Below are 55,832 nucleotides of genomic sequence, written 5' to 3' on the forward strand. Positions count from 1 at the left end.
CGACGCCTGAATGTAGGTCCGCATTGCCTCGGCATCCGCTTCGATCCGGTCGATCCGATATTTTACGAGATCCCCGATTGAGATGAGGCCGATCATGCGCCCTTCCTCCACGACCGGTAAGTGGCGGATGCGTCGACGCGTCATCAGCGACAGCGCGCCAAGCGCCGCCTCATTGCGCGTCACCGTGATTGCCGGGGCCGTCATCACGTCACCCACTGCCCGCTCCAGCGCTGAGGCGCCGTGTTCCGCCAGCGCATGAATCACATCCCGCTCGGAAAAGATGCCGGCGACATCCTCACCATCCAGCACCGGTACCGCGCCGATCCGATGCTGCGCGAGCAACGCCACCGCTTCCGCAACGGTGGCGGTTCGGGCGATCGCGGTTACGGCATCGCCCTTTGCTTGCAGAATCGCTTTGATAGTCATGGCATCCTCTCCTTGGCCCATGTGCGTCAGCGGCTCTTTTCGAGTCTCGCCGGGCTTGAGAGACTCCTCCTTTCGGGATCAAAGCGCAAGCGTGGACGTGCAACTATCAGCCCTCGACAAGCCCGATGCGGCCGCGTTCGCCTGGGCGCGATTCCGCCGCATCCTTGGTGGGATGGCGGTCGGCACCGGGATCTTCATCGCCCTAGCGATTTGGGCGCTGGAGATGGCTTACGGACCACTGTCGTGGGTAGCGATCCTGGCGGTGATCGGCGGTGGTGGCGGGTCGATCATGCTGGGTGCTGTGCTGATGGGGTTAAGCTTTCTCAGCTCGGGTACCGGCCATGACGAAGCCGTTGAAAGGTTCGACGGCTGACGATCAATCGTCGTCGATCTGCCGGTATCGCAACGTGACACGTCCGTTTGCCGGTACCGTCACCGGCAAACGCAGGGCTCCGTCGCGGCGCACGGGTGTGACCGAAGGTTTACGGACGCGGCCCGGCATGGCGAGGATTTCCGCCTCGAACCGGATCGGCCGAGGATTCGCATTGCGGACGATCAGCCCGTAATCTTTCCAATGCTTGCCGCTGGCCGCGTGGACCGCCTCGACGGTCACTTGCGTCGCATTGGCGACATCGATCTCGACATCCTCGCCGATCGCCTTGTCCGCGATGTTCCCCTCGCCCACCAGCAGCGGCACGCTGTCACGCGGTGCGAAGACGGCAACCGGACCGGCCGGCAGCGGCAGTCCAAGGCCGGCATCCTTGCGGTTGCGCGCCCGCAGCACGGTGCGGACCGGGCCGGGATCGCCCTCGCGCAAGCGCACCCGGTAGAACACCTCGACCGGCACCTTACCGCGATCGAGCAATGCGACCTGCTTCTGCGCCTGCGCCGCGACGGTCGTACGGTCAGGAACACGGTACAGCTTGAGATCGCCAAGGTCTTCCTGAACCGCCATTCGCGCACCCGTCACGACGATGTCCATCGCCGCCATCGGCGGCGGTGGCGGCGGTGGCGGCGGTGGTAGGGCAAGTAACTGCATCGTTTCCTCCTTTACCTCCGGCGCAAACAGACATTGCAACGCGATCGACCGAATACCGCTACGCTCCCACGCATACGGGGCACGTCCCTCGCGCTTTACCGTACCCGCGACCACCATCGTTTCGGCATCAGGAAAGCCCGTGACATCGCTGCTCGCCAGCGTCAGCCACGCGACCAGATCGGCATGCGCGCCATCCGGGCTGAGTGTCGCTACGTAATTGGCCTGCCAGTCGAACCCCCAGGCAAGGTAGGACAGCGTGACCGTCACCGTGCGCGCAACGGGAGAATCGAGCAGGATCGACAGCGTCGGCTTGGCGGGCAGCGCGGGCGGCACGCCGTGATACCCGATCGCCCCCTGCCCGCCGTGACAGTCGACCGCCTCGAACCCCTGCGCGGTCTGAACGATCGCCGCGCCATCCGGGCCGGAGCGGAGGATACCTTCCTCCTCGCGCACCTGCTTGCCGATATGGCGGCGTATCGTCACCGGGCGGCCGAAGCTCGCCGCATACAGCGTGCGCGGGGACAAAAGATCGGCGTCCAGGTTCTTTTCGCGTACGCCGTCGGGCAAGCCGCTGACGATCGCGCTTTCCGGCAGGATCCCCGCCGCCACGCCCTGAAAGCGCACCACCGCTGGCCCCGCCGGCAGCGTCAGCGTGCGCCGTTCGGTAATCAGCGCATAGCCGCGTGCCCAATTGCGATCGATCGCCGTCTTCGCCGCACGGTCGGGCGCGCGGTAGATCGTCACCGCCAGCCCGGCGGGTGCCGGAGAGTCGATCGCCGGCGGCTCCTGCCCAGCCGCCGGCGCGGCGAGAACCGCCAGCAGGGCAAGGGCCCTCCGCACGCGCGGCATCAGTAGCGGGTGTCGAAGGTCGCGGTCAGCGTCGCCGAGCCGTTGGCCGGGACAGTCACCCGCCACACCGCCTCGTCCGCATCCGGCCGCTCGCTCTTCTGGCTCTCCTCGACGATGCGCGTGTCGTGCCCCCCGCTGCCGAGGCCGGCCTGCGCGAGTTCCACCATCGCCGCCTCGCTACGCGCGTTGGTGAACTGGTAGCGCATCGTCGTGCGCCACCGTTCGTCGCCGACCCGCTCGCGCTTCTCGACAGTGGGCAGGATCTTTACGTCGAACGCCTCGCCCGTCTTCAGCGCGAGCGCGGATCCCATCGGCGTATGCGGGATCGCGCTTTCGCCGATGAACTGCGGGCTGCCCCGCACGTCGCGCATATACACCCGCACCGTGCCGGCCGGCAGCGCATCACCCAGCCCACCCTCCTTCGCGGCGGAGAATTTCAGCACGGTATCGACGCTCTGCGCCTCGCTGAGCTTGCCGAGCCAGCTGTTGCGGTAGGAATACGCCTTGCTGGCGGGCACGCCGGTCGCGTTGAGGAAACTGACCTGCTTGGTCTGCGCGTTGGCGATCGTGGTGCGGTCACGCAGCGGATAGACGTAGAAATCGCCGAGCTGTTCGCGCGACGACGTTTCCGTGCCTGACTGATTGCCGCGCGGACCGGTGTTGCCGAACCGGTTGGGCCGGTAGGTGTCGTTGTCGTCGCCACCGACCGTGCCCGCCACCAGCAGGGTCTTGGCATTGGCGAACGTCGTGCCGCTGGTGTTCGACAGCGTGATCCAGCCCTGCACGTCGAGCTTACCGGCGCGTTCGTCGAACAAGGCGACGTAATCCGCCTTCCACCCGAGCCCGCGCGACAGATAGCTGAGCGTCATCGGCCGCGCTCCGGCGGTCGCCGCATCGAGCGTGATCGACAGCGTCGGCCGCGCCCGCAGTCCCGGCGGCAGTGCCGGGAACACGACATGCGCATTGTCACGCAGAACCTCGATGCGATCGCCGATCTGGACGATCGTGCCGCCGTTGTTCGCCAGCACGCGCGCACTCTCGCGCGTTTCGGTGCCGGTGGCGGGATTGGTCCGCACCACCGTCACGGTCTGGCCGACCGCCTTGTTCATCAGCGCGTTGGGGGAAAGCAGGTCGTAATCAAAATTCTGTTCGACGATGCCCGCGTCGGGCGCGGCGAGGGTGACGGTCTCTGGCCGAATTTGTGCGGACACGTCGGGAAATTCCTCGCGGCTGATACCGCGCGGTAGCGTCATCTGCCGCGTGTCCTGCACCAGCGCGAGATCGTTGTTGTAGATGGTGACCGCGACGTCACCCTGCCGGCTCGGGCCGACGGCAGCGGGCGCGGACTGCGCGAAGGCGGGTCCGGCGATCAACGCCAGCACCCCGCCACAAACCGAAAGCCGCATCGCCATCTCCCCCGTTCTGGCCGTTAGCGTTAGGCTAGGGCTGCTACGCGGGGATGACAATGCGGCTCAAAAAATCGCCGATTGTGGAAGGTTTACGCCTCGACAGGCGCAGTCGCGGGCGGACGACCACGCCGGCGGCGCGGTTTCTCCGCCTCGCCGTCCGTCGCAGCAGGAGCAGCCTCGCTCGCCTCACTCGGCGCGGGCGCCGGTGCGGCGGTGAGCGACGGCGGCAGCAATCCAGCGTCGAACGTTGGCGCGGTCTCACCCTCAGCCGGCAAGACCCGACGCGGACGGCCACGACGGCGCGGCTCGGCGGCCGGGGCCTCGGCCTGCGGTGCCTCGACGGCCGACGATTCGGGCACGATGGCCGCCGTCTCGGATCCTGTAACCGGCTGTTGCTCGGGCCGGGCTTCCTCGGCGCGCATCTCCTGACGCCCATCGGACCGGTTGACGTCGCGCTGCGGGCGACGATCCTCGGTGCCGCGCTCCTGACGATAGTCCTGGCGATCCTGCCGCTGCGGGCGTTCGCCACCCTCGGCGTTCACGCGGCGCGGGCGTTCCTCGTCGTTGCCGCGGCCACGCTGGGCATCACCATACTGACCCCGTCCCTCACCACGCTGCGAGCCGTCCTGACCGGTCTGGTTACCCTGCTGGCCCTGACCATTATGGCCGCCGTTTTGAACGTGGCCGTTGCCGTTCTGCTGGCGCGGCTGTTGCTCGTTGCCGGCGGGCTCACCCTCGTCCTCGTAATCCTGCTCGTCCTGGTCGAACGTGTTGGCACCACCGGGCCGACGGCCCTGTTGCTGCGCCTGGTTGTTCTCTTCGAAGCGTGAGCGCGTCTCGGCCAGCACACGGAAATAATGGTCCGCGAACTGGAGGTAATATTCGATGTTGACGCGGTCGCCCTGCATCTGCGCATCGCGCGCCAGCGCCTTGTATTTCTCAAGCAGCTGCGCCGCGTTGCCACGTGCCCGGTTGTCGATACGATTGCCAGTGTCCTGGCCACGCCCCGAATTACCACCCTGCGGGCGCTGCTGCTGCCCGCCACGACCGCGACGACGGCCGGCTTGACGATTGTTGATCAACTGCTTTTCGTCCTGTCCTACGAAACCAAACCGGCGTGTGCTCCACGAACCTGTGAATGCAAGCCCCTCGGCCATTCTGGCGCCACATCAGGGCGCCGAAAGCCTGCCACGATCGCCGGACCACAGCGATTGCATGACGAAGGGGGCGGGCAACCGGCCGATCTCAACCCGTGAAGGTGGTATCGCGTGCCCCAACACCCCTTTAGTAGCGGGTGACGCAGCATTCTCCAAGCACAATATTGCCTTTTGCGCTGCGACAGATCAAGTGGCGATCACCGCCCGCGCGTGCCCGGCAAGGTCACGGCGCAACGCGACGCTAAATCCGGCAGCGTCGAGCAGTTCGGAAACGGCGTCGGCCTGCGTAGCCCCGATCTCCAGGATCGCGGCACCTCCTGGCGCAAGCAGCGCGCGCAGTTGTGGAACGATGCGGCGATAGTCGTCGAGTCCATCCCCGCCCGCGAACAGCGCCGCACCCGGTTCATGGTCGCGCACCTCGCGCGGCAACCGCTCGTCCGTGCCGATATAGGGCGGATTGGCGAGGATCAGGTCGAAGTGTCCGGTCACGTCCGCCGCCCAATCGCCCAGCCGGAACGTCGCGCGCGCCGCCATGCCGAGGTTGCCGGCGTTGCGGCGCGCATAATCGAGCGCCAGTGGTGAGGCGTCCACGCCCAGCCCCGTCGCGTTCCGCCAATGATCGAGCGTCGCGAGCAGCAACGTGCCCGGTCCGGTTCCGAGATCGAGAATCGTCTTCGGGGGCGCCGCACCGAAATGATCGATCGCCGCCTCGATCAGCGTCTCGCTGTCGGCACGCGGCACCAGCACGCCCGGGCCGACCGCCAGGTCGATCGTCCAGAACGCACGGGAGCCGGTGATGTACGCGATCGGTTCGTGCACGAGCCGGCGTGCGACCAACGCGGTGAACGCAGCCGGCGCAGGATCGTCGAGCCGGGCGAGCAACAAGGCTTCGCGGCTCGTTCGCATCGCATGCGCCATCAGCAATTCCGCGTCGAGACGCGGTGTCGGCGACGTGTCCGCGAGATCACGCGCGGCAGCGGCGATGGCGTGGCGGGCGGTCAATGGGGGCGCGTCGCGGCAAAGCCGCGCCGTCGGACGGCGCAAGCGCCGCCGGCCGCGCTTGGGTGTGTTCTGCCGCAGCATGCGGCAGACTGCCCTGCGCTAGGAATCAAGACTCGCCAGCCGGTCCGCCTCATCCTCCGCGATCAGCGCGCCGATCAGATCGTCCATCTCGCCTGCCAGGATTTCCGGCAGCCGGTGCAGCGTCAGGTTGATGCGGTGGTCGGTCACCCGCCCTTGCGGGAAATTGTAGGTGCGGATCCGCTCCGATCGATCGCCCGATCCGACCATCGACTTGCGCGCCCCCGCCCGCTCGGAGTGTAGCCGCTCGCGTTCCTGCTCATAAAGCCGCGTCCGCAGCACTTTGAGCGCCTTGGCCTTGTTCTTGTGCTGCGATTTCTCGTCCTGTTGGATCACGGTGAGGCCGGTCGGGATATGTACGATCCGCACCGCGGAATCGGTGGTGTTGACCGATTGCCCGCCCGGCCCGGACGACCGGTACACGTCGATGCGCAGATCCTTGTCGTCGATCTTGATGTCGACGTCTTCCGCCTCGGGCAACACCGCCACCGTCGCCGCCGAGGTGTGGATGCGCCCGCCCGCCTCGGTGGTCGGCACGCGCTGGACCCGGTGCACGCCGCTTTCGAACTTCAACCGCGCGAACACGCCCTTGCCCTCGACCGAGGCGATCGCCTCCTTGAAGCCGCCGCTTTCCGACGACGATGCCGAGATCAGCTCGACCCGCCAGCCCTGCCCCTCGGCATAACGCTGGTACATGCGGAACAGGTCGCCCGCGAACAGCGCCGCCTCGTCGCCGCCGGTGCCGGCGCGGATTTCGAGCATCGCCGCACGTTCGTCCGCCGCGTCGCGTGGCAGCAGCGACAGCGCCAGCGCGCGCTCGGCCGCCGCTAGCGCAGCGCGGATCGTGTCGATCTCCTCGCGCGCCATCGCCTTCAGCTCGGGATCGCCATCCTCCTCCATCTCGGACAGCACGTCGAGTTCGGCCCGCAGCCGCCGCACCTCGCCCGCCGCGCGGGCGACCGGCTCGAGTTCGGCATATTCCTTCGACACCGCAACGAAGCGATCGGACGGCAAATCGCCGGTCGCCATCTGCGCCTGCAACTCGTCACGCCGCGCCTCGATCTGCGCGATGCGTTCGGGGGAGATACCGCCGCTCATGTCTGAGATGTGCCGCCAATCACTGCTTCTACTTTCGCTGCGTCAACGTCCTCCGGTCGCAGGATGCGATGCCCAACGTGAGCCTCGCCATCGCGAAGATCGAGCGAGACCGCAATCGCAGGGTTCAGCTTAAGCGCCTTATCATAGCGCTTCTTGGGACTGCCCGACGCGAACAACTCGGCGCTGAATCCGGCCCGCCGCAGCGCCGACACCATTGCGAAAGAGCTCATCTCAAACGCACGGTTCTCGACCACGACTGCCACATCGAGCGCTTCCACCGCCGGTTCCGCCAGCAGCATCGCCAGACGCTCGATCCCCGCCGCCCAGCCGACGCCCGGCGTCGCCGGTCCGCCCAGACTGTCGATCAACCCGTCATAGCGACCACCGGCCAGCACCGTGCCCTGCGCACCGAGCCGATCGGTGACGAACTCGAACGCGGTGTGGCGGTAGTAATCCAGCCCGCGCACCAGCCGCCCGTTGCGCGTCCACGCCACGCCCGCCGCATCCAGCCCCTTGGTGACGCTTTCGAAGAACGCGCCAGCCTCGCTGGTGAGGTAATCGTCGATCCCCGGCGCGGCATCGGCAATCGGCCGGTCGCGCGGGTCTTTGGAATCGAGGATGCGCAGCGGGTTCTTTTCGAGCCGGGCGAGGCTATCCTCGCTCAGATCGCCGCGATGCGCCTCGAAATGCGCCACCAGCGCCGCGCGCCACGCATCGCGCGTCTCGGCATCGCCCAGCGTGTTGAGCTGCAGTGTCACGCCCTCGGCAATGCCAAGTTCGTGCAGCAACTGATCGGCCAGCACCAGCAACTCCACGTCGGCGGCAGGCTCGGCCGCGCCGATCACCTCGGCGTCGATCTGGTGAAACTGGCGGAAGCGACCCTTCTGCGGGCGTTCGTAGCGGAACACCGGGCCATGCGTGGCGAGCTTGAGCGGCGCATATTGCTGCCACCCCTCGGTCAGATACGCCCGCGCGATGCCGGCGGTGAACTCCGGGCGCAGCGTCAGCGAATCGCCGCCGCGATCCTCGAACGTGTACATCTCCTTCGAGACCACGTCGGTGGTCTCGCCGAGCGAGCGCGCGAACACGGCGGTGGATTCGAACACCGGGATCTCGAGCCGCTGGAAACAATACAGCCGCCGCACCCGGTCGAACGTGTCGACCACCGTTGCGAAACGGCGCTGTTCCTCGCCGAAAATATCCTGCGTGCCGCGGATGCGTTTTGGGGTTTCGATGCGTGCCATAAAGCCGCGTCCTGTAGGCGCTGTCAGCGTGCTTGAAAAGCGGCTCCGCAAAGCGCAAGCGCTCAGCCCATGCAACGCCTCCACCTCGGCCAGAAAGTCGCGCCGCCGCGCTTCATCGCATTTGGCATCATCTTCGTCATCGGCCTGATCGCGGCGATCCCGCCGCTCGGCTGGAGCCGGGGCGCGATGGCCGCGTTTGATGCCGCCGCCCTCGTCTTCCTGCTGCTCGTCACCACGCTGCTGCGCCATGACGAGGCGGACCAGATGCGGCGCAACACCCGCACCAACGATGCCAACCGGGTCGGTCTGCTCGTCCTCACCGGGGTCACGATGCTCATCATCCTCGTCGCGGTCGGCAAGGAGATGCAGGGCAAGAGCGACCCGTGGGTGATCGCGCTGGTGGTCGCGACGCTGGTGCTGGCGTGGCTGTTCTCGAATACCATCTATGCGCTGCACTATGCGCACCTGTACTACGGCGAGGACGAGGATTCGGGTAAGGACGCCGGCGGCCTCGACATCCCCAAATGCCAGGAACCGGATTACTGGGATTTTCTGTATTTCAGCTTCACGCTCGGCATGACGTTCCAGACATCGGACGTGGAGATCACCTCGCGTCGGATGCGCCGCGTCGTGCTCGGCCAGTGTCTCGCGGCGTTCGTGTTCAACCTCGGCGTGCTGGCCTTCACGATCAACACGCTCGGCAGCGGCGGGAACTGACTGCCCGAACGGACTGGACGGAGGTGCGACAGCCGGTCTAGGCTGCATGCATCATCCCTGCTTTCGCTGGATTTTCATGCACCGCACACTTGCTCTCGCGCTCGTCGCCCTTGCTGCCGTTTCCCCCGCCGCCATTTTCCCCGCAAGGGCCGAAAACTCCAAACCGCAGCCGGTGCCGTTCGTCGACACGATCCCGGCACCGCGCGACGTGGCGTTTCCCGGTACGGTTACGCTCAACATCGACGCGACCGATACCAAGCGCGGCATCTTCACCACGCAGGAAACGATCACCGGCGTGAGCGCAGGGCATATGGTGCTGCTGTTCCCGAAATGGCTGCCGGGCAACCATTCGCCTACGGGTCAGATCGACAAGCTCGCCGGCCTGCACATCATGGCGGGCGGCAAGGAGATCCCGTGGACGCGCGACCCGGTCGACGTCACCGCCTTCCATATCGACGTGCCGCAGGGCGCGACCGCGCTCGACATCAAGCTGCAATTCCTCTCCGCCACCAAGAGCGATCAAGGTTCGATCGTCATGTCGCAGAACCTGCTGCGGCTCCAGTGGAACTCGATGAGCCTGTATCCCGCCGGTTACTTCACCCGTGACATCCCGGTGCAGGCGACCGTCACCTATCCGCAGGGCTGGGCGGCCGCCTCTGGCCTGCCGGCGACGGCGACCGGCTCGGTCTATCGCTACCAAGCGACCAACTACGAAACGCTGGTCGATTCGCCGGTGCTCGCCGGGCGCTATTACAAGAAGTGGGCATTGTCGCCGCGCGTGAACCTCAACGTGTTCGCCGACAATGCCGCCGAACTCGCCGCCACGCCCGAACAGATCGATGCGCACAAGCGCCTCGTCACCCAGGCGGTCAAGCTGTTCGGCGCGCAGCATTACGACACCTATGAGTTCCTGCTGGCGATCTCCGACCAGATCGGCGGCATCGGCCTCGAACACCACCGCTCGTCGGAGGACGGCGTGAAGCTCGGTTACTTCCTCAACTGGAAGGATGGCCCCGGCCCGCGCAACCTGCTGCCGCACGAATACACGCATAGCTGGGACGGCAAGTTCCGCCGTGGCGCCGAGCTGTGGACGCCCGATTACCGCACGCCGATGATCGACAATTCGCTGTGGGTCTACGAAGGCCAGACGCAATTCTGGGGCTATGTGCTGCAAGCGCGTTCGGGCATCGTGTCGAAGCAGGACACGCTCGACATGTATGCCGGGATCCTCGCGCAGCTCGACAATCGACCGGGCCGCAACTGGAAGCCGCTGATCGATACCACCAACGATCCGACCATGTCGCAGCGCCGCCCGCGCGGCTGGGTCAGCTACCAGCGCTCGGAGGATTACTACAACGAGGGCCTGCTGGTGTGGATGGAGGTCGATTCCATCCTGCGCCGCGAATCGCATGGCAAGAAGTCGATCGATGATTTCGCCCGCGCCTTCTTCGGTCTGACCGATGGTGACTTTGGCGAAGTCACGTTCAAGTTCAGTGACGTGGTGAACACGCTCAACCAGATCCAGCCTTACGATTGGGCCGGGCTGCTGTCGAAGCGGCTCACCGAGGTCGGCCAGCCCGCGCCGATCACCGGCTTCGCCGCCAACGGCTACAAGCTCATCTATACCGACACGCCGTCGCCCTATGCGAAACAAGCCGAGAAGACGCGCAAGATCAACGATTACAGCTACTCGCTTGGTGTAACTGTCGGCAAGGAGGCGGAAATCACCGCGGTCGGCTGGGACACGCCGGCGTTCAAGGCGGCACTCACCCCCGGCGACACGATCGTCGCGGTCAACGGCACCGCCTACAGCGACGACGTGCTGAAAGCCGCGATCATCGCCGCCAAGACCGGCACCACCCCGATCACGCTGCTGGTCAAGCATGACGACGGGATCGAAACCGTCGCGATCGATTACCACGACGGCCTGCGCTACCCGCATCTCGAAAAGATCGGCACCGCAGAGGGTGGTCTGGATCACTTACTGCAACCGCGCTAACGGGCTGCCACAGACACCTCAGGACAGGATAGAAGAATGCGGATCGACATGATTCCCACCGGCAAGAACCCGCCGGAAGACCTCAACGTCATTATCGAGGTTCCCGTCGGCGGTGAGCCGGTGAAGTATGAGTTCGACAAGGCGAGCGGCGCACTGTTCGTCGATCGCATCCTGCACACGCCGATGCGCTACCCGGCGAACTACGGCTTCATCCCGCACACGCTGTCGCCCGATGGCGACCCGCTCGACGCGTTGGTGGTGGCACGTTCGCCGTTCATCCCGGGCTGCGTGGTGCGCGTGCGCCCGATCGCGGTGCTGAACCTGGAAGACGAAGCCGGCGGCGACGAGAAGCTGCTTACCGTGCCGGTCGACACGACCTTCCCCTATTACAGCAACATCGGCGAGGGCAGCGATCTCCCCGAGATCGTCATGCAGCAGATCGAACACTTCTTCACCCACTACAAGGATTTGGAGAAGAAGAAGTGGGTCCGCGTCGGCAAGTGGCTCGGCGCCGACGATGCCAAGCGCATCGTGATGGAAGCGATCGAACGCTACAAGCAGTCGGGCAAGGAACCGCACGCGGTTTGATGACGTGAGGGCGTGTTCCACGTGCCGTGGGACACGCCTTTGACCCTCAGGCATCGTCGGCGAGGATCGCCAACGCTACCGCATCGCAATTACATTGCAGCACCGCCCAGCGACCGATCGCGGCGCGCATGCCCCCGCCAACCGCTCGCCGCCATCAGCGTTCCGCCAACCCCGTCAGCGCAGTCCCCCACAGCCGCTGGACCGTCCACGCATCCATCGCCTCCGCACCGATCCGGCGGTACAGTTCGACAGCGGGCGTGTTCCAGTCGAGCACCCACCATTCAAACCGTGCGCAGCCACGCTCCACCGCCACGCCGGCGAGATGCCGCAGCAACGCCGATCCCGCCCCGGCGCCGCGTGCGGCCGGCGTGATGTAGAGATCGTCGAGCCAGATGCCGCGCCGCCCGGTCCACGTCGAGAAGGTGTGGTAGAACACCGCCATGCCGACGCGAGTGCCGTCGACCTCCGCGATCAACGCCTCGGCCGCCGGCTGCGCGCCGAACAGCGCCGCGTGCATCAGCGCCTCGGTCGACACCACGGAGTCAGGTGCCCTCTCGAACGCCGCCAGTTCGCGGACAAAGCTCATGATGGTCGGCACGTCGTCAGCGCGCGCGAAGCGGATCGTCAAGGTCACAAGGCAGTCTCCATCACGGCCACCGGCGCACGGACGCGCAACCCGGCCAGACACCCGCAGATGATGAGCGCCGCGCCGGCCAGCGTAAACGGCGACAGCGTTTCCGAAAACACCAGCCAGCCAAGCAGCGACGCCCAGATGAACGCGGTATATTCACTCGGCGCAAGCTCGCTCGCCCGGCCACGCGCATAGGCCCAGGACAGCAACATCAGCGATGTCGTCGCCAGCATCGCCGCGCCGACCAAGGCCGGCCAGTGCGGCGGTGCCGGCAACGTGGCGAACACCGGCGCGACGGCCAGCATCAGCACCGCTACGATCGCCGTTTGAAAAAAGGCGATCTCGACCGGCCTAGCGACCTGCGCCTGCTGTCGCATCAGGATGATGTTCCAGGCGTAGCACAGCGCCGAGCCGAGCACCGCCAACGCGCCAAGCGCAGCCTGCGGCCCTAGGTCCGCCCGCGCCTGCCCGGCGAAGATCACGCCCACACCGGCGACGGCGATGCAGGAGCCGATCAGCGCGCCCCGCCCGATCCGCTCCTTCAGCACGATCGCCGCGAGCAGCATCGCGGCCAACGGCGCGACGAACGTCAGCGAAACCGCCTGCGCCATCGGCACGCGTGCGAGGCCCCAGAAGAACAGGATCGTCATCGCACCCGAGATGCAGCCGCGCAGCAGATGGACCCGCAACACCGCGGGTGCCGGCCAGCGGGTGCGCGTCGCGATGAAGATCGTACCGGTGATGACCGTTCCCGCCACGCTGCGCCACAGGATCGCATCATAGGCGCCGATCGCCAGCGAAAGCCCCTTCATCACCGCGTCCATCGTCGAGAACACAGCGATACCGACGGTCGCAACGGCAAAAGGCATGACAGGCGAAGCGGGGCGCATTACGCGCACGCTCTAGCGTGCGGGCGGCGTTCCGTCTGCGACAAAGACGCCCGGCGCTGGTGCGTCCGGCGGATAAGACCAGTGGATCAGTCGATCCGCATCGTATCGCCGCTGATGCTGACGGTGCTCATATGCCGCAGATAGCTCTGCCCGAGCAACGAGACGTCGCTTTCCGCCAACACCACGCCGCTGATGTCGCTCGCGCGTTTGCCGTCGAGATCGATGCCGGCGATCCGCACCGCCTGCCCGCGCACCGGGCCGGATGCACCGCGACCGATCACCTCGAAGTGCGCCGGGTCGAAGGCGATGTGCGCTCGCCGAGCATCGGCCTGCGTCAAAGCTACGGTGTCGGCACCCGTATCGACAACGAAGCGGATCGGTTCGTCGTTGACGTTGGCGACCGTCAGGAAATGGCCGCTCGGCGCGCGATCGATCACGGTTGGCACGGGTGTGGCCTCGGCCGGCGCGGCGGGAGCGGTTGCCGCCACCGCCGGCGCACGCTTCGCGGCCGGCAGGGCAAGCCCGATCGCGATGCCCGCGACGGTGACGATGGCGAACGCGAGCTTCATATGCGCGACGCTAACGCGTGGCGCTTGCGGGCGCGTTGACGGGGATGGTTAATGCAGGCGCGCGCTTATTCCGCCGCGACCGCCTCCGGCACCGCCGCCGCTTCCATCTCCGCCGCCTTGGCTTCGACCAGCTTGACGATATGGTCGAGCATCTCGTCGTCGCCGATCGTGTGTGCGGTCACGCCCGACAGATAGACCATATGCTTGCCGTTGCCGCCGCCGGTCAGGCCGATATCGGTCTCGCGCGCTTCGCCGGGGCCGTTGACCACGCAGCCGAGCACCGACAGCGACAGTGGCGTGCGGATATGCTGGAGCCGCGATTCGAGCGCCTCGACCGTGCGGATCACGTCGAACCCCTGCCGCGCGCACGACGGGCAAGACACCACGCGCACGCCGCGGTTGCGGATGCCGAGCGCCTTGAGGATCTCGAAGCCGACGCGGACTTCCTCCTCGGGCTCGGCCGACAGCGAAACGCGCAGCGTATCGCCGATGCCGTACCACAGCAGCGAGCCGATCCCGATCGCCGACTTCACCGTCCCGCCGACGAAGCCGCCCGCCTCGGTAATGCCGAGGTGCAATGGGCAATCCACCGCCTCGGCGAGCTGCTGATAGGCGGCGACCGCGAGGAACAGGTCGGACGCCTTCACCGCGACCTTATATTCGTGGAAATCGTGATCCTGGAGCAGCTTGATATGGTCGAGCGCGGATTCGACAAGTGCGTCCGGGCACGGCTCGCCGTATTTCTCCAGCAGATGCTTTTCGAGACTACCGCCATTCACGCCGATGCGGATCGCGCAGCCGTTTGCCTTGGCGGCGTTGACGACTTCCTTCACCCGCTCGGCCGAGCCGATGTTGCCGGGGTTGATGCGCAGGCAGGCCGCACCCGCGTCGGCCGCTTCCAGCGCGCGCTTGTAGTGGAAGTGGATGTCGGCGACGATCGGCACGTGGCTCGCGCGGACGATCTGTTTCAGCGCGGTCGTGCTCTCCACATCCGGGCAGGACACGCGGATGATGTCGACCCCGGCCTCCTCGCAGCGGCGGATCTGGTCGACCGTCGCCTTGATATCTTCGGTCGGCGTGTTGGTCATCGTCTGCACCGTCACCGGCGCATCGCCGCCGACGGGAACGTTGCCGACCATGATCTGGCGGCTCTGACGACGGACGATATCGCGCCACGGACGAAGGGACATGGGGAGATTCCTTGAGGGTTCGTGGGCGCATATAGCGCTTTGTGCGGCGAAGGTGAACCTCTCCCCTTCCCCCTTTCTAGGGGGCTGAAGGTTCAGGAAGCGCGCACGCCCCGCCGCAGGAACGTTCTCGCGCGCAGCTCCGCATTCTCGCGCAGGTTCATGTAGGCGAGGTTGTAATCGACCTTATGATAATTGCCGATCGGGATCATCATGTCGACGAACGCGCGGCTCGGCGGCGTCACGTACAATGCGCCGTCATCGCAGCGCGCCGCGACCAGCCCCGGTTCGACCGCGCGGGGCAGCGCCGCAGACCCGTGCAGCCACCCGCCCTTGTCGAGCCGCGCCGGCGCCCATGCGTCTCCGGTCGACCAATCAAGCGGATTGATGCAGTAGTGCGGTCGCCTGAGCGCGTCTGTCGGGAAGCCGGACTGCTCGGCCACGAACACGCGCTGGCGCGAGGCATTGTGCCCTTCGGCATAGCTCGACCACGCGATCACGCAGCCGGTATCGTCGGCGCGCTGGCAGGGCCGGGTGGTGCGAAGCGCACGAAACCAGTCGCGCTCGATCCAGGCGCCGATAAGATATGCCGCGATCATCTGCCGCGCCACCGGCCGCCCGTCGATCTCGCGCTCGATCAGCAGCCGCCCGAGCCGCGAACCCTGGCTGTGCCCGGCGAGGATGAAAGGCCGTCCCCGATTCCACACCAGGAATTGCCGGAACGCGCGCACCACGTCGGAATAGGCGACCTCGGTCGCGCGCACGCTGCTCTCGCTCCACCGCACATAGCCGCCGAGCGTCATCTGCCGATAGCGCGGCGCATAGATCGCGCAGCAGCCGTTGAACACGCTCGCCTGATCACGGATCGTGGTGCCGGCGACGCGCGCGTTGAGATCGGCATCGTGCGTGTTGGCATTCCACTGCTCGCCGCTGGTGAACACGGTCGGATAGAGGAAGAACACCGCTACCCTGGCGCGGCGCTGATCGACCTTACGGACGCCGGCCGGGCCATCGTCGGCCGGATCGTGCATGTCGGGCAGCGACACCCATTCGGAACGCTCCGCGTAATCGGGCGCTGGCGGCGTGCGCGCGAGATCGAACGGTACGGCCGGCGGCTGGCTGTCGGTCGAACTGCCGAACGCGCCGAAGAACTGCGGGCGCGCCTCGCCGGCGCCGAACATCGCCAGCAGCCCTGCACCGCACACCGCCATAGCCTGCCTAAACCGCATCCGTGCCCCGTCTTGCCGCACGCCCCACCGCGCTTGCCGCGCCGTAGCATGGCGTAGCCTGCCCGCGTAAGCACACTTCTGTTACATTTGCGGGGGTGGCGCTCACGCCCACGCGGCCATAGAGAGCGGCGATGGAACGGCATCACGGCATGGACTGGCTGCGGATCGGCGCCTTCGCGCTGCTGATCCTCTACCATATCGGCATGGTGTTCGTGCCGTGGGATTTCCACGTCAAGACCGCGCATCCGATCCCCTGGGTGGCGATTCCGATGATGGCGGCGAACAGCTGGCGGCTCATGCTGCTGTTCGTGATTTCGGGCTACGCTAGCCGCGCATTGCTGTCGAAAGGCACGAAGCTCGGCCATTTCATGGCGACCCGCAGCACGCGGCTGCTGATCCCGCTGATATTCGGCGTAGCGGCAGTGGTGCCGGTGCAGCCGTGGATCGAACTGGCCGTCAAATACCACTACCCCCACGGTTTCGGCTGGTTCTGGCTGCACGACTATTTCGGCTTCCACCGCCTGCACGGCATCGGGTTGCCGACGTGGCAGCATCTGTGGTTCGTCGGGTATCTGTGGTGCTACACGCTCGCGCTGACGGTGATGATCGCGCTTGGCGGCTGGCTGCGGGCGCAGCGGGCGTTCGACTGGGTCTTCGGCACGGTGCTGATCGTCATCGTGCCGATCGCGTGGCTGCTCGCCGTCGACATGCTGTTGCCCGGCGCGCGAGAGACGCATGATCCGCTCCACGACAGCGTCGCGCACCTGCATTACTTCCCCGGCTTCCTGTTCGGCTTCGCGCTCGCCCGCTCGGAAGCTGCGATGGCGACGATCGGGCGGTGGTGGAAACCGGCGGGCGTGGTTGCGCTGCTCGCCTACGCGGTGGTTGCCGCGATCGAGTGGCGCTGGCCCGGCAACACCATGCCCGCGCACCCGTGGGGTGTCACCTTCGCAACCGCGCGGGTGGTGCAGGGCTGGTGTTCGGTGATCGCGCTGATCGGCATCGCCGACCGCTATTGGAACACTGACACGCCGTGGCGCCGTACGCTGACCGAGGCGGTGTTCCCGTTCTACATCGTCCACCAGACCATCATCGTGCTGGTCGAATACTGGCTGCTGCCGCTCCACGCCGCCCCGCTGGTCGAGTTCGCGGTGTTGGTCCCGGCCACGGTGGCTGGGTGCTGGGCATTCTATCTGATCGGGCGCGAGGTCGGCTGGCTGCGGCCGTTGATCGGCCTGAAGCGGCGCGCCAAGGGGGCAATGCTATGAGCTGGGCACTGGCGATTCATGGCGGCGCGGGCGGCATGACGCGTGAGCATCTCACGCGCGCAACCGACACCGGTGCGCGCGCCGCCTTGACCGAGGCGTTGCGGGCGGGCGAAACCGTGCTGGCCGCCGGCGGCGCGGCACTCGACGCGGTCGAGGCGGCGGTCAAGGTGCTGGAGGACGATCCGCACTTCAATGCCGGGCGCGGCGCGGCGCTCAGCTACGAGGGCGTTGCCGAGCTCGATGCCGCGATCATGCATGGTACGACCCGTGCGGCCGGGGCGGTGGCCGGCGTTACCGCGACCCGCCACCCGGTCACCCTGGCGCGCACGGTAATGGAGCACAGCCCGCATGTCCTGCTTGGTGGCGCCGGCGCGGAAGCGTTCGCGCTGGAGCACGGAATCGAGCCCGCGACGCAAGACTGGCTGATCCTCCCCGAACGGCGCGAGCAACTCGCCATCATGCGCGCGGCGAAGGGCGGCGCGTTCGATGTCGAGATGAAGTTCGGCACCGTCGGCGCGGTTGCGCGCGACGTTAACGGCCACCTCGCCGCCGCCACCTCGACCGGCGGCGTGACGGGCAAACGCTGGGGCCGGATCGGCGACTCCCCGCTGATCGGCGCGGGCACCTATGCCGACGACCGCGCCTGCGCCGTCTCCGCCACCGGCTCCGGCGAGTATTTCATCCGCACCGCCTGCGGTCACGAGATCGCCGCGCGCATCCGCCTCGGTGGCGAGGATGCGGCGACGGCAACGCGTGGCGTCCTCGCGGAAATCGTCGCGATGGGCGGCACCGGCGGCATCATCGTCATGCCGCGCGGTGGCGCGCCGATCTGGAGCCTCGCCACCAAGGGGATGTACCGTGGCCGCATCAGCGACGGCACCCCCGTGGAAGTCGCGATCTACGCCGACGAGTGACCGCGCGCTTTCACCCGCACACCGCAGCGGGTATGGCGCGAGCCATGATTCGTCCTGTCGCGTTCCTCGCCGCCGCCGCGCTCGTCAGCGTCGCCGCCCCTGCCAGTGCCTATTGGGAGTTCGGTCACGAGACGATCGCAAAGATCGGCTACGCCAACGCCAGTCCGAAGGCGCGCGCGGGCGTACGCCGCCTGCTCGCCCATGCCGATCTGCTCGACACGCCCGAGTGCAAGGCATCAACCATCGAAGGCGCAAGCACTTGGGCGGATTGCGTCAAGCCGCTGAAAGGTGCCGACGGCAAACCGCGCTTCGGCTACGCCTACACCTGGCACTTCCAGGACGTGAACGTCTGCGCGCCGTTCAGCCTGAGCGAAGCCTGCAAGGACGGCAATTGCGTCTCCGCGCAGATCGAACGCGACGTGAAGACGCTGCGCGATCGCCATGCCTCGACGAAGGACAAGGTGCAGGCGCTGGTGTTCCTGATCCACTTCACCGGCGATCTCCACCAGCCGCTCCACGCCGGTGAAAAGGGCGACAAGGGCGGCAACGACGTGAAGGCCACGTACGGCACGCTCATCAGCCCGCGTCTCAACCTCCATTCGATCTGGGACGGTTACCTCGCCGAGCGCGCGATCACCACCGGCCCCACGCTGGTGCGGCGCTACCCTGCCGCCGTGCGCGCGAAAGTCGCCGCCGGCACCGTCACCGACTGGAGCCGCGAAAGCTGGCAAGTCGCGCACGACTCGGTCTATGCAAGCGCCCTGCACGGCGACGCCTGCGCCCCCACGCCGCCGCGCGTCACGCTGAGCGAGGACGACATCAAGAAGCTCGTGCCGATCGCCCGCCTCGAAGTGGAACGCGGCGGCCTGCGACTGGCGAAGCTGCTCGACAAGGCGCTCGGCTGACCCTCAGCGCCGGTCGCGAAAACCCCAGCGCCAGCGCAGGCCACCATCGGTCTTCCGCGCCACCAGCACGCAGAACGCCGCGACCAACGCGACCGTCACCACGATCCGCTCCGCCGGGGTCGGCATCATGCGAACCGCCGCGATCGTGACGACGGAGAACGCGATCGTCACCAGCCAGCCCTGCCACGTCACCGGAGTCGCGCCATAGCCGAACGCCTTGGGCACGAACCAATAGCCTTCGCGCGCCCGGAAATGCGCCTTCACATCATCAAGCATCGTCATCCTCCGCCTTGGGTGGCCGGCCGCGCCTGGCCGGTTGCGGCGCCTCCAGCTTCACCCCCCGCCGCGTCAGCGCCTCGCGCAACAGGCATTCGAACTCGGCGTTAACGCTCCTGAGGTCGGCCGCCGCCGCCCGCTCGACCGCGGCGTAAAGCGCGGGGTCGAGACGCAACGGAAAAGCCTTCCGGGGCGCGTTCGCCACTATTGGTACAGCGTACCGGTGTTGACGACCGGCTGGGTATCGCGTTCGCCACACAGCACGACCATCAGGTTGGACACCATCGCCGCGCGCCGCTCGTCATCGAGTTCCACCACGTTCTTCTCGCTGAGCAGCGCCAGCGCCATCTCGACCATGCCGACTGCGCCCGCCACCAGCGTCTGCCGCGCCGCCACCACCGCCTGTGCCTGCTGCCGCCGCAGCATCGCGCCGGCGATCTCGGGCGCATAAGCGAGATGGGTGAAGCCGCACTCGTCTACCGTGATCCCTGCGACCTTCAGCCGCGCTAGCAGTTCGGCGCGCAATTCCGCGCCGACCTGATCGTGATTGCCGCGCAGCGTGATCTCCTGATGCTCGTAATCGTCATAGGGGTAGCGCGCGCCGATCGTGCGCACCGCCGCCTCGATCTGCACCACCACGAACGCCTTGTAATCGTCGATGTCGAACAGCGCCTGCGCGGTGTCGGTCACCCGCCACACCACCTGCGCGGCGATCTCGATCGGGTTGCCGCGCAGGTCGTTCACCTTGAGCCGTTCGGAGATCATGTTGTTGGCGCGCACCGACACTTTCTTGTGCCCAAGCCACGGCAACAGCCAGCGTAAACCCGTGTTACGGTCGGTGCCCTGATACGATCCGAACAGCGTAATCGCCATCGCCTGGTTGGGCTGGAGCATGTAGAAGCCGCACGACACGAACAGGAACACGACGATCGCCACCGTCAGCACGCCGCCACCCAGCCGCGGCGCGTCATTCAGCAGCGAGGCGCCCCACAACCCCGCACCAACCGCGGCCAACAGCACCACCAGCATGACATAGCCGCTGAACGTCCCCGCCGCGCGTTCGCTCGACAGCGTTAACGCGGTATTCCGCAACCCCGACTCAGCCATTACATCCTCCCGTTAAGTGATATCACATTTATATCATACGAGATGGCGCGACAAGCGGGATCAAGCATCCATGAAAAAGGCGCGGGGATCAGCCCCCGCGCCTCCTGGATTGCTGAGGGGGAAGACGATCAGTTCAGGACGATCGTCACCGCGCGGCGGTTCTGCGCCCAGCTCGCCTCGTCCGAACCAAGCGCGATCGGACGTTCCTTGCCGTAGCTGATCGTCGAGATGCGCGACGGGTTCACCCCGCGCGAGGCGAGATAGTTCTTCGCCGAATTGGCGCGGCGATCGCCCAGCGCGAGGTTGTACTCGCGGGTGCCGCGCTCGTCGCAATGCCCTTCCAGGCTGATCGGCACGTTCGGGTATTTGATCAGCCATGCGGCCTGGCTGTCGAGCGTCGCGCGCGCCTCGCCGTTGATGTCGTACTTGTCGAGATCGAAGTGGATCGTGTTGCTCGTCACCGAGCGTTCGAAATCGGCGCGCGAACCGGGCACGACATTACCGTACCCCCCACCCTGCGATGCATCCGGGCCGGTCGCGCTCGGCGGCGGCGGCAACTGCGCGGGCGGCTTCTTGGCGCAACCCGCCACCGCGATGAGGGATGCGGTGATGAGCAGGGTCGTGGTCAGTTTTGCCATGTGGCTTCTCCTTCGATCATTCAGCTCTCGGATGGTGCACGCAAACGCATGGGGTAGCCCCGCACAGGATGGGGCGATGTCAAATCAGGGGCGTAACGGTCCCCAAGCCGGATCGGATCCATCGAGCGGCGTGGATAGCCTGCGTTCGTTCACGCCGGTCAGGTCGACCGACCACAGATCGGCGGTGCCGCCACCGCCACGCCCGGAGCGGAAGAACATCAGGACGCGGCCGTTGGGCGACCAGGTCGGGCCTTCGTCCTGCCAGTCGTCGGTGAGCAGTCGCTCGTCGCCACCGGCCGGGCTCATCACGCCGATGCGGAAATTGCCGGCCATGCGTGTGAAGGCGATCAGGTTGCCGCGCGGGCTCCACACCGGCGTCGCATAGCGCCCGCCGCCAAAGCTGATGCGCCGCTGTTGCGATCCGTCCGCATTCATCACGTAAAGCTGCTGCGAGCCCGACCGGTCGCTTTCGAACACGATGCGGCTGCCATCCGGCGAGTAGCTGCCGCCGGTGTCGATGCCGGGCGTATCGGTCAGCCGCTGCGCCTGCCCGCCCGCCAGTGGCACGCGGTAGATGTTGGTGCTGCCGGCCACCGCCTTGGAGAACAGCACCCACTTGCCATCGGGCGATACGCGCGGCGCGAACGTCAGATTGCCCGCCGGTACGAGCTGCCGCTGGCTATGGCTGGCGATATTGTAGACGTAGATCGCCGGCTTATCGTTGATGTAGCTCATGTACACGATCGAGCGTTGGTCGGGCGTGAAACGCGGCGTCAGCACGATCGACTGGCCGTTGGTAAGGAAGCTGTGGCCGGCGCCGTCCTGATCCATCATGGCGAGGCGCTTGACCCGCTTGCCCTTCGGCCCGCTCTCCGCGACGTACACCACGCGGCTGTCGAAATATGGGCCTTCGCCGGTCAGCTTGGAATACACCATGTCGGCGCACTTGTGCCCGGCCCGACGCCATTCCCCCGGCGACACCACGAAGCCCTGCCGCGCCAGTTCGGTGCGCGCGAACACGTCGTACAGATAGCAGCCGACCGTCAGCGTGCCGTCGCCGTTCGCGCGCACGAACCCCTGCACCAGTGCGGACGCACCCGCCCCGCCCCAATAATCGAACGTCGGCGCGGTGACTTCGGGATAGGGCACGCCTTTCAGCGCGCTCGCCGGAGACGGTTTGAACAGGCCGGAGCTTTTGAGATCGTTGGTGACGATCTGCGAGAGTTGCTGGCCAAGCGCATCGGTGCGCCCCGCCGGCGTGTCGACCGCCTGTGCAGTCGGGAACGCCGGGATGGCGATGCCGAGCGGCGCGGCCTGGCCGCCCGTCACGTCCACCACCAGTTCGCCCGACGGCTGACCCGCCGGCTGGCCGTTTACCGGGCCGGGCGCCTGGGATTGCGGCGCGGGCGGCTGCGGCGCGGGCTCGGACTGCGCAACCGCGCCGGCACCGATCAGGCCGGCCGCCAACGTCAGGATGGTCTTGTGAAGCATGGTCCTATCCTCAACCGGGCAGATGAAAGCGCAAGGTGAAACTCTTCCACCCGCGTGGCACGTCGTAAAGCTCGGGCGGCAGACCGCGCAGCGGCGTGCAGCCCTTGAACGAGGCGATCGCCGCGCGATCGACCGCTTCGACATAGCGTTCGTTCTCGTTGTCGACGCCGCCATGATCGTTGTCGATCACCGGCGTTCCGGCGAGCGACCCGTCCCGGTTGATCTGCAGCCGCACCTTGACGAGGATCCGCGACACGCCGGGTCCGCTGACATGCTGCTGCGCCGCGCACGGCTGCACCTGCCGCTGGATCGCCGAACCGATATCGGCGGCGGCCTGCGCGCTCATCACCGCACCGGGAGCGGCGGCGGATGGCTTGGCGGCCGACGGGCTCTGGGTCAGGCCTTTGCGGAAATCATCGTCGAGCAGCGATCCGCGTGGGCGCTTGAGCGTGGATTTGGCATCGCCGCCGGTGCCCTTGGCTTTGGTCGGCGGGGTCTGCGCCTTGGTCGGCGCGGCGGCGGCGTGCTTCGCTTCGCTCTTGGCGGTGGTCGGCTTGGCTTCGCTATGCTTCGCCTCGCTCTTGGCGGTGCTTGGCTTGGCCTCGCTGTGCTTCGCCTCGGCCTTGCTGTTCGCCTTGGTCGTCGCCTTCTTCGGCTCGGCCTTGGCCTCCTTGGCCTCGACCGGCTTCTTCTCCGGCTTGGGCTTCTCGGGTTTCGGCACGGGCTTCGGCTTCGGCACGGGCGCGGGTTCGGGCTTGGGTTCCGGCTTTGGCTTGGGCTTCGGCGCGGGGGCAGGCTCCGCCTTCGCAACCGGCTTCGGTTTGGGGGCGGGCGCCGGCTCGGGCGCGGGCTTGGGCGGCGCGGGTGCCTTTTCCGGCTGCGGCGCAGGTTCGGGCTGCGGCTCCGGCGGCGCGGCATCCTCGGGCGGGCCGGCGTCGGGCGATTTCGACTGCGCGGGCGGCTCGACCGACTTGGGCGCCTGCGCCTCGATCGCGACATCCTCGGCGAGCGACACGTCGATCGGCTTGGGCTTGTACAGATCCGGGTTGACCGGCGGATGAAACGCCAGCGACAGACACGCGAACAGCAGGATATGCCCGGCGACGGCGATGCCGAGGCCAATCTTCTCGGTGCGCTGCATCAGCGCACGCCTCCCGCCCGGACCATTTGGTTCACCGCTCGTCCTGCGGCGTGGTCAGCAGCGCGACGCGATTCAGCCCGGCGCGGTTGAGTTCGCCCATCACACGCATCACCTTGCCGTAATCGAGCGCGCGGTCGGCGCGCAGGAAGATCTGCGGCGGCTTGCCGGTGGCGTCGGTCTTCTGCGCGACCTGGGCGAGCACGTCGGGCAGCAGATCGTCGGTGACGAGCGCCTTGTCGACATGCAGCGTCCCGTCCCGCTCGACCGATATCTCGACCGGCTGCTGCTCCTGCTCGAGCGCCTTCGCCCGACTATCGGGCAGATCGACCGGCACGCCCGCGGTCATCAGCGGCGCGGTCACCATGAAGATGATGAGCAGCACCAGCATCACGTCGACCATCGGCGTGACGTTGATGTCCGCCATCGGCGCGCGCCGTCCGCGCCCGCGCTGCGAGGGGAGGTTCATCGCCACCGGTCAGCGCTTCCCGTCGGCTTCGAGCTGGCGGCTGAGCGTGGCGTGGAAGCCGTCGGCGAAGCGGTTGAGCCGCGCCTCGATCTTGTTGATGCCGTGGCTGAAGCGGTTGTACGCGATGACGGCAGGGATCGCCGCGAACAGGCCGATCGCGGTGGCGAACAGTGCCTCGGCGATGCCGGGGCCTACGGCCGCCAGTGACGAGTTCTGCTTGGCAGCGATCTCGGTAAAGCTGTGCATGATGCCCCACACCGTGCCGAACAGCCCGACGAACGGCGCGACCGAACCGACCGTCGCCAGCACGTTCAGACCGTCCGACAGTTCGTCGACCTCAGCCGCCGCCGCCGCGCCCATCGCCGTCGCCAGCCGCTCACGCGTGCCGCCCCGGTCGATCGTCCCGCCCACGGTCGAGCGGCGCCATTCCTTGACGCCGGCCGCGAACACCCGTGCGGTCGGCAGCTTGCTCTCGCTTTCGGTCCGGTAGAAGGCGTCGATATCCTCCGCCTTCCAGAAATCGCGCTCGAACCGCTTGATGCCTTTGCGGATCTTGCCGAGCCGCAGGAGGAAACCGATGATGATCGCCCAGGTCCAGACGCTGGCGAGCAGCAGCCCGGCCATTACGATCTTCACGATCCAGTCGGCCTGAAGGAACAGCGCGATCGGCGACAGGCTGGTCGCATCGGTGTTTAGGATCAGGTTCACGCGGGTCTTTCCCCCTGGTTCGTTTCTAATGCCGCTGCGCGTTCGGGCAGGAAACGCCCGAACGCCTCGATCCACGCCGCCGGCTGCCGTCGCGCGCGGCCTGAAGGCGCTGCGAAGGCGACCGTGACATGGCCTTCCGCGAGTACAACCGCGCCGCGCCTGACTCGTTGCTGAATGACCAGCCGTGCGGCGCCGAGTTTCTCAAGCCGCGTCGTCACCACCACCGCATCGCCCAGCCGCGCCGGAGCGCGGTAGCGGATCGCCAGATCGGTAACGACGTAATTGCCCTCGCCACTCACATGCGCGGCCTGCTGGTCGATCCCCAGCACGCGCAGCATGTCCGAGCGGCCGCGTTCCATGAACTTCAGATAGTTGGCGTGGTAGACCATGCCGGACAGATCGGTATCCTCGAAATAGACGCGCACCGGCAATTGGTGCTCGTCTCCCACGATACGACCCTCGGTCGGCAAATCGGTGTCGCGCGCTGGCATCGTGACTGGCTGTACCGAAGCGGGACGCCCGCGCAAACCCCGTCGTGTCGGAGTTTTTGGGTGAAGCGGCATATCATCACGTACTTCACCTTCCCCGACGCAGCCCGGGGAAGGCAGCAAGGGACCCTATCCCCGCTTCGCCAGCGCGACGTCCGCTTCGCCGACCAGCGCGGCGATGATGTCGGCGATCGGTTCTTCCTTGGTGACCATGCCGACCGACTGGCCCGCCATCACGCTGCCATGCTCGACATCGCCGTCGATCACTGCGCGGCGGAGAGCGCCCGCCCAGTAATGCTCGATCTGCAACTGCGCCTCGGCCATTGCCGTCTTGCCGTCGTCGAGCGACAGCGCCACCTCGCGCTGCTTGGCGCTGAACAGTTCGCCGCCGGCGTTCTTGAGCGCGCGCACCGGGATCACCGGCAGGCGCGGATCGAGCTGCACGCTCGCCACCGCATCGCGGGCGGAGGCGCGCAGGAACGCCTTCTTGAAATTGGGGTGCGCAATCGATTCGGTCGCGCAGACGAAGCGCGTGCCGAGCTGGACGCCCGCCGCGCCCATCTCGAGATACGCGGCGATCGCCTCGCCCCGGCCGATCCCGCCCGCCACGAACACCGGCACCTTGTCGGCGACTTCGGGCAGGATCTCCTGCGCGAGCACGCTGGTCGAGACCGGGCCGATATGCCCGCCCGCCTCCATGCCTTCCACCACCAGCGCATCGACGCCGCTGCGGATCAGCTTCTTGGCGAGGCTGAGCGCCGGCGCGAAACAGATCAGCTTGGCGCCGCCCGCCTTGATCGCCTCCAGGCTCCCCGCCGGCGGCAGCCCGCCCGCCAGCACGACATGCGTCACCTGATGGCGCGTGCACACCGCGATCAACTCCATCAGTTGCGGGTGCATGGTGATAAGGTTCACGCCGAACGGCTTGTCCGTCAGCGCCTTGGTGGCGGCGATCTCGGCATCGAGCAGCGCAGGCGTCATCGCCCCGCACGCGATCAGCCCGAAGCCGCCTGCGTTCGACATCGCCGCGACAAGATTGCGCTCCGACACCCACGACATCGCGCCGCACAGGATCGCCACCTCGCTGCCGAGGAATTCGACGCCGCGCGCCATGAGCTGGGTGAGGCGCGCCGCGCCGGTCGTGCTGGTCATGCAGCGGCCATAAAGTCTCGTGCGCGAAAAGAAAGCATGGCCGTTGCGTCGCACGTGCTTATCTTAGGGAATGCTTCGCCAGTCCGTCGCCGAAATCCTTGTCACCACGCCCGGTCAGGGGCTGCATAGCTGCACCGATGCGGTGGCGCGCTGGGTGGCGGGCACCGGCATCGACACCGGGCTGCTCACGCTGCTGCTGCGGCACACCTCCGCCTCGCTGCTGGTACAGGAGAACGCCGCGCCCGCCGCCGCGCGCGACCTCGAACGCTATTTCGCCAAGATTGCGCCGGAAAGCCGTAGTTACGAACACGACGACGAGGGGCCGGACGACATGCCCGCCCACCTACGCGCCGCGCTCACCGCGATGAGTCTGTCGATCCCGGTGGCGGGTGGCCGCATGATGCTCGGTACCTGGCAGGGCATCTACCTGTTCGAACACCGCCGCGCCGCCCACCGCCGCCGCATCGCGGTGCATCTGATCGGCGAATAACCGCTTGGGGCCTGCCGCCGGTTCGGTCATGATCGCCGCGCTTTTCGGGGGAACATCGATGATCGCCAAGCTGCTCTGCGCCACCCTGCTGTGTCTGCCTGCAATGGCGTTCGCGCAGACGCCGCCGCCCGCAATCTTCACCGATCCGCCGCGCGATGCCGCCGCGCCCGCCCGCATGGAGGTGCTGCACGTCCCCTCGCATGGCGTGAGCATCAATGCGGTCGGCTATCTCGCCGCCGGCAAGGGCATGCACCCCACGCTCGTCCTGCTGCACGGCCTGCCCGGTAACGAAAAGAACCTCGATCTCGCGCAGGCGGTGCGCCGCGCCGGCTGGAACGTCGTCACCTTCAACTATCGCGGGTCATGGGGCAGCCCCGGCATCTATAGCTTCTCGCATTGCATCGAGGATACCGATGCGGTGCTCGATTTCCTGAAACAGCCGGCGGTGGCGGCGAAATACGGCATCGACACCACCCGGCTGGTGCTCGGCGGGCACAGCCTTGGCGGCTGGACGACCGCGCAGGTCGCCGCGCACCGCCGCGACCTCAAGGGAGCGATCCTGATCTCGGCGGCGGACATGGCGAGCTCGGCGACCCTGCCGCGCGACCAGCGTATCGCCTTCCTCGCCGACAATCACGAGACGTTGCAGGCCAGCAATGAAGCGCTTGCCGACGAAATCGCGAGCAACGCCGCGACGTTCCGGTTGAACACCACCGCGCCCGGCCTCGCCAAGACGCCGCTGCTGGTAATCACCTCAGACGACGGTCTCGCGCCGACCGACGAGGCGCTGGTGGCGAAGGTCCGCGCCGCCGGCAACGCCCGCGTCGCGACGCAGCACCACCCCACCGACCACAGCTATTCCGACGCGCGCATCTGGCTGGAAAGCGCGGTGGTGACGTGGCTGGCGACGCTGCCGTAACGTCCCCCAGCCCTTCCCCGGCCTTTACCGGGGAGGGAAGTGACCGCCCGGATCAGGCGGCGACATCCTCCGCATCCAGCCCGTAGGCGGTATGCAGCACGCGTACCGCCAGCTCGGTTTCGTCCTCGTGGATCAGCACGCTGACCTTGATCTCCGAGGTGGAGATCGCCTGGATGTTTATCGCGCGCGCGCCAAGCGTCGTGAACATTGTCGACGCCACGCCCGCGTGGCTGCGCATGCCGACGCCCACCACCGAGATCTTCGCAACACGCGTATCGTGCACCAGTTCGGCGAAGCCGATCTTCGCGCGCGCCTGATTGAGCGCCTCTATCGAACGCGCGAGATCGGCCTGCGGCACCGTGAACGTCACGTCGGTCGACCCGGCGTTATGCGCGATGTTCTGAATGATCATGTCTACGTTGATGTTCGACCCCGCCAAAGGCTCGAAGATCGCCGCGACCGCGCCAGGGGTGTCGGGCACCGCAGTCAGCGTGATCTTGGCTTCGTTCTTGTCATGCGCGATGCCGGTGATGAGCTGGCGTTCCACGTCGTCTATCTCCTCTTCCCCGACAATCATCGTGCCGGGCAGTGTATCGGCCATCGGTGCGTCCGGCCCCGTGAACGAGGACAGCACCTGTACGCGGACCTGTTCCTTCATCGCCAGACCCACCGACCGCGTCTGCAACACCTTGGCGCCGACGCTGGCGAGTTCGAGCATTTCCTCATAGGTCACGCGCTTCAATTTGCGCGCGCGCGGCACGATGCGCGGGTCGGTCGTATAGACGCCATCGACGTCGGTGTAGATGTCGCAGCGATCCGCCTTCATCGCCGCCGCCACCGCCACCGCCGAAGTGTCCGATCCGCCGCGACCCAGCGTGGTGATGCGATGGTCGTCGGTCACGCCCTGGAAGCCGGGGATCACCGCAACCTCGCCACGCGCCAGACTTGCGTCGAGCGCCACCGTATCAATCGTCCCGATCCGTGCCGAGGCGTGCGCGTCCGACGTGTGGATGGGGAGCTGCCAGCCGAGCCAGCTGCGTGCCGGTACGCCCGCCGCCTGTAGCGCGATGGCGAGCAAGCCGCTCGTCACCTGCTCGCCTGCCGAGACAACCACGTCATATTCCTTCGGGTCGTACAGCGACGACGCCTCGCGGCAGAAGCCGACCAGCCGGTCGGTCTCGCCCGCCATCGCCGAGACGACCACCGCGACCTGATTGCCGGCTTCGACCTCGCGTTTCACCCGCGCCGCCACACTCCGGATGCGTTCCATGCCGGCCATCGAGGTGCCGCCGAATTTCATCACGATGCGGGCCATTGGGGTGTCGCAAAATCCTTGGGTTGGAAGGGGCGTCCTGATAGGAACCGGGTGAGATGATGGCAAGCCAAGCTAAGGTTCGGGCCAGCAAAGCCCAGCTAAGCCGCTTGCTCTGGCCCGAGCGAACGACGGGCACACGCGCAACCTTCCCACGCAGGTGAGTTTATGACAGCCACGACGATCGACCCGAAGGAAGCCGCCCACTTCGGCACGCTCGCCGCCGAATGGTGGGACCCGAAGGGCAGTTCCGCGATGCTGCACCGGCTCAATCCACCGCGGCTGCGCTACCTGCGCGAACAGATCGACGCGCATTTCGGCGGCGACCAGACCAGCTTCACCCCGCTCGCCGGCAAACATGCGCTCGATGTCGGCTGCGGCGCGGGTCTGCTGTGCGAACCGCTCGCCCGGCTGGGCGCGAGCGTGACCGGGGTCGACGCCGCGCCGGAGAACATCGCCGCCGCCGCCACCCACGCCGCCGCCTCCGGCCTTGCCATCGACTATCGCGCCGGCAGCGTCGAGGGGCTTAGCGGTGAGACGTTCGATCTCGTCACCAGCATGGAGGTGATCGAGCACGTCACCGATCCCGCCGGTTTCGTACGTGGCCTTGTCGGTGCACTGGCCGAGGGCGGGCTGCTGGTGGTGTCCACGCCCAACCGCACGCCCGTCTCGCGGCTGGCGATGATCACCGTCGGCGAAGGCTCGGGGCGAATCCCGAAAGGCACGCACGACTGGGACAAGTTCCTGACCCCCGACGAACTGGAAGCACTGCTGACCGCCGCAGGGATGCGCGTGATCGACCGGCGTGGCCTTGGCTTCTCGCCGGCCAAGGGCTTCGTGCTGAGCGACGACCTTAGCCTCGATTACTTCCTCACGGCAGTGCGCAAATGACGCCGGTATTTAAAGCATCGTAGGACCGATTGCGCCCAAAGGCGGTCGCTCGTTTACGATTGGGCTTCATATGCGTCTAGTAGTGGCCAAAGGCTTACCGCGTCGGCGCCCTGCTGCTCGACCGCGTTGCGAAGAGCGTAAAATTCATCGTCACTTTTGATGTGACCCCGGCGAACTACTCGCTGCACCAGCTTCGAAAACCTTGCGCGCACCTCCGACAGTGTTGGTAGGCCAAATTGCGAAAACTCGTTGTCGCACGCGGCTACTTTGGTAGCGGGCCAGTCACTCGTAAACTCCACAACATCGCTGATCGCCATACCTAGGCCGCTGCGCGCCTTAGCAGGGGTCTTCACTGCCATTCTATCGAGTACCGCAACCGGGTGAGTATCCGGGGTAAGCAGGTCCGAGGGAAAGACTTTGGGGACCATGTGGCTAAACCAGGACCGCAGGCGCGCGTATTCGGTGGGGTCAATTCGCATGACCGTAATGCTGACAGCGCCGCGCCTTTGGCGCAACGTCAGCCTCTCAAACATCCAGATAGCCAAGAGGAAGAACCGCTCCCGCCCAATTGCGGACATCAGGGATTTCTGACATGCTTCTCCGAAAATAGAAACGGATTAGGCAAAATGAGCGACATAACGTTTGTGGTTGCGTCGAGCATGTCTGCTCTCGCCTTGTCGCTCCTGATTACCGGCAGGGTAGCAGTCGAAAAGATACGAGCTATCGTTTGGGGTGCGATGGGTGTTTTTGGAGTACATAGTTTCGGGGTGATGATCACTGCACCTGTCTCCCCCCGCCTTACCGAAATGCTGGCTAACGGAACTTTCGTTTGGCTAATCGCGGCAACTCTTACACTTTGCGCACGCGGTCTTCATCGCTCAATTCGCGGTAGTCGGTCTGCGCTGAACGGCAACTAGCCACCAACTCAAGACATTCCCGCCTACAAGCCCACCCGCTTCTCAAGCCACCGCGCTGCCGCCTCCGGCGACTGCTTGTCGGCATCGCGATCGACCAGATAGTTCGCCTGCCGCATCGCCGCGACCGGCACGCGCCCGATGAGCGGCCGCAGCGCCGCCTGGAACCGGGCATCATGCGCATGGGCCGGCGATAGCAGCAGGATCGCGTCATAGCCGGGGATCGCTCCCTTCGGGTCGGCCAGCACCGTCAGCCTGTCCGCCGCGATCCGTCCGTCGGAGGAAAAGGCCGGGATCACGTCGGCGGCACCACTTTCGAGCGCGCGGTACATGAAGGTCGGCTGATACGGATGCGCCGAGCCGAACTCCAGCCCGTAGGCGCGCTTCACCGCCGCCCACTCGGGCCGGTCGAGGAATTCGATATCGGTTGCCAGCCGCAGCCCGTGCGCGATGGGAACCAGATCGGCGATCGTCTTCACGCCGCGCCGCGCCGCATCGTCGCCCCGCATCGCAAAGGCATAGGCATTCTCGAAGCCGAGTTTGCCCAGCACGGTCACGCCACGCGTCTTCTTCGCCCAGTCGCGCACGCCGGCCAGGATCGCATCGCGCGGCGGCACGTCACCGCGCTTCATCGTGTCGGCCCAGATCGTGCCGGTATAGTCGACATAGACGTCGATCGTGCCGCTCGACAGCGCGTTCAGCGCCACGCCCGATCCAAGGCCTTCGCGATATTCGACTTGGTAGCCTGCCGCCTCCAGCCGGTGCCCGATCACGCGCGACAGGATATATTGCTCGGAAAAGCTCTTGGCGCCGATCACCACGCGCTTGTCGCCGCCCTGCATCCACATCGGCGCGAACGCGAGCGCCACCCCCACCGCCAGCACCGCGACCGCACCCCACACGCGCCCGCGCCGGCGTGCCGCGATGCCGTGTTCGACCAGTCCGAGCAGAGCGTCCACCGCCAGTGCGAGCGCCGCCGCGCTGAAGCATCCGGCCAGCACCAGCGCCCAGTTCTGCGTCTGGAGGCCGGCGAAGATCATGTCGCCAAGGCTCGGCTGGCCGACCGTGGTGGACAGGGTCGCCGCGCCGATCGTCCAGACCGCGGCGGTGCGGATACCCGCCATCACCACCGGCGCGACCAGCGGCGCCTCGACCAGCCGCAGCTTCTGCCACGCGGTCATCCCCACGCCGTCCGCCGCCTCGATGATCGCAGGGTCGAGCCCGGTCAGCCCGGTGACGGCGTTTCGCAGGATCGGCAGCAGCGCGTACAGCGTGAGCGCAAGCAGCGACGGCACGAAGCCAAGCGCTGGTATCCCGCCGCCTACCAGCGTGGAAAGCGACAGCAGGAGGGGGTAGAACAACGCCAGCAACGCGAGCGTCGGGATCGTCTGGATCAGGCTGGCGAACCCGAGCGTCACGCGCGCCACGTGCGGCCGCCTGGCCGACACAATCGCCATCGGCAGGCTGATGACGATGCCGAGCAGCAACGCGGAAAACGCCAGCAGCAGGTGTTGCGCGAGGAGTGGCGGCACGCGCTGCATCGCATCGAGAAACCCGCTCATTCCCGCCCCGCCGATCCGATAACGCGGCGGCTCACAGGTGTCCGCCGATCTCACGCAGTCGGCGTGCCTGTTCGCGCGGCACCGCGACCAGCGCATCCGCCTCCGCGCCGCCTTTCCCGGCGAGCAACGCTGCCGGCACCTCGTCCGCGACGATCCGCCCGCCCGCCATCACCAGCACGCGGTCGGCAAGGATCAGCGCCTCGGCCATATCGTGTGTCACCATGATGGTGGTGAGGCCGAGCCGGTCGTGCAGCGCGCGGATCGCCACCCCCAACTGGTCGCGGGTGACGGGGTCGAGCGCGCCGAACGGTTCGTCCATCAGCATCAGCCCCGGTTCGAGCGCGAGCGCGCGCGCAACACCCACGCGCTGGCGCTGGCCACCGGATAGCGCATCGGGCATCCGCTTCGCGAAATCCGGCGGCAGGTCGACCAGATCGAGCAACTCGGCGATACGGCCTTGCTGATCCTTCTCACCCGTCAAACGCAAGCCGATTGCGATGTTCTCCGCCACGCTCAGATGCGGGAACAGGCCGATGTTCTGGAACACGTAGCCGATCCGACGCCGCAGCGCGAACGCCGCGCCCCCGGTCACGTCCGCGCCGGCGATATGGATCGCGCCCCGGCTCGGCTCGATCAGACGGTTGACCATCTTCAGCAGCGTCGACTTGCCCGATCCCGACGCACCGACCAAGGCTACGAAACTGCCGCCGGCGATCTCGATCGACACGTCGTCGACCGCGACCGCACCGCCCGCGTAAATCTTGGAAGCGCCGACAAAGGCGACCGGAGGGCCGGTTTCGCGGGAGAGTGCCATCACTGCGGTTGTGCGGGAGGTACGGCGATGCGTCAAACGCGAAACGCCGCCCGACTTGCGTGATCGCCTGCCTTGCTGCCGCGCCTGCGTCCGGCAGAACAGGGGGCCGCGTCAAACATCGGCTGCATTGCCGTACCCCGTGCGGCACGCGAGCAACAGCCATCCAGTCAACCTGAGCCACGTCGCTGTCTCTGGCTCGCGCAACAGCAACCATAAAGGCCATTGATACACACGCACAGCGAGACCTTCGGCCCTGCAACGACCCGCTGCCGTGGCCGGATTGTCACGCTTTTGCGAAATCGTCATCACCCCGTAACGACATGGGAGCCAATTGCCGCAACGCGGCGTTACGCGGCGATTATATACTGAGTGCATGCAGGGGATTTGCCAGTGTCGAAGTTGTTCCACCGCGGTTTTGCCGCCGCTCTTCCGGTCGCCGTGCTGCTTGCCGCCGCTCCGGCGTTCGCGCAGACGGAGGGTGCGGCTGCCAATGCCGATCTTGCGGCGAAGCTGGGTGGCGACAATGTTACGGTCGGCGTGGCCGGCGCATACCTGCCGGATTATGAAGGTTCGAACGACTACCGCTTCACGCCCGCACCGGCAGTGATTGGCCAGTTCAAGGGCTTCGCCTTCTCGTTGATCGGCAACCGCGCCTCGATCGACCTGATCCCGAACCGCCCCGGCCAGACCCTCGATTTTCAGGCCGGCCCGATCGGCGTGATCAACTTCAACCGCACCTCGCGCAAGAACATCGACGATCCGCGCGTCCGCGCGCTCGGCAAGATCGATACCGCGATCGAACTGGGCGGCTATGTCGGCATCGGCAAGACCGGCATCATCACCAGCCCGTATGACAAGCTGTCGGTGTCGGTCAGCTACCGTCACGACGTGTCGAACGTGCACGACAGCGGCATCTGGCAGCCGTCGATCAACTATCTGACCCCGCTCAGCCGCAAGGCCGCGGTCGGCCTCGTCGCATCCGCGGAACATGTCGAGCGCGGCTATGGCCAGACCTACTTCAGCATCTCGCCGACGCAGAGCATGCTGAGCGGCCTGCCGACGTACAACGCCCGTTCCGGCTGGAAAGACTATCAGGTCGGCGGCTTCTTCACCTATTCGCTGACCGGCGATCTGCTGCACGGCGTGAAATTGGTCGCAGGCGGCAGCTATTCGCGGCTGCTCAACAGCTATTCGTACAGCCCGATCGTCCGCACCGCCGGCAACCCGAACCAGTGGATCGGCGCGGCCGGGCTTGCGTACACCTTCTAAACCGTCTCTACGGGGCGCATGTGTGCGTCCCGCTGCGACTCCGGCCGTTCTTGCCCTGCGTGGGCGGGGGCGGCCGTGTCGTATCCGGCCTGGCCGACGGCGCGCACCCTGGCTCCAGGTGACACGCCGGAAGGACGAGAATGACTGCCCTGCACGAGGATGCTCCCGAAATTCGTGACGAGACGCAAAACGAGCGCCGCGCCTTCTTCCGCACCGCGCTTGGCGCTGCTGCGATCACCGCGACGGGCGCCGCCGCGCTCACCGTCAGCGGGGTCGCCTTCGCTGATACCGTTACCGATTCCTCGATCGTCAATTTCGCGCTGAACTTCGAATATCTGCTCGCGCAATTCTACGGCCTCGCTGCGAACGGCGCTGGTCTCCCCGCCGCACAGTTGACCGGCGCGGGAACCGCCGGGGCGGTAACCGGCGGCCGGCAGGCGACCTTTACCGATCCCGTCGTGGCGCAGATCGCCAGCGAATTCGCCACCGAGGCCGCCGCGCGTGTCGCTTTCCTGCGCACAACCGCCGGCGCCGACGTGATCGCCCAGCCCAAGATCGACCTCGACGTGACCGCCACCAGCGCGTTCAGCACCGCGATGCGCGCCGCCGGTCTCGTTGCCTCCGGCGCGGGCTTTGACGTGTACGCGAGCGACAGCAACTTCCTGCTCGCCGCGTTCCTGCTCGAGGATGTCGTCGCGACCGCCTACAAGGGCCTCGTCACCAGCGTGAGCGACGCCACCAATCGCGAATCGCTCGTCGGCCTGCTCGGCGCGACCGCCTATCATGCCGGCACCATCCGCACGTTACTCTACGCCAAGGGCGCGGTAAGCGGCTCGACCCTTCGCGCCAATGCGGATGCGATCTCCAACGCGCGCGACGCGCTCGACGGCGGCAGCAGCGACGACGATCAGGGCATTTCGCCGACGACCGATGCCAACGGCAATCTCGTGTCGAACATCTCGCCCACCGCCGCCAACGGGCAGACCTACACCCGCGCGACGACGGCGGTGCTCAACATCGTCTATCTCAACAGCCTGTCGGTCTCGCTCGGCGGTTTCTTCCCCGCCGGCGTGAACGGCACCACCGTCGCCAGCGGCGCGAACTGACCGGCGCCAGACACGCCCGAGCCATCCCGAATTTTCGCCCGGAGAGTTTTCCCGTGACCGATATCCTTCAAACCGCCGACGACCGCCGCAGCCTCGCGCGCCGCAACTTCCTGCGCGGCACCGCGCAGATCGGTGCGGCGGCCGGTGGCCTTGCGCTGCTCAGCGCCTGCGGCGGCAGCAGCGACGATACGACCGTAACGCCGACGCCGACCCCTACGCCAAGCAGCACCAGCGCAATCATCGACGCCGATGCGCTCAACCTCCTGCTCAACCTGCAATATCTTCAGGCGCAGTTCGGCCAGTTCGTGACGACCGGCACCAATATCTCGGCAATCGCCGATACCCAGACGACCACCGGCAGCGGAAACTTCCCCGGCGGCGGCGCGGCGCTGCTCACCGGCACCGGTACGCAAGGGTCGGTCACGGGCGGTCGCGCGGTCAGCTTCGCCAACGCCACCATCGGCCAATATGCGCGCGAGATCGCGGCGGACGACCTCGCCCATCTGCGGTTCCTGCGCTCGGCGCTCGGTTCCTCGGCAGTGGCACAGCCCGCGCTCAACATCGACGGCGGCGCGAGTGGTGCCTTCACCCGGATCGCGCAGCTTGGTGGCTACGCCGCCGCCGGCGTGACGTTCGACCCGTATGCGAGCGACCTTAATTTCCTGCTCGCCACCTTCGTGTTCAAGGATCTCGTGGTCACGGCGTTGAAGGGCGTGTCGACGCTGCTCACCAGCGTGGTGTACCTCGATGCGGTGGCGGGGATGCTCGCGACGCAATCCTACCACGCCGCGCTGATCCGCACGACGCTGTACACGATGGGCCAGGGCAGCGCCGCCGGCCAGTTCAGCAACGCGCGCGACGGCCTCGACGGGTCGGCCGATATCGATCAGGGCATCACCGGTACCGGCACCGCCGCCAACATCGCGCCGGTCGACGGTAACGGGCGAGTCTACACGCGCACCGCCGGGCAAGTTCTCAACGTCCTCTACCTCAACAGCGCCGCGGTCACGTCAGGCGGGTTCTATCCGGCCGGCGTCAACGGCAACATCAAGACCAGCGCAGCCAGCAACGCCTGATCCCGACGCCGCCGCGCGGGGCGCTCAACCTCGCGCGGCCTGTCGATTTAGCTGCCAGCACACGCGCGATAGCCCCTGCGTCGCGTGCGTTAGCCCATCGCCAAAGCGCAGGACGCGCGCCTTTGCCGCCCGAACTGCGGCATCGTCAGGGCTGGACGGCTCCACCGAACCGACCTATCATCACGCCATTCCCCGGGGAGCCTTGAGGCTGAGAGGGGCGGTGCAATTCCGCTCGACCCGTTGAACCTGATCCGGCCCCGCAAGGGCTTACCGGCGTAGGGAGGGAGCGGTCTGGCAAGGTCCGTTTTCTCTCATTTGAGGAGACGACGCATGGCCGACCTGCCCACCAGAACCGAAATTGGCGTCACCACCGGCCCGATCCGGGGTTCCAAGAAAATCCACGTCACGTCCCCGAACATACCCGGCGCGGGCGTGGCGATGCGCGAGGTCCACCTCGAACCCGGCTGCGGCGAGCCGCCGCTGCGCGTTTACGACACCTCCGGCGCCTACACCGATCCGGCCGCGCTGATCGATATCAACACCGGTCTGGCCGAACTGCGCCGCGGCTGGATCGAGGCTCGCGGCGATGTCGAACGCTACGACGGTCGCGAAATCCGGCCCGAAGACAACGGCTTGTCTGGCCCCGATCGTTCGGCCGGCGTGCCGCAATACCCCAACGTGGTGAAGCGTCCGCTGCGCGCCAAATCGGGCATGAACGTCAGCCAGATGCACTACGCGCGTCGCGGCATCATCACGCCTGAGATGGAATATGTCGCGATCCGCGAGAACCTCGGCCGTGCAGAGGCAAAGGAAAAGCTCGTCCGCGACGGTCAGGATTGGGGGGCGTCAATCCCCGATTACGTGACGCCCGAATTCGTCCGCGACGAGGTTGCCCGTGGTCGTGCGATCATCCCATCGAACATCAACCACCCCGAAAGTGAGCCGATGGCGATCGGGCGCAACTTTCTGGTCAAGATCAACGCCAACATCGGCAATTCGGCGGTCGCCTCCAACGTGGCGAGCGAAGTCGACAAGATGGTGTGGTCGATCCGCTGGGGCGCGGACACGGTGATGGACCTCTCCACCGGCCGCAATATCCACGACACGCGCGAATGGATCATCCGCAACGCGCCCGTCCCGATCGGCACCGTGCCGATCTACCAGGCGCTGGAAAAGGTCGGCGGCATTGCCGAGGATCTGACGTGGGAGGTGTTCCGCGACACGCTGATCGAACAGGCCGAACAGGGTGTGGATTACTTCACCATCCACGCCGGCGTGCGCCTGCCCTACATCCCGATGACGGCGAAGCGCGTCACCGGCATCGTTTCGCGCGGCGGCTCGATCATGGCGAAATGGTGCCTCGCGCATCACAAGGAGAGCTTCCTCTACGAGCGCTTCGACGAGATTACCGAGATCATGAAGGCGTATGACATCGCCTATTCGCTTGGCGACGGGCTGCGTCCGGGCTCGAACGCCGATGCCAACGACGAAGCGCAGTTCGCCGAACTCTATACCTTGGGCGAGCTCACCAAGCGCGCGTGGGAACAGGACGTGCAGGTGATGATCGAAGGCCCCGGCCATGTGCCGATGCACAAGATCAAGGAGAATATGGATAAGCAACTCGCCGCCTGCGGTGAGGCGCCGTTCTATACGCTCGGGCCGCTGGTGACCGATATCGCGCCGGGCTACGATCACATCACCAGTGGCATCGGTGCGGCGATGATCGGGTGGTTCGGCACCGCGATGCTCTGCTATGTCACGCCCAAGGAGCATCTCGGCCTGCCCGACCGCGACGACGTCAAGGTCGGCGTGGTGACGTACAAGCTGGCGGCACACGCGGCCGATCTGGCGAAAGGCCACCCCGCCGCCAAGCTGCGCGACGATGCGCTCTCACGCGCGCGTTTCGAATTCCGCTGGCGCGACCAGTTCAACCTCTCGCTCGATCCCGACACCGCCGAGCAGTATCACGATCAGACGTTGCCGGCGGAAGGTGCCAAGAGCGCGCATTTCTGCTCGATGTGCGGGCCGAAGTTCTGCTCGATGAAGATCACGCAGGAGGTCCGGGACTTTGCCGCCAAGCAGAACGCACCGGTCGCAACGTTCGTCGCAGCCGACGAGGCCGAGGCTGGCATGGCGGCGATGAGCCAGGTGTTCAAGGAAACCGGCAGCGAGCTCTACATGGGCGCCGGCGACCGCGAGCACGACTAAGCGCTAACAAGCAGATCAAGACGGTCCGGGTGGTTACCCGGACCGTCTCTTACCGCGCGGGAAGATCGTTCCCGCCAGCCTTCGCAGTTGCGGCTAGGCCTGTGTGGCCTGCCACGCCGCCGTCAGCGCCGCCGCACGCTCGCCGACCACCGTCGCGCTGTCGCCCGGCTTGAACAGCGCGCCGCCAACGCCGATGCCCTCCGCACCGCCGTCAAGCCAGTCCTGCAACGTCTCGGCGTTGGTGCCGCCGACCGCCCACACCTTTACGTCGCGCGGCAAGACGTCGCGCACTGCCTTCAGGTATGCCGGGCCGAGGCTGGCGCCGGGGAACAGCTTCAGCCGCCGCGCACCGGCGGCAATCGCCTGAAACGCCTCGCTCGGCGTCATGAAGCCAGGCAGCGCCTCCAGCCCGAGCGCGACACCGCGCGCGATCACTGCGGGGTTGGTGTTGGGCGTCACTAGTAACCGGCCACCGACTCCCGCCAGCGCCTCGACCGCCTCGACGGTCAGCACGGTACCGCCGCCGATCAGCGCGCGGTCGCCGAACGCCTCGGTGATGGCGGCGATGCTCTTGAGCGGCTCGGGCGAGTTGAACGGCACTTCGAGAATACGCACGCCGTTGTCGATCAGCGCCGCCGCCACGTCGAGCGCCTCATCGGGGCGTAGGCCGCGCAAAATTGCGGCAACCGGGGGCACGCCCTCCGCAAGCAATTCGTCGAGCGTCATGAAACCTCCTTATGACAGTCCGGCAAGCACGCAGGCATCGCCGTCGAGGCGCTGCACCGCGATGCCATTCCGCGCGAACGCCTGTGTATATAGGTCGGCGAGACGCGGATCGCCGATGATCGTCACGTTGCTCGCGTCCGCCAGCGTGGCGCGCATCTCCGCAATCTCGCCACCGATGACGAGACCGGAAAGATAGCCCAACGCCCAGTCGGGCGTCTTGCCGCCCCGCAACTGCATGGCGCGCGCACCGAACAGACCACTCAGGACGCCGCGCTCGGCGCGGACAAGACCGGCGGCGAAACCCTCCGCCTCCGCACCCGCATCACCAGCCGCCATGCCACGCGCGAGCGTGGAATGCTGGCGCAGCAGCGCGAATACCTCACCGGTCAAGATCGTGCGGACGCCGGTGATCGCGCCATCCTCGATCACCGCCCATTTACTGTGTGTGCCGGGCAGTACGACGATGTGCCGACCGCCCGCGAGGTCGGGCGCGAGCGCCAGCGCACCGTAGAGTTGCGTTTCCTCGCCGCGCATCACGTCCGGCACGCCTTCGGCATCGACACAGGCAAGCCCGGCCATGATCTCGACCGGCACACCGTCGAGCGTCAGCGCGGTCGCCGCCGCCAGCCACGCGTCGCGGGTGGCGGGGCAATTGGCATAGGGTACCTCACGCCAGCCGTCGCGCGCGCCGACCATGCCGCACAGTCGGATCGTCTCGGGCGAACCCTCGCCCGCCCAACTGGCAAGCGCAGCACGCAGCACTGCCTCGGGCACAATCCCGGGTGTGCCGATCCCGTCACCGTAGACGCGGTCGGTCACCGCGCCGTGTTCGATCCGGAACAGCCGCAGCCGGGTCGTGCCCCAGTCGCCGAGAACGCGATACCCGCTCACGCCGGCAAGCGCATCTCGGGCAGCGCCACGCCGGGCGCCGGCGCGTCGAACGCGAACAAGCCGCCGGCAAGCGGTTGGCCGTTCAGTTCCGCCTCCGACAAGCCCTTGCGCGCGGTGGTCACGTAGCCGGTGCGCAGGTCCGGGCCGCCGAACGCGACTTTTGTGCAGTTCGCGCAGGGCATCGCCACAATCGCGAGCAACGTGCCGTCCGGCGCGTACCGCCGCACCTGCCAGCCACCCCATAGGCCGACCCACAGGCACCCTTCGGAATCAAGCGTCACGCCGTCCGGGTGGCCGTCCTTCTCGGCGATGGTAACGAACACCTCGCCTTTTGCCAGACTGGTCCCGCTGGAAATATCGCAGCGGTAGATCGTGCGGCCAAGCGTATCGACGTGGTAGATCGTGCCGCCATCGGCGGAAATCGCCGGGCCGTTGGTGATGACGCAATCGCCACCGACCGGCCGCAGATCGACAGCATCGAACACGTGGATCGCGCCGGTAAGCGCTTCTTCCTCATTGTCCATGGTGCCGACCCACAGCCGGCCCGATGGATCGACGGTGGCATCGTTGGTGCGGTTGTGCGCGGGCATGTCGATCTTCGCGACCGGCCCGGTCAGCTTGCCGTCTTCGAGCAGATACAGCCCGTCGATCGAGCCGACCAGCAGCCTGCCGCCCTCGGCCGGAACGAGGAAACTTGGCATTCCGCCAACCTCGAACGACTGCCGTTCATCCGTCGCGGGATCGTAGCGGTGGACCCTGCCGCCTTTGATGTCGACGAACCACAGCGCGTTCTCGCGCCCGATCCATGCAGGCCCTTCGCCCAGCGTGGCTGCGACCGGCCACACAAGCCGGGGTTCGATCGCCGCCGTCATTTGGCAACCGCCACGGCGGAGCGGCAGCCCCATAGCGCATAAGCCAGCACCACGACCTCACACACGGCTGTCAGGATGAACGACGATTGCAGGCCGTATGTATCGGCCAGAATGCCCTGCACGAACACCAGCGCGCCGCCGGCGATTGCCATGATCATCAGGCCCGAACCCTCCTCGGTCAACGGGCCAAGCCCACGGATCGCCAGCGTGAAGATCGTCGGGAACATGATCGAGTGGAACAGCCCGACTGCAATCAGCGCCCACATCGCCACATGCCCGGTCGTACCGAGCACGACGAGCATGACCAGCAGTGCGAAACCGGCGAACACCGCCAGCACGTTTTCGGCGCGGAACTTCTGCATGATCGCGGAGCCGGCGAAGCGGCCGACCATCATCCCGCCCCACAGCAGCGTCAGATACTGACCCGCCTGCTCATGCGTCAGATCGGCGATGTTCGGCTGGCTGACGAAGTTCACGAACAGATTAGCGACACCGATCTCGGCGAGGAGATAGGCGACCATCGTCGGGATGCCGAGCACCAGCGCGCGGTGCTTCCACAGCGACAGATGCTTGCGCTCTTCCGCAGCGACGCGGCTGGTCGCGTTCTGGCCGATGACCGGCAGCGGGAAGCGTGCGATCACCACTGCCAGCACGACCAGCACGGCCGCGACGAGCAGATACGGCAGCACCACCGAGTGCGCATCCGCCAGCCGCTCCGCCGGGGTGAGGACACGCCCCGCCTTGGCGGTGCCGCTGACCGAGCGCCCGAGGATGAGGTACGCGCCAAACGCCGGCGCCAGCATCGTGCCGGCCGAGTTCATCGCCTGCACGAGATTGAGCCGCGACGACGCCGTCTCGGGCGAGCCGATCACCGCGACGTATGGATTGGCGGCGACCTGCAACAAGGTGATGCCGCTGGCGATGACGAACAGCATGACCAGCGTCACGCCATAAGACGGGATCGACGCGGCGAGGATCATGCCGAGTGCGCCCGCCGCCATGATGGCCAAGCCGGTAACAAGCGACTTCTGATAGCCGATCCGCTCGATCAGCTTGGCCGACGGGATCGATGCGAAGAAATAGGCGATGAACCACACCGACTCGATCAGCGTGGTCTGGAGGTAGCTCAGATCGAACACGGCGCGCAGATGCGGCAGCAGCGTGTTGTTGATGACCGTGATGAAGCCCCACATGAAGAACAATGTGGCGAGCAACGTCAGCGCCGGGCCGTAAGACCGGCCGCCACCCGAGGCAGTCGCCGTGGCGCCCCCTCCCGAATTCATGATTGGACCTGCCACACACCCTCACGTGCTGATTGATTCTGTAATTGTATGAGTATATCCCGCGTCTACAGCCGTCAATGCGATCGGCGCCTTTCGCCACGGGATAAGCCATGAGCAACACGCCACCCAAACTCCGCAGCCGCGCCTGGTTCGACAACCCGGACAACATCGACATGACCGCGCTCTATCTCGAGCGCTATCTGAACTTCGGGCTCAGTCTGGAAGAGCTGCAATCGGGCAAGCCGATCATCGGTATCGCGCAGACCGGCTCGGACCTCAGCCCCTGCAACCGCCATCACCTCGTCCTCGCCGAGCGCGTGCGCGAGGGTATTCGCGAGATGGGCGGCATCGCCATCGAATTCCCGGTCCACCCGATCCAGGAAACCGGCAAGCGTCCGACCGCCGGGCTCGATCGTAACCTGTCGTATCTTGGGCTGGTCGAGCTGCTCTACGGTTACCCGCTCGACGGCGTGGTGCTGACGATCGGCTGCGACAAGACCACCCCCGCCTGCCTGATGGCGGCGGCGACCGTGAACATCCCGGCGATCGCGCTGTCGGTCGGGCCGATGCTCAACGGCTGGCACAAGGGCGAGCGCACCGGCTCGGGCACGATCGTCTGGAAGGCGCGCCAGATGCTCGCCGCCGGCGAGATCGACAACGCCGAGTTCATCCGCCTCGTCGCATCGTCCGCGCCGTCGACTGGCTATTGCAACACGATGGGCACGGCGACGACGATGAACTCGCTGGCCGAGGCGCTCGGCATGTCGCTACCAGGTTCGGCGGCGATCCCGGCGCCCTATCGCGACCGTCAGGAAGTGGCGTACATCACCGGCAAGCGCATCGTCGAGATGGTAGCGGAGGACCTCAAGCCCTCCGACATCCTCACCCGCGAGTCGTTCGAGAACGCCATCGTTGTGAATTCGGCGATCGGCGGCTCGACCAATGCCCCCATCCACCTTGCCGCGATCGCCCGTCATGTCGGCGTCGATCTGCCGATCGACACGTGGCAGGAGAAGGGTCACAAGGTGCCGTTGCTGGTCAATCTTCAGCCCGCCGGCGAATATCTCGGCGAGGATTACTATCGCGCTGGCGGCGTCCCCGCCGTGACCGCGCAGCTCATGAAACACGGGCTGATCCACGAGAGTGCGATGACCGTCAACGGCAAGTCGATGGGCGATAATTGCCGCGACGCCGTTATCGAGGACGAGAAGGTGATCCGCCCGTTCGAGACGCCGCTCGTCGAGGAGGCCGGCTTCATCGTCCTGCGCGGCAACCTGTTCACCTCGGCGATCATGAAGACCAGCGTGATCTCGCCCGAGTTCCGCGACCGCTACCTGTCCAACCCGAACGATCCCGAGGCGTTCGAAGGTCCGGCGGTGGTGTTCGACGGGCCTGAGGATTATCATCACAATATCGATGATCCGGCGCTTGGCATCACCTCCGAAACCTTGTTGTTCATGCGCGGTGCCGGCCCGATCGGCTATCCCGGCGCGGCAGAAGTGGTCAACATGCGACCGCCCGCATACCTCATCACCGAGGGTGTTCACGCGCTGCCGTGCATCGGTGACGGTCGGCAGTCGGGTACGTCCGGCAGTCCGTCGATCCTCAACGCATCGCCCGAAGCAGCGGCGATGGGCGGTCTTGCCCTGATCCGCACCGGTGACCGCGTTCGCATCGATCTTGGCAAGGGCACCGCTGACATCGTCATCTCCGACGCGGAATTGGCCGAACGCCGGCAGGCGCTGGTCGACGCGGGCGGTTATGCCTATCCGGCCTCGCAGACGCCCTGGCAGGAGATGCAGCGTGCGGTGGTCGGCCAGTTGGACACCGGCGCGATTCTGGAAGGCTCGGAAAAGTACCAGCGCATCGCACAGACGCGTGGCCTGCCGCGCGACAGCCACTAAGTCCTACACGCGACATCCTTCGAAGCCGGCATATGCTGCCTTCTCACCCTGAAATGGGAGACTTTATGTACAACGGTGCAATTCTGATCGGCGCGGGCGAAACCCGCGCCGCCGACACCTTCACTGCCGTAAACCCGACGACCGGCGCGGCCGGCGACGTCGCGTTCAGCAACGCCGGCCCGGCCGAGGTCGCCAAAGCCACCGCGCTCGCCGCCGCAGCGTTCGAGGTGTTCTCGACCACCTCGCTCGGAGCGCGCGCGACCTTCATCGAGACGGTCGCCGACAACATCCTCGCGCTGAAGGACGATCTCGTCGCGACCGCCAACGCCGAGACGGCGCTGCCGCTCGCGCGGCTTCATGGCGAAACCGGTCGCACCGTCGGCCAGTTGAAGATGTTTGCCGCCGAAGTCCGCGCCGGCCTGTGGCTCGACGCGACGATCGATCCGGCCATGCCGGACCGTGCGCCGCTGCCGCGCGCCGACCTGCGCCGCGTCAACGTCGCACTTGGACCGGTGGCGGTGTTCGGCGCGTCGAACTTCCCGCTCGCCTTCTCGGTCGCGGGCGGTGACACGGCGGCGGCGTTCGCGGCGGGTTGCCCGGTCGTGGTCAAGGGCCATGCCGCGCACCCCGGCACCGGCGAACTGGTCGCACGCGCAATCCAGCAGGCGGTTGCTTCATGCGGCCTGCCCGAGGGCGTTTTTTCCTATCTGCCCGGCACGTCGAACGAACTCGGCGGTGCGCTCGTGTCCGATCCGGTCATCAAGGCGGTCGGCTTCACCGGTTCGCGCGGCGGTGGCCTCGCGCTGATGAAGATCGCCGCGCAGCGTGCAGAGCCGATTCCGGTCTATGCCGAAATGTCGAGCATCAATCCGGTCGTGCTGCTGCCCGGCGCGCTCGCCGCGCGGGCGGAAGCGATGGGTCCGGCGTTCGTCGGTTCGTTGACGATGGGCGCGGGCCAGTTCTGCACCAACCCCGGCCTCGTCATCGCCATTGACGGACCTGACCTCGACACGTTCGTCGCCTCGGCGGCGAAGGCGCTGACTGCGGCACAGCCCGCCGTCATGCTCACCCCCGGCATCCACGCCAGCTTCGAGCGCGGTGTCGAGGAACTGGCGAGCCACGCCGCCGTCACCACCGTAGCGCGCGGCTGCGTCGGCGATGGCGTCAACCAGGCGGTCGGCGCGTTGTTCACCACGGATGCGACCAAGTTCACCGCCGACGAGGCGCTCGCCCACGAAGTGTTCGGATCGTCCTCGATCCTCGTACGGTGTAAGGACATTGCCGAGATCAAGACGGTGATCGCCAAGCTCGAAGGCCAGCTCACCGCGACGATCCAGAGCGGCGACGGCGACGAGGCGGCAGCTGGCGAGCTGCTGCCATTGCTCCAGTCCAAGGTCGGCCGCATCCTGTTCAACGGCTGGCCGACCGGTGTCGAGGTCAGCCACGCGATGGTGCATGGCGGCCCGTTCCCGGCGACGTCGGATGGGCGCAGCACCTCGGTCGGCACGCTGGCGATGGCGCGTTTCCTGCGCCCGGTCTGCTATCAGGACACGCCCGACGCGCTGCTGCCGCCAGCACTTCAGGCAGCGAACCCGTGGGGTATCGCGCGTCGCACCAACGGCGTGCTGGAACTGGGCAAATGATCCGCTCGCTCGTCCAGTTCGACGATGGCGCACGCGGCGTCGCCGTGCTCGACGAGAGCGGCGCGGCGCGGCGGGTGACCGGCGTGACGACCACGCTGGAATTGGCGCAGCAGGCGATCGCGGCAGGCACCAGCCTCGCCGCAGCCGCCGAAGCCGCGCTGGGCGAGACGGTGGATCTTGGCAGCGTGAAGCTGCTCTCGCCGATCGACCATGCCGACCCTGCGCATACGCTCGTCAGCGGTACCGGCCTGACGCATCTCGGCTCGGCGGAAGGCCGCGACAAGATGCACGCCAAGGCTGCCGACGCGCAGACCGATTCGATGAAGATGTTCCTGATGGGCGTCGAAGGCGGCAAGCCCGCCGATGGCGGCATCGGCGCGCAGCCGGAGTGGTTCTACAAGGGCGACGGCGCGATCCTGGTCGATCCGGGTGCACCGCTCACCATGCCCAGGTTCGCGGAGGATGGTGGCGAGGAGCCCGAGATCGCTGGCATCTACCTAATCGATGCGAATGGCGCGCCGGTGCGGCTCGGCTTCGCGCTCGGCAACGAGTTCTCCGATCACGTCACCGAACGCGGCAATTATCTGTGGCTCGCCCACTCCAAGCTGCGACAGGCGGCGCTTGGCCCCGAACTGCGGCTTGGGAGTTTGCCTGAAGACGTTCGCGGCACCAGCCGTATCGTTCGGGGCGGCAAGGTGCTGTGGGAGAAACCGTTCGTATCGGGTGAGGCGAACATGTCGCATAGCCTCGCCAACCTCGAACATCATCACTTCAAATATGACGGCTTCCTGCGCCCCGGTGATCTGCACGTGCATTTCTTCGGCACCGCCACCCTATCCTTCTCGGACGGCGTGCGCACGCAGATCGGCGATGTGTTCGAAGTCGAGGCCGACGCCTTCCTGCTGCCGGTGCGCAACCCGCTCGCGCAAGCGACGGATGCCGGCATGGCCAAGGTTCGCAGCCTGTGAGTGGGCTGAAACTCGGCCTCGTCGGACTCGGCAAGATCGCGCGCGACCAGCATCTCCCCGCCATTACTAAGACGGCCGGAATCGATCTCGTCGCGGTCGCCAGCCGCAACGCCAAGGGTGAAGGCGTCGCCAACTACGCCGATCTTGGCGCGATGCTGGCGGGTGCGCCCGAACTTGATGCGATCGTGCTCTGCCAGCCGCCGCAGGCGCGGTTCGAGGCGGCGGTGACCGCGATCACTGCGGGCAAACACGTCTTCCTCGAAAAGCCACCGGGCGCGACCGTGTCCGAGGTCGAGGCGCTGATCGCGCTTGCTCGCAAGCAGGGCGTCAGCCTGTTCGCGAGCTGGCATTCGCGCTACGCCGCCGCTGTTGCCGCCGCGCGCGACTGGATCGCGCAGACGACGGTCCGCCGCATCGACATCGCGTGGAAGGAAGACGTTCGTCACTGGCATCCCGGCCAGCCGTGGATCTGGCAGGCGGGCGGCTTCGGCGTGTTCGATCCCGGCATCAACGCGCTGTCGATCCTGACCGAGATCGTGCCGGATCGGGTGTCGCTGCTCAGCGCCAACCTTGAGGTTCCGTCCAACTGCGAGGCGCCGATCGGTGCCACGCTGACGATGCGGACCGGATCGGGCGCGCCGATCGACACCGTATTTGACTGGCGCCAGACCGGGCCGCAGACGTGGGATATCGTCGTCGAGACCGAGGCGGGCACGCTGCGGCTTGCCGAGGGCGGTAATCGCTGGTTCCTCGGTGACGAAGAACAACAGGCGGGCGCAGAAGAAGAATATCCGGCAATGTACCGGCGTTTCGTCGACATCGCGGGTCGCAACGAGATCGACGTTGATCTCGCGCCGCTGCAACTCGTCGCCGATGCGTTCCTGTGCGGCCGCCACGCCGCGACGGAGGCGTTTCACGACTGAGGCCGGGGATCGGGAGGCGCGCTTGGACGGACACAAAGCTGACGAGCCCGGCGCGCCGAAATCGGCCTTACGCATCCACCAGACGATCGCGCGCGATCTCGGCATCGCGATCCTGACTGGCCGGCACGAACCCGGCGCCTTGTTCGAGGGCGAGATCGAGAGTGCCGGGCGGCTGCGCGTATCGCGCACCGCCTACCGCGAGGCGGTACGGATTCTCGCCGCCAAGGGGCTGATCGAAAGCCGCCCCAAGGCAGGAACGCGCGTGACGCCGCGTGCGCGCTGGAATCTGCTTGATCCTGAACTGCTCGCCTGGATGTTCAGCGATGAGCCCGATCCAGCGTTCGTACGCGACCTGTTCGAGTTGCGCGGTATCATCGAACCCGCCGCCGCAGAACGCGCCGCCGTGCGTCGCACGGACGCTCAGGCGGTTGAACTGACACACGCACTTGCGGCGATGCGTGCGCATGGCCTGTCGACGGCTGCGGGGCGCGCCGCCGACCAGCGTTTTCACAATGCAATCCTCGCAGCCACCCATAACGCTGCGTTGGCAAGCCTCGCCAGTTCGGTCGGGGCAGCGGTAAGCTGGACCACCACCTTCAAGCACCGCAAGCAGAGCCTGCCTCGTGATCCAGTCGTCGATCACGAAGCCGTGCTGGATGCCATAATCGCCAAGAACGCCGCGTCCGCTGGCTACGCGATGCGCGTCCTGCTCGACAACGCGCTGGCCGACATGGACCTGGCACTTTCGTCGTAACCGCCTTGTGGCGCCATACGTTCAGGGTTCGCCGTGGCTATTAGCGCCTGCGACTCCGGCGAACCTTTGGCATACCGACCTGCTTGTAATTGGTGCCCGCATCGTGACCAACCACGCAGGCGCACGCAGGCAGTCGCTGCCACACATGCTGCTTACGGAGCACAACTGCCCGAAAGGCAAATCAAAGTTCGGATCTGAACCGCTTCACCAACAACCGCGGTGTTCGGCTGGTGGAGCTGAGGGGAATCGAACCCCTGACCTCTGCAGTGCGATCGTAGAACACAGCGCGGATTTCCGCGACTCTCGACCGATTAAGCACCCCGGAGGCCCAACAGAAACCGGCGGTTTTCCGTGCGCCGAATCGCGGCACACCGGAGCGACACCGGAACGTCTGAAAGCACCGACAACCCAAGAAACGCGCCTCGGCTGAGGCGCGTCCGAACACGTCCGCACGGCGAAATCATGCATTTCAGCCGGCGGTTTCGTGCGTCCACTGGACTTCGAGCCTTGGGTTCTCCTCATGTCGCTTCACGACACGCAACTTTGCCAACTTAACGACACAAACCTCTTTGCTGGTTGCGCGCTGTGAGCGCCGGCCCGATCGGCGCTCTCGCAGCCGCACTCGCCAACGGCGCACGAGCATCCCGCACAGGTCAGCCGGTGCGCCGGGGCTCGCGCCACGCCGGCGGTCGGGAGCTACAGCGCTGGCGCGAGACGAACATGTTCGGACGCGAGGAGCACAACGCCCGTATGCGCGCAGCCGAGCAGTTTGACCGCGACACCAAGCTACCCGGAAAGCGCAATGGAGCGCTTGGCCACATCGGAATCGAAGTGTTGCGCATGTTCCTGCGTTTGCGCGGCCGCAACGGCGGCAGGCTTGATCCAACGATCGGCTGGATCGGCCGCCAGCTGAAGCGCGCACGTAGCGCAGTTGCTGACGCGCTGCGTCGCCTTAAAGAGGCCGGCTTTATCGACTGGGATCGCCGCACACGCTTGGTCGATGATCCAACCAGCGGGCAGTATGTCGAGCAGATCTCCAGCGCGTACTACCTCGTGCAGCCGCCTTCGGTCGTCCAGGCAGTACGGAGGATGCTACGCCGCCCAACCGAGGCTGTACGCCGCATTGCCGCACAGCTCGCCCGCGACGGCAAGCTAGCAGCCTCTGACGTCTCTGAGATCATCGGTGATGTGAAGGATCCTGCCCTGCGCGCAATCCTGGAAGAGGCTCGCTCTTCATTTCAGAGTGCAAATCCGCCGAGCGGTCAGACATCGGCCCTGCAAGGATAAGATGATAAAGAATGAGATCGCTGACGGCGATCTCATGCGTCGATAGCCCCTCGCGCCTGCGGAAACGCCCTGCCCTACTCACCCGACCGCCAAGATCCGGCTGTCGGAGCGAGGCGGCTTGCGCCGCCCCGTGCTCGGCGAGGGGGAGGATCACGATCCGTGCCAATCAGGTTCGGCCGGTCGCCCAGCCGGGCCGTCGATCAAAAGCCGGTCAAATGCCGTCGGGCTATCACAAACCGCAGAAAGGCGCGGCTTTGCCACTGTGACGATGTTCCCGAAAGCACGTGGGATCACCCACCGATCAATAAAGTCGCCCACTTCTCGAGCACCACGCGGCGCGGATCCAATTGCTCGCTGCGATTGTAGGCAGCCTCCACCTTCGCCGCCCGACCGTCGTCGCTCTTCAGCGCGTGGCCGAGGATGCGATCGATCACGCCGCGCTCGGCCGGCAGCGCCTCGTTCATGATCGTCGAGAAGGTGGCGCGCCAGCCGTGCGGCACGTGCCGGCCGGCATACCCGGCGCGATCGTACAGGTCGCCGATCGCGCCCTCGGCGAACGGCAAGTCGCCGCGCGTGCCCGGGAAGATCAGCTCGCCGCCGTGCCCGAAAGCACGTGCCGCCCGCAGGATCTCCACCGCCGCCGGCGCGAGCGGCACCTGATGATCGAACGCTGCGTCGTCCTTCTTTACCCGGGCGAGCTTCATGCGCGCCGCCGGCACGCGCCATAGCGGCGCCGGCCCGTCGAGATCCTCGATCTCGCACCAGCGCGCGCCGCGCAGCGCGTCCAGGCGCACGGCCGTCAAGGCGAGGAAGCGCGAGGCCAGGCGCACGATCGGTCGGCCGGTCGCGCGATCGCACCCGGCGAGCAACTCGCGCGCATCAACGATCGTCAGGAGCGCCGGCTGGCGGCGCTTGCGCGGCGCCGCGGCAAGCGCGGCCGCGACTGGCTTCGCCGGGTTGGCGGTGGCCTGGTCGTGGGAAATCGCAAAGGCGAAGATCGCCTCGATACGCTGGCGCAGGCGGCGCGCGGTCTCGATTCTGCCGCGCGCCTCGACGACTTCCAGGAGCTCGCGCACGTCGGACGCACTGATCTCGTCGCAGGGGAACGCGCCGATCGGCGCGAACACATCGCGCGCAAGGCTGGTAATCACGTCGGCTGCGTGCGCCTGGGCCCAGCCCGACTGCTTCCGCGCATGCCAAGAGCGCGCGACCTGTTCGAAGGTCATCAGCGCTGCCTTGGCCGCCGCCGGCGACGCGGGCTTGATGCCGCGTGCGATCTGCTCGCGCGCCTGGTCGAGATGCTGGCGCGCGGCATTGAGCGAGGTCTCGGGATAGCAGCCGATCGTCAGCAGCTGCTCGGCGCCGGCGAGCCGGTACTTGATCCGCCACGTCGCGCGGCCACTGGTGGCGACGTGCAGGTGCAGACCTCGCTCGTCGAACATCTTGTAGGCGCGCGAACGCGGCCGCGCGGCTTTCACCGCAGCGCTGGTCAGCATAGTATGGAGCTCCAGGAGGAGAAGATGGCGGAAAAATCGATGATCGAGCGCGTCGCGCGCGAGCTTTGCCGAAGCGACGGCCATCCTGAGAACATCAGGTATGAGGGTAAGCCGATGTGGGCGAGTTACGCCGCCACCGCTCGCAAGGTGATCGCGGCTATGCGCAAGCCCACCGAAGCGATGGTTCTGGCCGGCCTCCGATCAGCTGATGCGGGCCTACCCAATGAGTACACAGCCATGATCGATGCGGCAGCAAGTGAAGTTATCGCGTAAGGCGTCGCCTTCGCGGCGGAGGACACCTCCGCCGCGTCAGGGACGCGCCGGTCAAACTTTCTACGACGGTTGATTGTGGCTGCGACCGAGGCAAGCCCCGGATGGGGAACTCGCTTGGCCGGCTGATTGAGCCTTCGCGCTAGTCATGATGCCATGCAGGAATTGCTAACGGTATCCCCCGCCCGTGAGGAACATATCTATTGTTGAATTGTTAGTTTTCCGCCTTTAATAAGGCCTTCGGCTAAATTCACAGGCAACGCTAATGGCGACGAACTTTACCAACCCCTTCAAACCTGGCGCCGGACATATGCCGCCGTACTTGGCAGGCCGAGGCGAAGAAGAGGCGCAGTTTCGAAGGCTCCTTAGTCAAACTGAGATTTTAGAAAATCTGGTCCTGACCGGTTTGCGCGGCGTTGGTAAAACCGTGCTGCTCGAGACCTTTAAGCCGCTCGCCATTAAAGAAGGCTGGTTGTGGGTCGGTACAGACCTGTCGGAGGCAGTCAGCGTTAGTGAGCAAAACCTAGCCTTGCGAATCATGACCGACCTCGCGGCAGTGACATCCGCATATCATCTGAACGCTGGTGAAAGGGCGGAGGTGGGGTTTGGCTCAGCTACGACACCGTTAAGTCAGCCTGTTAATTTTAAGTTTCTGGCGTCAATGTTTGACAACGAACCTGGCCTTGTAACTGACAAGTTAAAGGCGGTTCTTGAATTTGTGTGGACGCTGATTTCGACGACTGGTCGAAAAGGTATCGTATTCGCGTATGACGAAGCGCAAAATCTTTCCGACAACGCACAAAAGGAACAATTTCCGCTTTCTGTGCTTTTGGACGTGTTCCAGTCGATTCAGCGAAAAGGGATCCCCTTTATGCTGGCCCTATCAGGCCTTCCAACACTTTTCCCTAAGCTCGTTGACGCAAGAACCTTCGCTGAACGGATGTTCCGCGTAGTAAGTCTTCATCAATTATCGAGATCGGACTGTGAAGCAGCGATTACGCGTCCAGTCGCTGATGCGCAATCGCCGATTAGCTTCTCTGCTCAATCAGTAGCAATCATCGCTGAGCTTTCGGGGGGTTACCCTTACTTCATCCAGTTCATCTGCCGTGAAGTGTACGATCTCTGGATCCAGAGGTTCGATGCTGGAGATGATCCTGGCATTCCGATCGTTGAGATTACTCGCAAGCTTGACACGGACTTCTTCGCTGGAAGATGGGCGAAGGCTACCGATCGACAGCGTGCGCTGATGTGGGTGATCTCCAATTTGGAGAATTGCGATGCTGAGTTTTCTGTACAAGAAATCGTGGTTATGTCGGATGGCGTTCTAGAGAAACCATTTACTAGCAGTCACGCTAACCAAATTTTAGCTACGCTCGCCGCTGCCGGTCTTATCTATAAAAATCGACACGGCAAGTATATGTTCGCTGTCCCGCTGATGTCGAACTTTGTTCGCCGTCAGTCTGGTGACGGCGGGGACGCTAAATTGTCGGCGGCATAGGAGGCAGTAATGGCAAGCTATACTGTCAGAGTTGAACTTCATGGTGCATCTTCGAGTGACTATGAAACCCTGCATACGATCATGGAAGCTTATAATTATCATCGGAAAGTGAAGGGTGTCGATAGAAGCGGGGTGGCAGGTACTTGGGTGCTGCCGACCGGAGAGTACATAATTGATACCGAAAATGCCGCCTTGGAAGTGAGGGATACTGCCAAGCTTCTCGCTGACGCAGTTAAGCCGGGTGCGTGGGTGCTAGTCACTCAGGCGGCTAACCGGGTGTGGACGACGAAGAAAGTGCAAGCTTAGTAAGTGTCAGGCGGACGCGGCGGAGACCGCCTCCGCCGCGTCCCGACTCGCGCTCGTTGTAAAACCGATTATGTTGCTTTCGAGGAGAGTCGAAATGAAACTAGTCGGTCTCGAAATCACGGTAACTGAGGAGGAAGCTCAAGCGATCGCCGATAAGCTACTCCAGGGCGTCGACCTTTCAAATGCGCGCCCCGAAGATACGGCGACCGCTGTGGGTTTGCAGTTTCAATCAAGCGCAGCTGCCCCAGAGGAAACTGCCGGTAACTCGAGCGTCCAAGTTACGTCTGCTGATGCGCAAGCGCAGCTTGCGGCTAATTTAGGATTATAATTACCCGGGGGGTTACGGCGCGGCGGTGCCAGTCCTCTGTCGCACGGCGGAGGAAGTCTCCGCCGCGTCTGGCAGCTAGGTGACAATTTAGCGCTTAACGTCCAAGCAGTAGGCCCTGGTCGTACCCCCGGATATTCCCCCACGGGCGCCGCACGTCCCGCACGCGGGATGTTGAAACTGGTGGAAATCGGCTGTTGCGTGTACCCGATAAGCTAGCACTGGTGTCGGCAACAGCTATGGTGCTTCAATGCTGTACCTAGCTCTCAAGGCCGCCGTTTCGGGCATACTCATCGCTTCGGCGTCTACTATAGCCAAGCGTTATCCCGGCTTTGGCGCCCTTATTGCCTCTCTCCCATTGGTCTCGGTTTTAGGCATGATCTGGTTATGGGGCGAGCGACCAGATGCGGCAAACATGGCTGCGCACTCTCAAGCGACCTTCTGGTACGTCCTACCGTCGCTCCCGATGTTCCTCTTAATTCCAGCCTTGCTGCGAAACGGAGCGTCGTTTTGGGCAGCCTTGCTCATCGGGTGTTTGCTTACTGTTGCGCTATATGCTGCCATGACGTGGCTTGCGCCGCGCTTCGGCTTGCAGCTTTAAACGTTCGCAGTTGGGCGCTTCTGAGCTGACTGCGTCACCTTCGTACATGAGCACAATGCGGAGGATGTCTCTGCCGCGTAGCACTCTGTGTCGAAAGCGATAGAAGAGCTTTCCGCTGCGTGTTGCGCGACGAGGTGACCAGCCGAAACAGTACAAAAAGGTCGCCCGAAGGCGACCTAAGTTTATTTTGGGAAAAAGCACACTAGAAGCATGCACCTCACAAATACTGTATTTGTACGTATTAACGAGTCTAAACAGGCTAATCTATGTTACCGAGCTAAAGCATTACCAGATCGCTGTACCTCTCGAGGATTCCCGATTTTCTCATATCTAGCTGTGACGCGGCGGAGGATGGCTCCGCCGCGTGGCGTCCAGAATGGCGCTTTTGTGCGGTATCCCAGCGGTATCGGCCAGGGGCTTACCCCAGCCGATACCCCCATCGTTCCTCACTTTCGGACGATGAGCTCGCCGACGCGCTTCCCCGCGCCGGCGCTTGCCGAACCGACTGTATAGGTCGTCTCGATATCCGAGAGGTTAAAGCGCGCGAACACGGCGCGGGCACCAGGCGTGTCGTTGATCGACAGGATGAACTTGCCGGCGATCCCCCCCAGCTGGTCAGCTAGGCGCTCGAAGTCGGCTCGCTCGAAGCCGTCGCCATAGTCCTTCTCGCAGTTCCAATATGGCGGATCGAGGTAGAACAGCGTCTCGGCAGAGTCGTAGCGGCGGATCACGTCGCCGTATGGCAGGCACTCGATCGTCACGCGGGCGAGGCGCTCGTGAATCTCCGGCAGCTTCTCGCGCAGCTTGGCGACGTCGAAGCGCGCCGGCGCCTTCTTGTCGACACCGAAGTTCCGGCCG

57 protein-coding genes and 1 riboswitch (1 of these 58 running past the window's edge) are annotated in these 55,832 nt (G+C 65.8%); of the genes, 25 read left to right on the forward strand and 32 right to left on the reverse strand.

Annotated features, from left to right (window positions below):
• On the reverse strand, positions 1-426 hold a 426-nt coding region (locus OXR00_RS12720), incomplete at its 3' end, for a CBS domain-containing protein (RefSeq protein WP_267388582.1).
• Between the two features lie 97 nt (positions 427-523).
• On the opposite strand from OXR00_RS12720, the gene OXR00_RS12725 reads away from it, so the two are divergent.
• Positions 524-799 (forward strand): hypothetical protein, encoded by a 276-nt coding sequence (locus OXR00_RS12725; RefSeq protein WP_267388583.1) that lies wholly within the window; start codon positions 524-526, stop codon positions 797-799.
• Positions 800-802: 3 nt separating this feature from the next.
• On the opposite strand, the gene OXR00_RS12730 is transcribed toward OXR00_RS12725, so the two are convergent.
• From OXR00_RS12730 to hisS, 6 genes are all read right to left on the reverse strand, one after another.
• Positions 803-2,314, reverse strand: coding sequence for a hypothetical protein (locus OXR00_RS12730; protein ID WP_267388584.1), 1,512 nt, complete (start codon positions 2,312-2,314; stop codon positions 803-805).
• Positions 2,314-3,720: a DUF4139 domain-containing protein gene (locus OXR00_RS12735; RefSeq protein ID WP_267388585.1), complete on the reverse strand. Its 1,407-nt coding sequence runs from the start codon at positions 3,718-3,720 to the stop codon at positions 2,314-2,316. Before OXR00_RS12735 ends, OXR00_RS12730 begins: the two co-directional genes overlap by 1 nt.
• 92 nt (positions 3,721-3,812) lie before the next feature.
• Positions 3,813-4,805, reverse strand: a complete 993-nt coding sequence (locus tag OXR00_RS12740; protein WP_267388586.1) for a DUF4167 domain-containing protein — start codon at positions 4,803-4,805, stop codon at positions 3,813-3,815.
• A 261-nt stretch (positions 4,806-5,066) separates the two neighbouring features.
• Positions 5,067-5,882: a peptide chain release factor N(5)-glutamine methyltransferase gene (gene prmC, locus OXR00_RS12745; RefSeq protein WP_267388587.1), complete on the reverse strand. Its 816-nt coding sequence runs from the start codon at positions 5,880-5,882 to the stop codon at positions 5,067-5,069.
• A gap of 99 nt (positions 5,883-5,981) precedes the next feature.
• Complete coding sequence (gene prfA / locus OXR00_RS12750; RefSeq protein ID WP_267388588.1) at positions 5,982-7,058, reverse strand: peptide chain release factor 1; 1,077 nt, start codon at positions 7,056-7,058, stop codon at positions 5,982-5,984.
• On the reverse strand, positions 7,055-8,302 hold the full coding sequence (gene hisS / locus OXR00_RS12755; RefSeq protein WP_267388589.1) for a histidine--tRNA ligase: 1,248 nt from the start codon (positions 8,300-8,302) through the stop codon (positions 7,055-7,057). The genes prfA and hisS overlap by 4 nt, the downstream gene beginning before the upstream one ends.
• Before the next feature lie 69 nt (positions 8,303-8,371).
• Here hisS and OXR00_RS12760 point away from each other — a divergent pair, with 69 nt between their 5' ends.
• The 3 genes from OXR00_RS12760 to ppa all read left to right on the forward strand — a co-directional run bounded on the left by OXR00_RS12760 (position 8,372) and on the right by ppa (position 11,606).
• Positions 8,372-9,019, forward strand: a complete 648-nt coding sequence (locus OXR00_RS12760; protein WP_267388590.1) for a DUF1345 domain-containing protein — start codon at positions 8,372-8,374, stop codon at positions 9,017-9,019.
• Between the two features lie 76 nt (positions 9,020-9,095).
• Complete coding sequence (locus OXR00_RS12765; RefSeq protein WP_267388591.1) at positions 9,096-11,018, forward strand: peptidase M61; 1,923 nt, start codon at positions 9,096-9,098, stop codon at positions 11,016-11,018.
• Between the two features lie 36 nt (positions 11,019-11,054).
• On the forward strand, positions 11,055-11,606 hold the full coding sequence (gene ppa, locus OXR00_RS12770) for an inorganic diphosphatase (protein WP_267388592.1): 552 nt from the start codon (positions 11,055-11,057) through the stop codon (positions 11,604-11,606).
• Positions 11,607-11,760: 154 nt separating this feature from the next.
• Here the strand turns inward: ppa and OXR00_RS12775 are convergent, their stop codons facing one another.
• From OXR00_RS12775 to OXR00_RS12795, 5 genes are all read right to left on the reverse strand, one after another.
• Positions 11,761-12,192, reverse strand: coding sequence for a GNAT family N-acetyltransferase (locus tag OXR00_RS12775; protein ID WP_346732006.1), 432 nt, complete (start codon positions 12,190-12,192; stop codon positions 11,761-11,763).
• A 44-nt stretch (positions 12,193-12,236) separates the two neighbouring features.
• Positions 12,237-13,106 carry a DMT family transporter gene (locus tag OXR00_RS12780; protein ID WP_267388595.1) on the reverse strand — a complete coding sequence of 290 codons (870 nt, stop codon included), beginning with the start codon at positions 13,104-13,106 and terminating at the stop codon, positions 12,237-12,239.
• A 107-nt stretch (positions 13,107-13,213) separates the two neighbouring features.
• Complete coding sequence (locus OXR00_RS12785) at positions 13,214-13,696, reverse strand: TIGR02281 family clan AA aspartic protease (RefSeq protein WP_267388596.1); 483 nt, start codon at positions 13,694-13,696, stop codon at positions 13,214-13,216.
• A gap of 65 nt (positions 13,697-13,761) precedes the next feature.
• On the reverse strand, positions 13,762-14,886 hold the full coding sequence (gene ispG, locus OXR00_RS12790) for a flavodoxin-dependent (E)-4-hydroxy-3-methylbut-2-enyl-diphosphate synthase (protein ID WP_267388597.1): 1,125 nt from the start codon (positions 14,884-14,886) through the stop codon (positions 13,762-13,764).
• Between the two features lie 92 nt (positions 14,887-14,978).
• Positions 14,979-16,112, reverse strand: a complete 1,134-nt coding sequence (locus tag OXR00_RS12795; protein WP_267388599.1) for a DUF3089 domain-containing protein — start codon at positions 16,110-16,112, stop codon at positions 14,979-14,981.
• Positions 16,113-16,243: 131 nt separating this feature from the next.
• Here OXR00_RS12795 and OXR00_RS12800 point away from each other — a divergent pair, with 131 nt between their 5' ends.
• The 3 genes from OXR00_RS12800 to OXR00_RS12810 are packed head-to-tail and all read left to right on the forward strand — an operon-like array spanning position 16,244 to position 19,199.
• Entirely contained in the window at positions 16,244-17,380 is a 1,137-nt protein-coding gene (locus OXR00_RS12800) for an acyltransferase (protein WP_267388600.1), read from the forward strand.
• Positions 17,377-18,294, forward strand: a complete 918-nt coding sequence (locus OXR00_RS12805) for an isoaspartyl peptidase/L-asparaginase (protein ID WP_267388601.1) — start codon at positions 17,377-17,379, stop codon at positions 18,292-18,294. The genes OXR00_RS12800 and OXR00_RS12805 overlap by 4 nt, the downstream gene beginning before the upstream one ends.
• 44 nt (positions 18,295-18,338) lie before the next feature.
• Positions 18,339-19,199, forward strand: coding sequence for a S1/P1 nuclease (locus tag OXR00_RS12810; RefSeq protein ID WP_267388603.1), 861 nt, complete (start codon positions 18,339-18,341; stop codon positions 19,197-19,199).
• A gap of 3 nt (positions 19,200-19,202) precedes the next feature.
• Here the strand turns inward: OXR00_RS12810 and OXR00_RS12815 are convergent, their stop codons facing one another.
• The 10 genes from OXR00_RS12815 to OXR00_RS12860 form a co-directional block, all read right to left on the reverse strand.
• Complete coding sequence (locus tag OXR00_RS12815) at positions 19,203-19,481, reverse strand: hypothetical protein (RefSeq protein WP_267388605.1); 279 nt, start codon at positions 19,479-19,481, stop codon at positions 19,203-19,205.
• A complete protein-coding gene (locus OXR00_RS12820; protein ID WP_242149021.1) occupies positions 19,468-19,680 on the reverse strand; it encodes a toxin-antitoxin system HicB family antitoxin in 213 nt (70 codons plus the stop codon). Before OXR00_RS12820 ends, OXR00_RS12815 begins: the two co-directional genes overlap by 14 nt.
• On the reverse strand, positions 19,680-20,582 hold the full coding sequence (locus tag OXR00_RS12825) for an SPFH domain-containing protein (protein ID WP_267388609.1): 903 nt from the start codon (positions 20,580-20,582) through the stop codon (positions 19,680-19,682). The genes OXR00_RS12820 and OXR00_RS12825 overlap by 1 nt, the downstream gene beginning before the upstream one ends.
• A gap of 128 nt (positions 20,583-20,710) precedes the next feature.
• Entirely contained in the window at positions 20,711-21,220 is a 510-nt protein-coding gene (gene pal / locus OXR00_RS12830) for a peptidoglycan-associated lipoprotein Pal (RefSeq protein WP_267388610.1), read from the reverse strand.
• An 84-nt stretch (positions 21,221-21,304) separates the two neighbouring features.
• On the reverse strand, positions 21,305-22,711 hold the full coding sequence (tolB, locus tag OXR00_RS12835; RefSeq protein ID WP_267388611.1) for a Tol-Pal system beta propeller repeat protein TolB: 1,407 nt from the start codon (positions 22,709-22,711) through the stop codon (positions 21,305-21,307).
• Positions 22,712-22,721: 10 nt separating this feature from the next.
• Complete coding sequence (tolA, locus tag OXR00_RS12840) at positions 22,722-23,852, reverse strand: cell envelope integrity protein TolA (RefSeq protein ID WP_267388613.1); 1,131 nt, start codon at positions 23,850-23,852, stop codon at positions 22,722-22,724.
• Between the two features lie 31 nt (positions 23,853-23,883).
• Positions 23,884-24,324 (reverse strand): protein TolR, encoded by a 441-nt coding sequence (tolR, locus tag OXR00_RS12845; RefSeq protein ID WP_242149012.1) that lies wholly within the window; start codon positions 24,322-24,324, stop codon positions 23,884-23,886.
• Between the two features lie 3 nt (positions 24,325-24,327).
• Positions 24,328-25,026, reverse strand: coding sequence for a protein TolQ (gene tolQ, locus OXR00_RS12850; protein WP_267388616.1), 699 nt, complete (start codon positions 25,024-25,026; stop codon positions 24,328-24,330).
• Positions 25,023-25,517, reverse strand: a complete 495-nt coding sequence (locus OXR00_RS12855; protein ID WP_267388617.1) for a YbgC/FadM family acyl-CoA thioesterase — start codon at positions 25,515-25,517, stop codon at positions 25,023-25,025. The genes tolQ and OXR00_RS12855 overlap by 4 nt, the downstream gene beginning before the upstream one ends.
• A gap of 126 nt (positions 25,518-25,643) precedes the next feature.
• A complete protein-coding gene (locus tag OXR00_RS12860; RefSeq protein WP_267388804.1) occupies positions 25,644-26,627 on the reverse strand; it encodes a nitronate monooxygenase in 984 nt (327 codons plus the stop codon).
• Between the two features lie 109 nt (positions 26,628-26,736).
• Here OXR00_RS12860 and OXR00_RS12865 point away from each other — a divergent pair, with 109 nt between their 5' ends.
• Positions 26,737-27,156, forward strand: coding sequence for a secondary thiamine-phosphate synthase enzyme YjbQ (locus OXR00_RS12865; protein WP_267388618.1), 420 nt, complete (start codon positions 26,737-26,739; stop codon positions 27,154-27,156).
• A 58-nt stretch (positions 27,157-27,214) separates the two neighbouring features.
• Positions 27,215-28,075, forward strand: coding sequence for an alpha/beta fold hydrolase (locus OXR00_RS12870; protein ID WP_267388619.1), 861 nt, complete (start codon positions 27,215-27,217; stop codon positions 28,073-28,075).
• Positions 28,076-28,127: 52 nt separating this feature from the next.
• On the opposite strand, the gene OXR00_RS12875 is transcribed toward OXR00_RS12870, so the two are convergent.
• On the reverse strand, positions 28,128-29,390 hold the full coding sequence (locus OXR00_RS12875; protein WP_267388620.1) for an aspartate kinase: 1,263 nt from the start codon (positions 29,388-29,390) through the stop codon (positions 28,128-28,130).
• 165 nt (positions 29,391-29,555) lie between these two features.
• Here OXR00_RS12875 and ubiG point away from each other — a divergent pair, with 165 nt between their 5' ends.
• Positions 29,556-30,278 carry a bifunctional 2-polyprenyl-6-hydroxyphenol methylase/3-demethylubiquinol 3-O-methyltransferase UbiG gene (gene ubiG / locus OXR00_RS12880; RefSeq protein ID WP_267388621.1) on the forward strand — a complete coding sequence of 241 codons (723 nt, stop codon included), beginning with the start codon at positions 29,556-29,558 and terminating at the stop codon, positions 30,276-30,278.
• Between the two features lie 53 nt (positions 30,279-30,331).
• Here the strand turns inward: ubiG and OXR00_RS12885 are convergent, their stop codons facing one another.
• The 3 genes from OXR00_RS12885 to OXR00_RS12895 all read right to left on the reverse strand — a co-directional run bounded on the left by OXR00_RS12885 (position 30,332) and on the right by OXR00_RS12895 (position 33,568).
• Positions 30,332-30,856 carry a hypothetical protein gene (locus OXR00_RS12885; protein ID WP_267388622.1) on the reverse strand — a complete coding sequence of 175 codons (525 nt, stop codon included), beginning with the start codon at positions 30,854-30,856 and terminating at the stop codon, positions 30,332-30,334.
• Between the two features lie 362 nt (positions 30,857-31,218).
• On the reverse strand, positions 31,219-32,754 hold the full coding sequence (locus tag OXR00_RS12890; RefSeq protein WP_267388623.1) for an ABC transporter permease/substrate-binding protein: 1,536 nt from the start codon (positions 32,752-32,754) through the stop codon (positions 31,219-31,221).
• A 31-nt stretch (positions 32,755-32,785) separates the two neighbouring features.
• Positions 32,786-33,568, reverse strand: coding sequence for an ATP-binding cassette domain-containing protein (locus OXR00_RS12895; RefSeq protein WP_267388624.1), 783 nt, complete (start codon positions 33,566-33,568; stop codon positions 32,786-32,788).
• Between the two features lie 390 nt (positions 33,569-33,958).
• On the opposite strand from OXR00_RS12895, the gene OXR00_RS12900 reads away from it, so the two are divergent.
• The 4 genes from OXR00_RS12900 to thiC all read left to right on the forward strand — a co-directional run bounded on the left by OXR00_RS12900 (position 33,959) and on the right by thiC (position 39,227).
• Positions 33,959-34,837, forward strand: a complete 879-nt coding sequence (locus OXR00_RS12900; protein WP_267388625.1) for a MipA/OmpV family protein — start codon at positions 33,959-33,961, stop codon at positions 34,835-34,837.
• A gap of 140 nt (positions 34,838-34,977) precedes the next feature.
• The gene (locus tag OXR00_RS12905) at positions 34,978-35,943 is read left to right on the forward strand and encodes a ferritin-like domain-containing protein (RefSeq protein ID WP_267388627.1); all 966 of its coding nucleotides are present in this window, start codon (positions 34,978-34,980) and stop codon (positions 35,941-35,943) included.
• Positions 35,944-35,996: 53 nt separating this feature from the next.
• A complete protein-coding gene (locus OXR00_RS12910; RefSeq protein WP_267388628.1) occupies positions 35,997-37,019 on the forward strand; it encodes a ferritin-like domain-containing protein in 1,023 nt (340 codons plus the stop codon).
• Positions 37,020-37,202: 183 nt separating this feature from the next.
• Positions 37,203-37,318, forward strand: a riboswitch (TPP riboswitch).
• A 31-nt stretch (positions 37,319-37,349) separates the two neighbouring features.
• A complete protein-coding gene (gene thiC, locus OXR00_RS12915; protein WP_267388630.1) occupies positions 37,350-39,227 on the forward strand; it encodes a phosphomethylpyrimidine synthase ThiC in 1,878 nt (625 codons plus the stop codon).
• A 93-nt stretch (positions 39,228-39,320) separates the two neighbouring features.
• Here the strand turns inward: thiC and OXR00_RS12920 are convergent, their stop codons facing one another.
• From OXR00_RS12920 to OXR00_RS12935, 4 genes are read right to left on the reverse strand one after another with little or no spacing between them, the layout of a single operon-like run.
• Positions 39,321-39,953, reverse strand: a complete 633-nt coding sequence (locus OXR00_RS12920; protein WP_267388631.1) for a 2-dehydro-3-deoxy-6-phosphogalactonate aldolase — start codon at positions 39,951-39,953, stop codon at positions 39,321-39,323.
• 9 nt (positions 39,954-39,962) lie between these two features.
• Positions 39,963-40,844, reverse strand: coding sequence for a 2-dehydro-3-deoxygalactonokinase (locus OXR00_RS12925; protein WP_267388632.1), 882 nt, complete (start codon positions 40,842-40,844; stop codon positions 39,963-39,965).
• Complete coding sequence (locus OXR00_RS12930; protein WP_267388633.1) at positions 40,841-41,716, reverse strand: SMP-30/gluconolactonase/LRE family protein; 876 nt, start codon at positions 41,714-41,716, stop codon at positions 40,841-40,843. Before OXR00_RS12930 ends, OXR00_RS12925 begins: the two co-directional genes overlap by 4 nt.
• Entirely contained in the window at positions 41,713-42,999 is a 1,287-nt protein-coding gene (locus tag OXR00_RS12935; RefSeq protein WP_267388634.1) for a sugar MFS transporter, read from the reverse strand. Before OXR00_RS12935 ends, OXR00_RS12930 begins: the two co-directional genes overlap by 4 nt.
• A 110-nt stretch (positions 43,000-43,109) precedes the next feature.
• Between OXR00_RS12935 and OXR00_RS12940 the strand changes: the two genes are divergently transcribed.
• The 6 genes from OXR00_RS12940 (at position 43,110) to OXR00_RS12965 (ending at position 50,478) form a co-directional block, all read left to right on the forward strand.
• Positions 43,110-44,903, forward strand: a complete 1,794-nt coding sequence (locus OXR00_RS12940; RefSeq protein WP_267388635.1) for an IlvD/Edd family dehydratase — start codon at positions 43,110-43,112, stop codon at positions 44,901-44,903.
• Between the two features lie 65 nt (positions 44,904-44,968).
• Positions 44,969-46,546 (forward strand): aldehyde dehydrogenase (NADP(+)), encoded by a 1,578-nt coding sequence (locus tag OXR00_RS12945; RefSeq protein ID WP_267388636.1) that lies wholly within the window; start codon positions 44,969-44,971, stop codon positions 46,544-46,546.
• Positions 46,543-47,514, forward strand: a complete 972-nt coding sequence (gene araD1 / locus OXR00_RS12950; protein ID WP_267388637.1) for an AraD1 family protein — start codon at positions 46,543-46,545, stop codon at positions 47,512-47,514. The genes OXR00_RS12945 and araD1 overlap by 4 nt, the downstream gene beginning before the upstream one ends.
• Complete coding sequence (locus OXR00_RS12955) at positions 47,511-48,437, forward strand: Gfo/Idh/MocA family oxidoreductase (RefSeq protein WP_267388638.1); 927 nt, start codon at positions 47,511-47,513, stop codon at positions 48,435-48,437. The genes araD1 and OXR00_RS12955 overlap by 4 nt, the downstream gene beginning before the upstream one ends.
• Positions 48,438-48,459: 22 nt before the next feature.
• Positions 48,460-49,191, forward strand: a complete 732-nt coding sequence (locus OXR00_RS12960; protein ID WP_267388639.1) for a FadR/GntR family transcriptional regulator — start codon at positions 48,460-48,462, stop codon at positions 49,189-49,191.
• Positions 49,192-49,911: 720 nt separating this feature from the next.
• Complete coding sequence (locus tag OXR00_RS12965; RefSeq protein WP_267388640.1) at positions 49,912-50,478, forward strand: replication protein A; 567 nt, start codon at positions 49,912-49,914, stop codon at positions 50,476-50,478.
• A 290-nt stretch (positions 50,479-50,768) separates the two neighbouring features.
• On the opposite strand, the gene OXR00_RS12970 is transcribed toward OXR00_RS12965, so the two are convergent.
• Positions 50,769-51,974 (reverse strand): integrase arm-type DNA-binding domain-containing protein, encoded by a 1,206-nt coding sequence (locus OXR00_RS12970; RefSeq protein WP_267388641.1) that lies wholly within the window; start codon positions 51,972-51,974, stop codon positions 50,769-50,771.
• 24 nt (positions 51,975-51,998) lie between these two features.
• Here OXR00_RS12970 and OXR00_RS12975 point away from each other — a divergent pair, with 24 nt between their 5' ends.
• From OXR00_RS12975 to OXR00_RS12995, 5 genes are all read left to right on the forward strand, one after another.
• Positions 51,999-52,247, forward strand: a complete 249-nt coding sequence (locus OXR00_RS12975) for a hypothetical protein (RefSeq protein ID WP_267388642.1) — start codon at positions 51,999-52,001, stop codon at positions 52,245-52,247.
• A 262-nt stretch (positions 52,248-52,509) separates the two neighbouring features.
• The gene (locus OXR00_RS12980; protein WP_267388643.1) at positions 52,510-53,742 is read left to right on the forward strand and encodes an ATP-binding protein; all 1,233 of its coding nucleotides are present in this window, start codon (positions 52,510-52,512) and stop codon (positions 53,740-53,742) included.
• A 9-nt stretch (positions 53,743-53,751) separates the two neighbouring features.
• On the forward strand, positions 53,752-54,048 hold the full coding sequence (locus tag OXR00_RS12985; protein ID WP_267388644.1) for a hypothetical protein: 297 nt from the start codon (positions 53,752-53,754) through the stop codon (positions 54,046-54,048).
• A 94-nt stretch (positions 54,049-54,142) separates the two neighbouring features.
• Positions 54,143-54,376, forward strand: a complete 234-nt coding sequence (locus OXR00_RS12990; protein WP_267388645.1) for a hypothetical protein — start codon at positions 54,143-54,145, stop codon at positions 54,374-54,376.
• Between the two features lie 247 nt (positions 54,377-54,623).
• Positions 54,624-54,974: a DUF3147 family protein gene (locus OXR00_RS12995; protein ID WP_267388646.1), complete on the forward strand. Its 351-nt coding sequence runs from the start codon at positions 54,624-54,626 to the stop codon at positions 54,972-54,974.
• Positions 54,975-55,420: 446 nt separating this feature from the next.
• On the opposite strand, the gene OXR00_RS13000 is transcribed toward OXR00_RS12995, so the two are convergent.
• Positions 55,421-55,832 carry the 3' portion of a DNA adenine methylase gene (locus OXR00_RS13000; RefSeq protein WP_267388647.1) on the reverse strand. Its footprint extends 380 nt past the window's final position, so the window shows 412 of its 792 coding nt (coding positions 381-792); its start codon lies beyond the right edge, outside the window; it ends in the stop codon at positions 55,421-55,423.

Origin of the sequence: Sphingomonas sp. GC_Shp_3 (assembly GCF_026540945.1) — a bacterium.
Lineage (GTDB): Bacteria > Pseudomonadota > Alphaproteobacteria > Sphingomonadales > Sphingomonadaceae > Sphingomonas.

What these genes read in the sequence shown, in the direction of transcription:
- OXR00_RS12815 (WP_267388605.1), bottom strand. Translation starts at nt 19,481, where the DNA reads ATGACGATGCTTGATGATGTGAAGGCGCATTTCCGGGCGCGCGAAGGC.
- OXR00_RS12760 (WP_267388590.1), top strand. Translation starts at nt 8,372, where the DNA reads ATGCAACGCCTCCACCTCGGCCAGAAAGTCGCGCCGCCGCGCTTCATC.
- OXR00_RS12765 (WP_267388591.1), top strand. Translation starts at nt 9,096, where the DNA reads ATGCACCGCACACTTGCTCTCGCGCTCGTCGCCCTTGCTGCCGTTTCC.
- prfA (WP_267388588.1), bottom strand. Translation starts at nt 7,058, where the DNA reads ATGAGCGGCGGTATCTCCCCCGAACGCATCGCGCAGATCGAGGCGCGG.
- tolA (WP_267388613.1), bottom strand. Translation starts at nt 23,852, where the DNA reads ATGCAGCGCACCGAGAAGATTGGCCTCGGCATCGCCGTCGCCGGGCAT.
- araD1 (WP_267388637.1), top strand. Translation starts at nt 46,543, where the DNA reads ATGATCCGCTCGCTCGTCCAGTTCGACGATGGCGCACGCGGCGTCGCC.
- ubiG (WP_267388621.1), top strand. Translation starts at nt 29,556, where the DNA reads ATGACAGCCACGACGATCGACCCGAAGGAAGCCGCCCACTTCGGCACG.
- OXR00_RS12795 (WP_267388599.1), bottom strand. Translation starts at nt 16,112, where the DNA reads ATGCGGTTTAGGCAGGCTATGGCGGTGTGCGGTGCAGGGCTGCTGGCG.
- OXR00_RS12975 (WP_267388642.1), top strand. Translation starts at nt 51,999, where the DNA reads ATGGCGGAAAAATCGATGATCGAGCGCGTCGCGCGCGAGCTTTGCCGA.
- OXR00_RS12945 (WP_267388636.1), top strand. Translation starts at nt 44,969, where the DNA reads ATGTACAACGGTGCAATTCTGATCGGCGCGGGCGAAACCCGCGCCGCC.
- OXR00_RS12810 (WP_267388603.1), top strand. Translation starts at nt 18,339, where the DNA reads ATGATTCGTCCTGTCGCGTTCCTCGCCGCCGCCGCGCTCGTCAGCGTC.
- OXR00_RS12920 (WP_267388631.1), bottom strand. Translation starts at nt 39,953, where the DNA reads ATGACGCTCGACGAATTGCTTGCGGAGGGCGTGCCCCCGGTTGCCGCA.
- OXR00_RS12800 (WP_267388600.1), top strand. Translation starts at nt 16,244, where the DNA reads ATGGAACGGCATCACGGCATGGACTGGCTGCGGATCGGCGCCTTCGCG.
- OXR00_RS12730 (WP_267388584.1), bottom strand. Translation starts at nt 2,314, where the DNA reads ATGCCGCGCGTGCGGAGGGCCCTTGCCCTGCTGGCGGTTCTCGCCGCG.
- OXR00_RS12905 (WP_267388627.1), top strand. Translation starts at nt 34,978, where the DNA reads ATGACTGCCCTGCACGAGGATGCTCCCGAAATTCGTGACGAGACGCAA.
- OXR00_RS12985 (WP_267388644.1), top strand. Translation starts at nt 53,752, where the DNA reads ATGGCAAGCTATACTGTCAGAGTTGAACTTCATGGTGCATCTTCGAGT.
- OXR00_RS12875 (WP_267388620.1), bottom strand. Translation starts at nt 29,390, where the DNA reads ATGGCCCGCATCGTGATGAAATTCGGCGGCACCTCGATGGCCGGCATG.
- OXR00_RS12965 (WP_267388640.1), top strand. Translation starts at nt 49,912, where the DNA reads ATGTTCGGACGCGAGGAGCACAACGCCCGTATGCGCGCAGCCGAGCAG.
- OXR00_RS12735 (WP_267388585.1), bottom strand. Translation starts at nt 3,720, where the DNA reads ATGCGGCTTTCGGTTTGTGGCGGGGTGCTGGCGTTGATCGCCGGACCC.
- ppa (WP_267388592.1), top strand. Translation starts at nt 11,055, where the DNA reads ATGCGGATCGACATGATTCCCACCGGCAAGAACCCGCCGGAAGACCTC.
- ispG (WP_267388597.1), bottom strand. Translation starts at nt 14,886, where the DNA reads ATGTCCCTTCGTCCGTGGCGCGATATCGTCCGTCGTCAGAGCCGCCAG.
- OXR00_RS12780 (WP_267388595.1), bottom strand. Translation starts at nt 13,106, where the DNA reads ATGCCTTTTGCCGTTGCGACCGTCGGTATCGCTGTGTTCTCGACGATG.
- OXR00_RS12895 (WP_267388624.1), bottom strand. Translation starts at nt 33,568, where the DNA reads ATGGCACTCTCCCGCGAAACCGGCCCTCCGGTCGCCTTTGTCGGCGCT.
- OXR00_RS12970 (WP_267388641.1), bottom strand. Translation starts at nt 51,974, where the DNA reads ATGCTGACCAGCGCTGCGGTGAAAGCCGCGCGGCCGCGTTCGCGCGCC.
- OXR00_RS12865 (WP_267388618.1), top strand. Translation starts at nt 26,737, where the DNA reads ATGCTTCGCCAGTCCGTCGCCGAAATCCTTGTCACCACGCCCGGTCAG.
- OXR00_RS12825 (WP_267388609.1), bottom strand. Translation starts at nt 20,582, where the DNA reads ATGGCTGAGTCGGGGTTGCGGAATACCGCGTTAACGCTGTCGAGCGAA.
- hisS (WP_267388589.1), bottom strand. Translation starts at nt 8,302, where the DNA reads ATGGCACGCATCGAAACCCCAAAACGCATCCGCGGCACGCAGGATATT.
- OXR00_RS12885 (WP_267388622.1), bottom strand. Translation starts at nt 30,856, where the DNA reads ATGTCCGCAATTGGGCGGGAGCGGTTCTTCCTCTTGGCTATCTGGATG.
- OXR00_RS12775 (WP_346732006.1), bottom strand. Translation starts at nt 12,192, where the DNA reads ATGAGCTTTGTCCGCGAACTGGCGGCGTTCGAGAGGGCACCTGACTCC.
- OXR00_RS12935 (WP_267388634.1), bottom strand. Translation starts at nt 42,999, where the DNA reads ATGAATTCGGGAGGGGGCGCCACGGCGACTGCCTCGGGTGGCGGCCGG.
- OXR00_RS12785 (WP_267388596.1), bottom strand. Translation starts at nt 13,696, where the DNA reads ATGAAGCTCGCGTTCGCCATCGTCACCGTCGCGGGCATCGCGATCGGG.
- OXR00_RS12860 (WP_267388804.1), bottom strand. Translation starts at nt 26,627, where the DNA reads ATGGCGCGCGGCGTCGAATTCCTCGGCAGCGAGGTGGCGATCCTGTGC.
- pal (WP_267388610.1), bottom strand. Translation starts at nt 21,220, where the DNA reads ATGGCAAAACTGACCACGACCCTGCTCATCACCGCATCCCTCATCGCG.
- OXR00_RS12930 (WP_267388633.1), bottom strand. Translation starts at nt 41,716, where the DNA reads ATGACGGCGGCGATCGAACCCCGGCTTGTGTGGCCGGTCGCAGCCACG.
- OXR00_RS12890 (WP_267388623.1), bottom strand. Translation starts at nt 32,754, where the DNA reads ATGAGCGGGTTTCTCGATGCGATGCAGCGCGTGCCGCCACTCCTCGCG.
- OXR00_RS12995 (WP_267388646.1), top strand. Translation starts at nt 54,624, where the DNA reads ATGCTGTACCTAGCTCTCAAGGCCGCCGTTTCGGGCATACTCATCGCT.
- OXR00_RS12855 (WP_267388617.1), bottom strand. Translation starts at nt 25,517, where the DNA reads ATGCCAGCGCGCGACACCGATTTGCCGACCGAGGGTCGTATCGTGGGA.
- OXR00_RS12805 (WP_267388601.1), top strand. Translation starts at nt 17,377, where the DNA reads ATGAGCTGGGCACTGGCGATTCATGGCGGCGCGGGCGGCATGACGCGT.
- thiC (WP_267388630.1), top strand. Translation starts at nt 37,350, where the DNA reads ATGGCCGACCTGCCCACCAGAACCGAAATTGGCGTCACCACCGGCCCG.
- OXR00_RS12980 (WP_267388643.1), top strand. Translation starts at nt 52,510, where the DNA reads ATGGCGACGAACTTTACCAACCCCTTCAAACCTGGCGCCGGACATATG.
- tolB (WP_267388611.1), bottom strand. Translation starts at nt 22,711, where the DNA reads ATGCTTCACAAGACCATCCTGACGTTGGCGGCCGGCCTGATCGGTGCC.
- OXR00_RS12990 (WP_267388645.1), top strand. Translation starts at nt 54,143, where the DNA reads ATGAAACTAGTCGGTCTCGAAATCACGGTAACTGAGGAGGAAGCTCAA.
- OXR00_RS12870 (WP_267388619.1), top strand. Translation starts at nt 27,215, where the DNA reads ATGATCGCCAAGCTGCTCTGCGCCACCCTGCTGTGTCTGCCTGCAATG.
- OXR00_RS12940 (WP_267388635.1), top strand. Translation starts at nt 43,110, where the DNA reads ATGAGCAACACGCCACCCAAACTCCGCAGCCGCGCCTGGTTCGACAAC.